Genomic DNA, 57671 nt, shown 5'->3' on the forward strand with positions numbered 1-57671 from the left:
GAACGCCGGAGACTGGAATAAATCGATAGGTATTGACGAGCAGGAAGAGCCAGATCAAAAAGAACTCAAAGCAGTTTAGCTGCGCAAATAGGTGTTATATAAAACAAAAGAGACGCTGCAATCGCGTCTCTTTTGTTTTTATGGTATGCCGTTTCTTGCTCAGAGATTACGCCCTTGAGGGGCCCACGGGGGTGTAATCATGAACAGACTATCTTCCTTCAATCACTGAGCGGTTCGCTCCCACTCCACCTCCGGAAACACCACTTCCAGTTGCCGTTTGATCACCCGATAATTCCCTTTCCAAAAACTGGCCAGGTCCGATACGGTCGTGATGGGCTTGAGCTCCGGGCTGAGCAGGGCCAGTTCTACCGTCATCTCGCCATCATCCACGGTCGGGCTTTCTTCCCAGTCCAGCACATCCTGCAGCCGGATCTCCAGCTTGGGCTGACTGCCGTCTGGTTGGTAAGTGAGGTCTGTACCTGATCCATCCGGCAAGGTGATACTAGACGGAGCCAGCACTTCCAAACGGGCACGCTGCTCATCATTCAGGTATTTCGCTTCGAGTATCGGCAAAAGCTCCAATTCCATCAGTTCATCAGGGTGCTCAATATCGAAAAGGTAGGACTTCAACCAATCCCAGTTTGTCATGAGCAAGGTGCTGGTGCTCACGTCAGGCCAGAACTCGGAGGGGCGCCATTTGCGCAGGCTCAGCACACGGTTTTGCCACTGCCTTACTTCGTAGTTAAAGTCCAGCAGGTGCTCGCCTTCGTGCTTGATAGCTTCGGACATGGCAGGTACGCGGTGCTTTTCGTCGGGAGTTGGCAGTGGTTTGCTTTGTAGCACGATGCTGCCGATACGAGTGTCCATGGAGGCGGTAAGTTCGCCGTCGTTCAGGTCCCAGTGGTAACTTTCCTGCTGCTTCACAAGCGGAGCCAGATCGCGCGGGTTGAGCGGCGAGGCCAGGAAAATGCGGCCCGGATTGTCACCGGTGCCGGCGTGCAGGTGCGCGATGGCCAGCCAGGGCTCGTGCGCCAGATCATCGCGGTGGCCGGCAGACGCGTATTGGCCGCTCGCCAACTGGAACTGTGCGTTATTGCCGGGGCGGGCGTAGGCGATGCGCTCCGGGTAGCAATGCGTGAGCAGCACACCGGTTTCGTAATCGTCGAAAGCACCGTTCTCGGGTTCTATGCTGAACAGCGAGCGGTACGAGCGGGCGACTTTCTCGATCTTGCCAAATTTCTTACCCTGCCCCTGCTCTTTTCTATACCTCCGGAGAGCTTCTATTCTCAGGTTGATATCTATACCTGCATTTCGGTCCAGCGGGTCGCGCTCTTCCAGGATGGCGGCAATGTCACTGGCCAGTGCCACCTGGTCGGTTTCCTCGGCTTTGAGCAGCATGTGCGCGATACGCGGGTGGCAGGGCAGCGCGTGCATTTTCTTGCCGTGCTCCGTAATGCGGCCATGCTCCAGCGCCTGCAGCTGGTGGAGCATCTCGGTGGCGTATTGCAAGGCAGCGCGTGGCGGCGGGTTCAGCCAGGTCAGACCACGAATGTCCGTGATGCCCCACTGCGCCATGTCGAGCACGAGCGAGGACAAATCGGCTTCCATAATCTCGGGGGTGCGGTGCGGGGCCATGCGCTCATGCGTGGTTTTGCTCCACATGCGGTAGGCTTTGCCCGGACCCAGACGACCGGCACGGCCGGCACGCTGATCGGCAGCGTCTTTGGAGATGCGCACCGTTTCGAGTCGGGACAAGCCGGACTTCGGGTCGAAGCGGGAGGTTTTGCCGAAGCCCGTATCTACCACCACCGAAATGCCTTCTATCGTCAAACTGGTCTCGGCGATACTGGTGGCCAGCACCACTTTGCGTTTGCCGTCGCGGTCGGGCATGATGGCGGCGTACTGCTTGCCGAAGGGCAGCATCCCGAACAGCGGGTGTATTCTAAAATCGCGCAACTGGCGGCGCAGGAATTCTTCTACTTTGCGGATATCATTTTCGCCGGGCAGGAACACCAGGATATCGCCTTCCTGCTCCTTAGCCGCCTGCACCACCACCTTGGCTGTCATTTCGGGCAGCATGCGGTCATCGGCGTCGCCGGTATAAAAAGTTTCGATGGGGTACTGTCGCCCCATGCTTTGCGCCACCGGGGCCTTGAGCAGGCTCGTGAGCTGCGGCATATCCAGGGTGGCCGACATCACCATAATGCGCAAATCCGGGCGAAGCGCCTGCTGCGCCTCCCGGCTCAAGGCCATGGCCACATCGGCATGAATGCTGCGCTCATGAAATTCATCAAAGATCACGATGCCTATACCTATGAGCGAGCGGTCGCTGTGGATCATGCGGGTGAGGATGCCTTCGGTCACCACCTCAATGCGGGTCTTGTCGGAAATGCGCGTCTCGAAACGGATGCGATAACCGACGGTCTGGCCTACCTCCTCGCCCAACAGCTGCGCCAGGCGCTCGGCAATGGTTTTGGCCGCCAGGCGCCGGGGCTCCAGCATAATGATCTTCTGATCTTTCAGCCAGGGCTCGTCGAGTATCGCCAGCGGCAGCAAGGTGCTTTTACCGGCTCCCGGAGGTGCGTTTACGATCAGCGTGTTCTGTGCTGACAGGTGTTCTCTGACGGCAGGTATAATTTCCCGAACAGGGAGGTCTATGGAAAATGGATTGAAAGGCAAAAGTTAAGCTTTAAGTAAACTATAATGGAGGTATACGTTGGTACCTGTCCGCAAATTTACGCAATGTTAGCCGAGATTGTATAACGCGTGTATTTACGCTGGCAGGCAGCAGCGTAAACTATGGATTTTCAACTAGAACTTTCTGCCTTCCCTTTTAAATTATAATACCCTATACATTTACAACTCACTTACAGGTATAAGCCTTTTAGACTATTTTAATAAGCGCCTTTTCAAACCATCATTCCGGTAGCTGTTTTTATGATTTTCACCGCTAACCTACTTCCTCCTTCCCTGCCTTAACTAACAAAATAGTGACACTCACTTCTTATCAAATAAATAATTAAATTTTATCTGGTTATAATTATAAATAAATCGTATCATTTTCTATAGCTTCTATTCTGGCAAGCATGCCCCTACATTCCGTCCGACAAGTTTTATTCATACAATTCATATCATATACCATTTAAATCTATCTCCATGAAACAACTTAAACCATTTCTATCAGTCATACTGGTAACTGTCCTGGCTTTTTCCTGTCAGGATCAGCTTCAGGAAGAAGAGATAGCGCCTCAGGCCGCTTCTTTAGAAAATATGGTGCAGACCAATACCCGGCATGGAAAATACATGCTGTACAAAGCCGAGTACATCACTTCCGGCGAGGGTAAAGAAGTGGGTAATGTGGTTTACTTCAACCATCGGGGCAACAAGCAGCTTGATGAGGACTTCGTAGAGGATTACAGTGAAGACGGCACCAGCGACATCAGCTACTATGTCGATAACAACAGGCATTCTGAGGATTTGTCGGCTGACATTACAGAAGCTGCTATCGACAGAGCCATGGATACCTGGGACGACGCAACCTGCTCCGATCTAGGTATGACCAAATTGCCTTATGATGGCCGCTCAACCGGTTTCATCGCTGAGTTGTTTGGCTACGGCGGTAGTTATGCCTATGTAGCTGATATTGTGCACGCCGGCTGGCTTCCGGGAGAATTCTTTGATATGATTATACCTGGAGGAAGTACAGGCGTTCTGGCCGTAACTTTCACGCTCATCTATGTAGATGCAGAAGGAAACCCCACAGACATGGATGGCAATGGAAAAGCGGACGTTGCCTGGAGGGAAATTTACCACAATGATGCCTTCACCTGGAATGATGGCTATACCTATGATGTGGAGACGATCGCTTTGCATGAGGCCGGACATGGCTTAAGCCAGAACCATTTCGGAACAGCATTTACAACCCTGAAGAATGGCAAGCTGCATTTTGCTCCACGTGCGGTGATGAATGCGGCCTATTCGCAGGTGCAAACCGAAATTTCAGGCACCGACCTGGCCGGCCATTGCAGCAATTGGGCCAACTGGGGTAAGTAAAGACGAAAGCACGCTAGCAAAAAAGGAGCCCTTCCAATATCATGGAAGGGCTCCTTTTTTTCATTAGCTATACCTGTAGGCAATACTTTACAATCAGCGTGTTTTGTGCCGAAATGTGTTCCTTATACAGAAATTCCCCATCCTTAGTGACAGCTGTAGGTATAGCGGAAATTCTCGATCATACCAGTATCGAAATCAGACTTGATCATGGTGGCCGGGTAACCCTGGCTGGTGTAGGTATAGGTCGCGTTATACTTTGGCATGTCATCGTAAGGCTCTGAAGTATTATACCCCAGCAGGTTGTGCGCTGATGGCGGCTGCAAAGGCTGGAAGAAGGTATAGGCCTGCTCCTGCGGATGTCGCTTCTTGTCGTCGTACCGCAATGTGATGTTCACCTCCCGTTGCGGGTCGTAAGAAAAGTATTGAATGGTAGTCGGATCACCGTTGCTATAGGTATAGCGCCATGCTCCGTATAGGGTAGCTTTGCCATTCTCAACATATAAGTAATGTGCCTCTTCCAGTTCGTTGCGGCTGTTGTAGATGAAGCTATAATAATCCCGCTCTTTCAGCACACCATTTTGCCCACGGTAGCTCCTGATTTGTCTGACCCGTTGGTTCTGCTCGTTATACTCGTTCAGATAAGTTTCACGGTTGCCGTTTACCTGCACCACCCGCCCTTTGCCGTCGTAGCTCATAGTGAACTTTTGCCAGGGTATACCTGCCGAGTCGGCGCTTACAGAGCTGAGCTGTCCCTGTGTGTTGTAGCTGTAGACAACCCTCTGCGTAAAGACCGGCGGCTCCAGGCCAAACCTGGCCTCGTAGGTTATTTCCTGCAAATGGCAACCCTGCTCCGGCTCCGGGTCTTTGTCTTTATCAGTCGGACATCCCCACAGCAGCAAAGCCAGTGGAAGCAATAAGAGTAAGCGTGTTTTCATGCAGGGAAGATAAAGGAAAATTATGAAGACGCGCTAAGATTAGTACGCTACTGCGCCAAGCCGCTTTTCCCTCAGATTAGCTTAAGCTGGTAAGTAAACCCGAAAGGTGGTCCCAACGTTTTGCTTGCTCTCCACTTCTATCCTTCCGTCTGTGTTTTCCACTATCTTCTTGACCATGTAAAGCCCGATACCAGTGCCTTCCACATGGTCATGGAATCGTTTGAACATGGTAAAAAGGCCTTTTCTCTGACCGGGAGTCATGCCGAGCCCGTTATCGGCAAAAGTCAGCACATGGAGCTGGTCGTCTGTATGGCAACTGATCTGAACCCGGGGAATCCGATCAGCAGCGCGGTACTTGATGGCGTTGGAGAGCAGGTTGTATACCACGCTCCGCATGTTCTTGCCGGAGATGCGGATTGCCGTGTGCGGCGCTACATTCGTTTCCAGCACAGCCTGGGTAGATTTTATCAGGGGCGCCAGGTCCAGGGTCACTTCTTTGATCACCTCCGCCACATCCACTAACTCGGCATTGAGTTCGTTCTGCTGCTGAAGCTTGGCCACCTCCGTCAGGCTGTCAATGGTCTTCTTAAAGCGTTCCACAGAGCCCTTCATCATATCCAGTATCAGCTGTGTATCACTTCTCTGCTCGCCTGTGGCAGTGTACCCTTGGGGCAGGAGCGCCAGCAGGCCTTCTATGTTGAGGATGGGAGCCTTCAGGTCGTGGGAGGCGGTATAAATAAAATTATCCAGGTCATTGTTGATGCTGATCAGGTGCCGGTTGTTTACTTCCAATGCCTCCTGTTGTTCCTTCCCCTCGTGCACATCGGTGGCCGTTCCAAACCATGCTGTCACTTTGCCCTCACTGTCGCGTTGAGGAAGTGCGCGGCTCAGGTGCCAGCGATGGCTGCCGTCCCGCATCCGCAGCCTGTGCTCTATCTCATAGCGCTTACCCGTCTGCACAGCCTTGTCCCAGGCCTCTACCGTTGGCTGCTCATCCTCTTCAATAAGTATGCTCTCCCAGTGCCATGCACCATTTGGTAGCTGTCTGGCCCCCGAAAACTCAGATACCCTGTTGTTGTAGTAGGTCACTGTCCCGTCTGGTTCGGCGATCCAGACGATCTGTGGCATGGCGTCGGCCAGATTCTGCAGGTCCCGGGCGCTTTGCTCAATCTTTTTTCTGGCCTGTACCTGCTCTGTCACATCAAGCGCTACGTGTATAACGCCGGTCACTTCGTCTTCTTCCATCAGCGGTGTGTAAGACACATTTAAATAATGTGCTTCCAGTTCCCCGTTTTTCAACAAATTGACCAACACTTCATTTCCGGTTTTGGCCTTCCCTGTTTGCAGCACTTCCCGGACAATTCCCAGCACAGGCTGGTCCTTCACCTCTGGCAGCGCTTCCTCTAATTTCTTACCGTTCACCTCGTCTGCCGTCTCTTTGCCCATAATATGCAGCATGGGTTCATTCACATTCTCAAACACCATATCGCTGCTCCTCGTTAAGGCAATGGCGATAGGTGCCTGCTTGATCATATTCCGGAAACGTGATTCGCTTTCCGCTAATCGCCTTTGGGCTAGTACCTCTTCTGTAACATCCACGGCTGTGTGGTGGATGCCGTAAACTTCGCCTTCTTTGTTAAAAAGTGGTTTATAGGTAAAGTTGAAGTAAGCAGGCTGTAAGCGGCCATCTACTACCAGTTCCGCTCTTTCTTTAGTGCCAACATAGGTTTGCCCGGTTCTGAAAACTGTCTCCAATAAGTCGGGGAATGGCTGGCCCTCTAACTCCGGCACTGCCTCGCGTAATGTTTTCCCTGCTATCGTGCTGTCTTTTCCCCAGTAACCCAGCATGATTTTGTTGGCATACTGTATTTTTATGTCCTTGTCCAGATAAAGTGCGGTGGCGATCGGGGCTTCTTCGATCAGGGTGCGATAACGGGATTCGCTTTCCTCGACCTTTCTGCGGGCCAGCACCTGCTCCGTGACGTCGTGCGCCACACTAAACACTCCGGCTGCTGCCGTATCGCCTGCATTGGCATAGTATGGCTGGTATACAAAATTGTAGTAGCAGAGCACTTCCTCCCCCTCCTTTATCAGTTTAACAGGAAACTCTGTCGCATAAAAAGGCTGGCCTGTTTCACGTACCTGGTCCAGCAATTCAGGGAAACCCTGTGATGTGGTTTCCGGAAGGGATTCAAACAAAGGTTTGCCAATGATATCGGATGTTCTTCCCAGTATGGTGAGTATTTCCTCGTTTGCAAGCTCTACCCTATTCTCAGGGCCAGTAACAATGTAGACCGCCACAGGAGCCTGTATAAACAAGCTGTACTTTTTTTCAATCTCCCGCATGGCAGCAGCCTTTCTTTCTGCCATCACTTGCTCTGTGATCTCAGATGGAGCATGCAAAATATACAGCACGTTGCCCTCTGCATCCAGCACCGGCTTATTACTTGTTTTCCAATACCGCTCTTCAAATACGCCGTCTGCGTTTACCAAATCATAACTCAGCACCGGCATCTGGTCGGTCACTTTGTCTCTCAGTACTTTCGCAAGCGAAACGCTTAAGTTGGAGGGACCCGTTGAGGAGGCATCTTCCGGGTTCTCAGGGTAAACCTCAAAGACACTCTTCCCAATTAATTCTTCCCTTTTCTGCCCCGTGATTTGCAACTGTTCGTCGCTCACGGCCAGTATGGTAAACAAGGGTGGATTGGGTTGCAGCAACAAAAAATTGCCTGGTAAGGTGTTAAAAACTATCTGAAAGTCTGTTGTGGGAACACGCCCTCCGGCAAAAATAGCTTGCTGCATGCAGTGTGTAATAAGTGATGTTGTAAGATACACAATTACGCAGCAAGATTAATTCCGCATCGTTGCAATGTCAGTGTTAAGCCAGAAAATTTTAGAACAGACAAACTCCCCGGAAATGCCTATACCTCGGCCCCGTCACCTACATTTATTGGCTGACTCACAACGGACTGGTTGGCCAGAAAAACACCTCCGTCACGGTTCAGGATTAAGCGACAAAGGCATTACCGTCTCGCTCGTTACGGTCGAAAACGGGGGCTATACCTGGCCGGGCAGTGCGCCCTTTAACAGTGGTTACCCCTGGGCAACACGACCGCCGACATCGACATTAATGAAATGATGTGGAGCTTTTTTAGCAAAAACAGGAAGCGCTAAGGTATAGGCAGGTATAGAAAAACAGCTACAGCAAGATTGAGAGAGTCGCTATACCTTGAAAACAAAGCAGTCCCGGACGCGTCGTGTCGGGACTGCTTTACCGTTTGTCAGGAATTCGCCGCCAGGTATTCCCTTACGTCATGTATGATTTCCCGAACAGGTAAGTCTATGGTGAAAGGGTTGAAGGGCAAGGGAGTAAGCTTTGGGTAAATCATGAAGATGTATACCTTTGTTGCTACCTATAAATGTCTGGTGAGAATGTATAATGTGCAGGCTTAAGGAAGCAAGTACCTTACTTAACCAATTGTAAGGTTATGAGTTATGGTATTTCAATGCGGAACTCCATAACTTTCCCACCCTTACTCATTGTCTCTCCGTAAGCCTTTATATCGTTATATAATTGAAGTAATCTATTGTCAGCAATTCCATTTTCAATTGCATGTTCAAAAGTCTCTAATGCCCTCTCCGGATTATTCTGAATTAAATAACTTATACCAAGATACCTATAGTTATCTGACCTTCTGGGCATTTTTGAGATGGCCTTTTTATAATTTTTAATAGCTGATTTATAAAGCTTAAATTTAAGAAAATCAAGACCTTTTGAGAACTCTATTATGTCAAGCCTAAATAATGGGTTTTTTAGTCTCTTGATATACCATAATTTACTTCCCACGCCAATTGTCACTTTAGCTAAAAGCATGTATAGGCTAAGCAGTAAAGCTAGAAAAAATCTAAGCACAAACATCAATGAGCCTTTCATACTATAATTGAATAAGGAAAGCCAAAACATGATTATACTATAATACATAGTTCTAAAGTATTGAAGGTTTAGTAAATAAGCATTAACTAAACCTTCATTTATCAGGTAAGGATTTCCACCTAGAATTTTTGCTATTTTGAGATGTCTGATTGCAGCAGGATAATTACCTAAGCCCACATGCGCTTGTGCTGCATGTATGAATATTAGTGGGTTGTTAGCTCCTGATCTTATTAAGAGACGAATCTGTTTCAGGGATTCATCAAATTCATTGCTCATTCCATAAGATACTGAAAGAGGCACCCTCCAGAACTCTGTTTTACTGTATTTGCCGGCTTCAAAATAGTACTTTCTAGCCTCTTGGAATTTTTTTTGATAATCTAGAATCATCGCTAACTGTAAAAGCAACTCCATGCTTTTTTTCTTTTTCTTCACAGCTAACCTAGCGACATTCTCTAAATCGTTTAAATATGCTCTTTCATTTATAATCCACTTTCTATGGATTTTATATTTAATGTAAACTAGAAACTTTACAGTTAGATAATAATTTAAAGAGTCAACATTGTTATTGCCAAATTTATAAGCTTTTTCAGCATCGAGTAGTAAATTATCTACATTTATTGCGTTATTTTTTTTTGAGAACTCAGCTTTGATTTTTTCAAGATAAGGAGTGCTCCTTCCTTCTTTAGCCAAAATTAATGACATATAGTCCAAGTAATCTTCACTTTGCTTTGAGTCCTGTTTAGATTTATAGTTTAAGTAAATAGATGCTACAAATGAAATTGCAGTAAGAACAAATACCACAAGGCTGAATTCACTAGCAAAAAACAAACTCACAACTCCTAGTGAGAGAAGTAGTGTAGTAAAAACAAAGAAGATATTTCTTTTGCGTCCTGTTCTGTAGGCTTCTGAAACTTCTAATGGCATGTGCTAATTAAATTTTTTGTAAACAATTTATTGACTTTTATATAATCCCGCGAGAAACCTACTTTTAGTCTATACTTGACCATGCAACTAACTAATTGGCATACATATTAGATATTCTTAAAATTATTTTTATCAATTTTTTTCTTTAAATAGAACCAGGTTTGGGTTTTTCTAATTTTTATATTTTTCTGATAAGCAGGACTGTATAAGCCAGGAAATAGAGCGCCATCCAGTTATTGACTTTTGCTTCAAAGCGCACCAGCAGAACTCTGAAGCTGTCAAGCCAGGCATAGGCCTACTCCACCCCATTTCTTCTCTTTCTTCTCTTGTAGAGCTCCGGGTCAAAGTACACTTAGCCTTCTGAAGCAGAGCCATTTCAGGGGTTTAAAACTATGTTGGCCTCTATTCTGAGCGAGGAGCAAAGCTTTCTGAAAGCCTCGGCGTCAAAGCCCGCGGCAGCCCTCCACTTCCAGCCCTGCCTCCTGGAGCAGTTGGGTCAGCTACCTGAACATCTTCTCGATCTCAAACAGGTCGTGGTTGCCTGCCACTGGCCCCCTATGCATCTTAGGACCGCGTTTGCCAACACTTAAGTGTGGCACGATCTAGTTGTTTATGCTATCTTCACTTAAGACTTCCATCGAATTAGGACCTGGTGATCGAATGTTCTCGCAAGCATTTTTAGAACCCTAATTTTTTGAGGTTCTCAAACCTTAAATAGGCTCTCTTTAATCTTTACCGTTATTATGATATGATTATAATTTTTCTATTTCAAAAATTAGCTTTGCGTCACTTGACTATTCCTTACTTTAGTTTTTCTTGTAATGCCTCTTTATAATGTTTCTTAACAGCCTCCCTATATATTGTCCAATCAACTCCTTGTTTAAGATCGTAGATTACTGTTTCTAAAACTTCCTTCTCGTTGCTAATCTCTATCATTAGTTTTTTGTCGAAAAAGGTTGGCTTAAAAAACAAGCTTGTCTTCAAGGAAAAATCTACACGGTTCATTAAATCATGTCTTCGAAACATTGAAGTTTCTTCAGTATTACCAAGGCCCACATAAAAGCTCCCAAATGACCAGTCTTCCCCAAGTTCTCTACACAAACCGCTTAAAACATCCATAGTTTGTGTGACAGCCATATCTTTTAATCCATGTACCATTTTTTTAGTTTGGTACTCTACTCTATCGACTACTTTACTTTTTATATCTTTCAATTCTTCGTCGTCTGCATCAATAATGTTAGACTTTAAAACAAAATCCTGAAGTTCTCTCAAATTTGTCAAATTCATGTCGATAGCTGCCTGTAGCTTTGCAAGTAATTCAGTCTTCTTAGGAGCCTGTTCTAATTGCATTTCAAGCCTTTGCTCCAACTCTTTGTTATTGGCGCAGTTATCTAAAATTGTCTTGATTAACGGCAGTCCTTCGTAGATCCTATCACTTTTCCATTGGTTGCAGTATGAATGAGCAGGAATCCAATTCTCATAATCATTTATGTTAAAGCTTTCATCTAAACCATAAGTTATAAACACTTGCTTCATCCTTACTGGATCATTTAAAAGTTCCTCCGGTAGGACATGATCAACATGAAAGCTCTTAAAGTCAACAGGTTCTCTGCACCATTGACATCTCCCTTGGAATGCCTTATAAACGGCATATCTTTGATTGTTTTTGAAAGAATACTTCGACATATTACAAATATAGAAACTATACGATATGTCATGCTTTAAATATAGTAAATTTAGTTGCGACCTTTACCTAAGCTGCCGTGCATTTACAGCTTTTGCATTTTCCTTTCCGCGAAGCTATACCTTCAGCACGAGCTACAAGCTCGCTCCAGCGGGTGTAATAGCCTGCTATATTTTTAAGTAGATTAGCACATGACAAAAGCTGAAACAGAGATCATCGACCACCTGCACTTTCATGAAAAATACCTTGAGCTGGTGCAGCAGCGCCGGAAAACGTCTACGGTCCGGTTAGGGTATGTGCTGCCAAACGCCATACAGTTGCCGCTAGTTTTTGGCGACATGCCTTTACCAGAAAAGGCACAGATAGAAAAGCTGGATTTTACCAAATCGTTTTCCGACTTAACCGAGGCTGACGCCCTGACGGATGGGTTTGAGAGTCTGGAAACCCTCCGGGCAGACCTGAAAGTGTTATATCCGGACATTACAGCCGAAGACCGTTGTACCATCATTTACTTTAAGTTGCTACCCGCGTAAAAATTGAAATGCAGGCGATTCCCCGCACTGCCGCGATCTTGCAGCTCGTGTCTTTTCTTTTCCACACAGCTATACCTTCAGCTAAAGAACAGTACGAGCTACAAGCTCGCACTGCCGAAGGAGTTAAAACATTAGCAGGATAAATAGATGGCAAAGAATATCCATTTTGGTGTACTGGAGAGTCGTCTTCTCGCAGGAGGAATACTTAAAAATCACTACTCCTTGTGCTAACAAACATATTGAACCTCCTTTATCACTATCTTGTAAGGCAATTTCCACCACCTATACCTGAGCAAAACCTTGCGCTACTTCTTTCATATCGGCTATAGCGGCACGCACTACAAAGGGTGGCAGCGACACCCCTATGGTGTAGGGGTGCAGCAGGTGATAGAAGAATGTCTGAAGAAGATTCTGAAGCAGCCCGTAGCGATTGTGGGTTGTGGCAGAACGGATGCCGGGGTACATGCGAGCCAGTTCTTTTTTCACCTGGATGTAGCGCAGCCCTGGGAATTTGACATGCTTTTCCGGCTGAACAAAGTTTTACCGCCCGATATCGCCGTGTTCGATATCATGCCGGTGGAGGGCCTGCCCCACGCCCGCTTTGATGCCAGCAAAAGAAGCTACGACTACTTTATCCATACCTACAAAGATCCGTTTCTGCACGATGTAAGCGCCCTATACCTTGTTCGGAACCTGAACCTGGATGCCATGCAGGCGGCCGCTGCCCTGCTCCCCCTTTACACCGATTACAGGAACCTCTGCCTGACGCCGGCAGAGCATGACAGCACCATCTGCCATGTTACAGAAGCCCGCTGGTTGATGGACCAGCAGGGTGACAGGCTGCGTTTTCAGATTTCGGCTAACAGGTTTCTGAGCCGCATGATCCGCATCATTGTGGGCCAACTGCTGCAGGTCGGAACCGGCGCGCTCAGCCTGCCCGAGTTTGAAAGTTACCTGGCGCTGGAGAAAGCACCCAAGCACCTTTCGCCGGCCTATCCGCAAGGGCTATACCTGTCCAAAGTAAGCTACCCTTTCCTGGACCTCGCGCCCCGTCCTGCCTTCTCCTCTGCCACTGCTGCTGTCTGGCAAACGATCTGAGGCTACTCCACCACCCGCAAAACATCTGCCTGCACATCATTTTCACCAACAGTACGTTCCTCCGTCGGGCTGTCGAATACCACCAGCACGTGCTGCTCATCCAGTATGGCAAGTCCTTCCGCTTTGTCTTTCCCGGAGTTCTCCCCTGTGCCGTGCGGCACCTCGCACAGCCGCTCCAGTTCGTTGTGATGCAGCAGCTGCTCAGTGTGTTTGTTCACGGCATCGCGCCAGCGGTAGATGGCAATCACGCCGTCCAGATCCATGGTGGGCCCGGCCAGCAGGTATAGGTCATTCCCGAAAATGCGTAGCTCCCGTATACCTTTGCCCCGCAGGTTCAGGAAGTGCTTCCGGTAGGGTTTCTCCTTCGTCAGCTGCTTCAGGTGCAGTATACCGGCCTTATCCTCTTCGGGCTCCACTTCCAGCACCATGGCCCAGCCCCTCAGCACCGGTCCGCGAAGCCCTATATAAATGCGATGTCCGTGTATGGCCAGCCCTTCAATATCGAAGCCATTGTCTTTGCCGGGAATGTCCATAAAAGGAGCAATGTGCGGGTCCTGCCGTAGCACTTCCGTTAACAGACTGCTGGTTTTGTCGCCCTTCAACTGACCCGCACGCAGCATTTTGCCGGGCTTGTCCGGATCTTCCACTTCTTTGTACAAGGTATACCCCCCTGTCGCCGGGTCCTGAAGAATAGGGATGCGCGCCAGCAGGTAGCGGTTCGGGTCACTTTTGATTTTTGACAGGCGCTCTATCTGCTTTTTGATGGAGTCAGGCCGCTTCGGTTTCTTGCGCTTCAGACTGTGGGAGCCAATCAGCCAGAGGTAGTGATCGGCCATACCCATCCCCTCGATGTCGATCTCGCTGAAATCCTTTGCCGGGAGGTCCAGGTAATCGTGCACATCAAACGAATGGTGCTTGCCGAAAGAACCGTCAGGCAGGCGGGTAAGGCGCTCAATGGTAGTGCGCTCATCACAACTCAGCCATAAGTTATCGCCGAGCAAAAGGGCTGTAGAGAGGCCATCGCGCACATGCTTGCCTTTGGCATTCAGGCTCAGGTCGGGGGAAAAGGAAAGTTTAATTTTATCGCGCATGTAGTATGTTTGGAGTTATGTTATACCTGTTCAGGTGTACGCAGGTACAGGTGTACAGACTGTGGCTATAAAACGAACTATGTGATAAATAGTATGTCCTCCGTTGGCGTGAGCTTGCAGCCTTATCTTGTCCCATAACTTTTCTGGATATGGGCCTTGGTTTTGGGAAACTGTCCCCTTGAGGACAAGTGAGACGAGAGTCGAAACTTGCAACCATAGTTCCCAGGGGTGTAATGCTACGAAGCGGCCGGCTTGTGTGCGCCAATGCCGGTAAATTCACAGGTGTAGACACCCCTATGATCCCCCAAGGGGATACTCTTCTCCTACTGCTGCTACACTTTAGTTGGAAAAGGGCAAATCTGGGAAAGTTATGGGACAAGATAAGGCTTGCAGATCGTGCCTATACCTATCCACGCAGCTATACCTTCAGCACAAGTAGCAGCACGAGCTACAAACTTGAACCGGCACACCATGCATGAATAGTGTAAACTACAAAAGCGGGGCTCGAAGGTTTTACACCCGCCCCGCTTTTATTTATGTAATAAAGTATGATTTCTTAGATGCAGCTAACCGAGACCTTAAGCCTCCTGTTTCTGAGCAGCCAGTAGTGCATCAAGGCCTTCCATGGCCATGGTCAGGCCTTCTTTAAAGCCCATCTGGATGGTGGTTTCGAGTTGTGCCAGGTCATCGAATGTGATCAGGTTCTCTACTAAAGTAACATCCTCTTTAGGTGTGAAACTTACCTCCCACTTCGATTGCGGCATTTCAGTGTTTACTACACCTTCGGCATCTGCAAAACCATCCAGTGCGGTGAAGCGCTTTTTAGGATCAATGGACTTGTAATTAGCCAATGCCCAGTGCTCTTCCCCTTCCGGACCAACCATGGCATAATGCCAGTGGCCGCCTTCTCTGAAATCCATTGTTTTGGTACGGGATTTCCAGGGTTTCGGCGCCCACCATTGGTCCAGGATCTCGCTTTTTGTGTAGGCATCCCACACAAGCGGGAGTTCTGCAGCAAACTCTCTTTTAACGGTGATCGTTTTGTTTACTTTGTTCACATTAAACTCAAATTCCAGGTTTCTTTTCATGGCTTATTGGTTTTTAGGTTTGATAATACGGTGTCCAATTCGCTGAAACGGTCTTCCCAGATCTTCCGGAACTGTTCCAGCCATTTGTCAATTTCTTTCATCTTAGCTACTTCAAGCTGATAGTAAATTTCGCGTCCCTGCTGTTCCTGTTTTACAAGCTGGCACTCCGTCAGAATCTGCAAGTGCTTTGAAACAGCCTGCCTGCTGGTGTCAAAATGTTCGGCTATCGCATTCGGCGTCATGGCCTGCAGGGCAATTAAACCGATGATGGCTCTGCGGGTGGGGTCTGCTATCGCCTGAAAAACGTCTCTTCTCATTTTTTTAATTAAGATATGCAACCATTTGTTTGCTAATATACGTGCAACTGAACGGTTGCGTTAATTATTTTTCATTTATTTTTAAATAATTTACTGAGAGATAGTTACTAAGGAGTAAACTTCATACAGTCTTTCTGAGATAACTAGTTCTACAGAAGATCTCGGGGCAGTCTTTAATAACTTGAATTTTCAAAAAGCAGCACTGTAAAACCTCCCTGCTCCCGCTAGCGCGAGTTTTCAGTTCGTGCCTATACCTTACCAAGCAGCTATACCTTCAGCACAAGTTGAAGTACAAGCTCGCACTAGCAAATATTCACTCCCCGTTGATATAGGGGTTCACTCCCTCCGCCCTTCAAAAAAACTTCTCCCTTCTTGTAGTTTTCCCTTAACTTCTGCAACTAACACTATATCCGCATGTAAACCTAAAGCACGATGGCGCAGCAAGTAGACGAGACCTTTATGCAGCAGCTAAACCAGCACCTGGGTATAGCGCATAAGGTATGCGGCCTCTATTTCTCGGATGCGGAGGAGAAGCAGGATGTGGTGCAGGAAATGCTCTACCAGCTCTGGCGGTCGTACCCGGGTTTCGACGGACGTTCCCAATTCTCTACCTGGATGTACAGCGTCTGCCTGAACACCGCCCTAACCTATCGGCGCAAGGAAAGCAAACACAAAAGCCAGCCGCTTACGCCGAGCCACCACCAGATAGCCGAGGAGCCGGCTAATCCCCAGGAAGAGAGCCTGCAGCAACTCCATGACGCCATCGCTACCTTGTCGCCGCTGAACAAGGCTCTGGTGCTGCTATACCTGGAGGACCTGCGCTACGAGGAAATTGCGCAGATAACGGGCCTGACCAAAAGCAACGTGAGCGTGCGACTGGTCAGGGTAAAGAAAGAACTGGAGACGAAGCTAAAGAAACAATCTGATACTTACAGCGATGCCAAACTTAGATGACCTGAAGCAAAAATGGAACGTGGAGCAGCCCGCTCTAGAGGCCTCAGTTCCTTACGATGCCGTTACGTTGAACCACATAATTCGAACAAGAATGAAAAAGCAAAACAACACCATCTTTCGTTACTTCTGGGCTACCTTCACCTTTCATATCGTGGTGTACGCCCTGTTGAGCCACGTCCTGATCAGGTATGGCGCCGACACCAATATGCGGCTTCTGGGTCTGCTTGGCTTCGGGGTGATGGTGCCTTTCACGGCCTTCATGCTCTGGCGTTACAAACAAATGGCCGTCGCGAAAATGAACCAGGAAAGTGCCGCCTCCATCCATACCTACATCAGCCGGCAACGTGCATTGCTGGTCGGTTTCTATACCTTCAAGAAGCGCTACGAACTGGTGCTGATTCCGCTGATCACGGCCATCGGCGTGGTGCTGGTGTTCGCGCTCTACATCCCGGGCGGCGTGATGGCCTACCCTGGTTCAGCCCTGGTCACTTTTGCACTGGCTGCCTTGATTTGCCTGCTGGCAATCCGCAATGAAAACAAAAAATACTTTATCCGGCCCCTCCAGGAGCTGCAGGGTATACTGGAGGATTACAAGGGCTGAGTGATGCGTTTTTGTAACTCCTGCCTGTTACCTACCCTCGCAGCTATAGCCTCAGCACAAGCTACAAGCGCCCACTATCACCAAACCCAACAGCATGAAGCCAGTTGCCAATTCAGTATCATTGGATGTACCAGGTAACAGGAAGCTACACTTTATGTATATTTATCGTACATATTCCTTCCTCTCACCTTAAGCTATAAATCATGAAATCACTCCTCAGCATTCGCCAGCTCTCTCCTACCACTTCTGAAAATTCCAGCAGGCACACCCCTTCCGTAGCCGAATACCACAACTTCGCTGGTACGGGAGACGAACTGAGCGGCGGGGCCCGCAGGATCACTATCAACACCCCGAAAGGTGAGTTCTTCGTCTGGACGAAACGGGTGGGTAACAACCCGACGATGAAGCTGCTCCTGCTGCACGGCGGACCGGGTGGCACACACGAAGCTTTCGAGTGCTTCGACAGCTTCCTGCCCAGGGCGGGCATTGAATACTATTACTACGACCAACTGGGCTCCCACTACAGCGACAAACCCGACGACACCAGCCTCTGGGAAATCAACCGCTTTGTCGAGGAAGTGGAGCAGGTGCGCCAGGCGCTACAACTCGACAAGAGCAACTTTTACCTGCTCGGCCACTCCTGGGGCGGCATCCTGGCCATGGAGTACGCCCTCAAATACCAGCAGCACCTCAAAAGCCTGATCATCTCGAACATGATGTCGAGTGTGCCCGCCTACAACCGCTACGCCGACGAGGTGCTGGGTCCGCAAATGCCCGCCGAAGTATTGGCGGAGATCAAGCAGATAGAAGCCGATAACGACTTTGAGAACCCGCGCTACATGGAGTTGCTGCTGCCGCACTTCTATACCCAGCACGCGCTGCGCCTGCCGCTGGAGCAATGGCCTGACCCGGCCCTGCGCATGCTCGACCACATGAACCAGACGGTGTATGTGCAGATGCAGGGCCCGAGCGAGTTCGGCATCCGGGGCAACGCCTCGCTGCTGAACTGGGACCGCTCCAGAGATTTGCCAGGTATAGCAGTATCCACGCTCACCATCGGCGGCCAGCACGACACCATGGACCCGAAACACATGGAGTGGATGGCCACGCAGTTTCCGAACGGCCGCTACCTGCACTGCCCCGAAGGCAGCCACATGGCCTTTTACGACGACCAGCAAACCTATTTCAAGGGCTTGGTAAACTTCATGAAAGAGGTGGATGGGTAAAAGACATCGCAGTGTCTGAGCAAGCAGGAAGTATTCGGGTAGACAGCATCAAAAACAGTTTATTTCAAAATTTATAGCCTTTACACCAGCCATCTGTCTGTTCACGCAGTAATCCGGATAGTTATTCCGCAACTTTTAGAATATAGGTAAATTAGGTACTGCAGCTAACCCGCATGTTCTACCTAAACCTTACCGCTATGAAGATTTTTCTATTCATCTCTTCTCTCCTTCTCTTCGCTTTCCTAATGCTTTCTACACCGATTTTGAAACATCAGCCTGAAACAAGCAAGTTACCGGCTGGTGTTACTACCGCGCTACAGCAGGATCAGGAAAAGATTAAACTCGGGGAGCACCTGGTACTGACTTCTGCCTGCCACGATTGCCACACGCCAAAAAAAATGACCGACAAAGGTCCGGTGATGGACTACGACAGAGCTTTATCCGGCCATCCGGCTAGTTTGCCACCTCCTGATGTGAATCGCAAAGAGATAGAACAGAAAAACCTGGTGGTAACGCAAACACTAACAGCCTGGGTTGGGCCCTGGGGAATTTCGTATGCAGCCAATTTAACCTCCGATGCGACCGGTATCGGCAACTGGACGGAAAAACAATTCTTCACGGCCATACGGGAAGGCAAGTATAAGGGCCTGGAAAACAACCGGACTTTATTACCCCCAATGCCCTGGGATATGTACAGGAACATGACTGACAAAGAGTTAAGCGCCATATTCGCTTACCTTAAATCCACCAGGCCGATCAAGAACGTTGTTCCCGCCCCAGCCCCTCCGGTAACAGCCGCGCCCGGCAAATAAAAATTGTACTTTGTTTTGATTCATCGGGCAGCCAGGCACGCTTGTCAGATCGGGCAAGCATTGGCTGGCGCGGGCTTTCAGCTCGTGCCTATACCTTACCATAATGCTATACCTAACAGCACGCCCGCAGCAGGAGACTTCGTTCTGCTGAATAAGGTTAATCTTACCGGCAAACATCATAACCTGTGCTCTGTTTAAAGAGTAAATAGCTAGAAAAAAAAGCGTTTACTCTGCATGAAACCACAACACTCACCGGAAGAAATCAACTCTTATTTTATTGAGCAAGTTAAAGACTACGCCATTTTTGCGATGGATACCGAGGGTATCATTACCACCTGGAACCAGGGCGTAGAGCAACTAAAAGGATACAAAGAGGCTGAATTTGTCGGCAGATTCTACGGCATGCTGTTTCCGGATGAATATCAGCAGGCTGGCAAACCGGAACTGGAACTGAAATCTGCCCTGGAAGATGGCTTGTATGAAATTCAGGACTGGCGCAAGCGAAAAGACGGATCCCTGTTTTGGGCCAACATCAAGCTCACCCCCATTTATTCCGATGGCAAACACATTGGTTTCACGAAAATAACGGGCGACAGAACCGAGCAGAAAGAGCTGCGGGACAAACTGGCGGCACGCCAGCAAAGTGCGCTCGAACACAAGAACACCGAGCTGCAGCGCATCAACCTCGACCTGGATACCTTCATTTATACAGCTTCTCACGATCTCCGCTCCCCGATCATGAACATAGAAGGGCTGATGGAAATCCTCAGAAAGGAACTCGTAGCCGCTGATGCCTTGAACAGCACTACCGAAGAGATTTTGAAGCACGTAGTGGATTCTGTTGGTCGCTTTAAACGGACCATAGCAGACCTGACCGAGATCAGCAGAATGCAGAAGGGATTCAGCGAAAGTGCTTCGAATGAAGTGATCAATATCAAGGAAGTGTATGATGAGATTATGGCCGACCTGAACAAACCAGCCAATCTGAAGGACTGCTTCATCCATACCGACCTGCAGGTTTATCAACTGAAGTTTTCGCGCAAAAACTTCAGGAGTATCCTCTACAACCTGATCAGCAATGCCATTAAGTTCCAGTCGCCGGACCGTGACTGCCTGATTACGCTCAGCACCCGACTGGAAGAACCCTGGGTAGTGTTAAGCATGGAAGACAATGGCCTAGGTATAAACGCCCGTCAGCAGCCGCAAATGTTCACGATGTTCAAGCGATTTCATGACCATGTGGAAGGCACAGGTATTGGGCTGTACATGGTAAAGCGTATCCTGGAAAATGCCGGCGGCAAAATAGAATTGAAGAGCGAAGAAGATGGCGGCGCCGAATTCAGGCTCTATTTTCCGGCAGCCGTGTAAGGTTTCCATGAGGTATAGGCCATTGTAAAAAACCTCCCTTCCGGTGCTGGAAAAGACGACGTTAGTGTCGATTAGGAAAGTTGTACTAATACGCGAGCAGCCTTCCACATGCAATTACCAACACCCACACCACGATGGAGCAAAGCGCCACTACTTTCGCGACCCGGGGCGCACTGCCCTGTCCCCATTCCGGTGCCGCAGACGCGAGAAACCGGTGAAAGAAGCCGGCGTTTAATCCGCCTACTACCAACATGATCAGTTTGATGTGAAAAACAGGATCACTGGCCAGGGCCAACGCATTGGTACTGAACAGCAGCAAACCGGAAGGTACGATCAGGTATAAGCCTCTCCTGGACCAGGGCAACAGATGGCGGGCCAGGTCCGGGACAGGCAGGTTTCTGGAAAAGCCCAGCAGGCGCAGGTCGAACAGGAAGGCGGCACCTACCAGCAGCACGATGCCCAAGATGTGCAGAATCTCCAGGAAAGGGTATAGCCAGGAGGAGGTCCGGATGGCGCTGGCCAAAGCGGAGTGCTCCAGCGCTTGCAGCGTGCCTGCTATGGTACCGGACACCGCTAGCGCAGTTCTATCTTTTTATCTCCTACATAAATTCGCTCCGCACGCATCTCATCCTTAACCTCTTTATGCGGATACCCCACAACACGCACCGAATCACCGGCCTGCAGCATGTCCTTTGTCAGACCCCGGGAACTCATTCTGCTGGGTGGGGCCAGCACCACGGCCCAGGTCTTGTCCTCGTGCTGCAATTGCAGCATGCCGTGTGGGTTCTCGTAGGTGATTTCCTCTACCAGTCCGGTGTAGTCCAGCGTTTTGGTCTGGTCGTAGTTCGCCCAACCATGGTGCAAAACCGAAAAAGCTACTGACAGCGGCAGGAGAATTAGCAGAAGGATTTTGGCAGGTAAGATCATAAGTATAAACCAGTTAGTGATACACTTATGTAAAACGAAGGAAATTGGAAAAGGTATAAGTCTTGCGCCTAATGTCAATAAACCCACCTCCCGACACCAAATAAAAACCTGCTCCGGCACAGTGGAATCCCCCTTCTTACCTGACAGGTACGCCCACTATCGCAAACTCCTGCACCACCAGGGTATCACCCTCGCGGAGCAGGGAGACGCCCGTTGGGTCAAACTGGTTGTTGACAACCATGCTGAGCCTTCTGTAATGGCCTTGGTAGCCATAGGCCAAGCGGTGTACGAGCAGCTCCTCCGCTTTCAAAGAAACAGGCATTTGCACTCTTGTTTTGTAGGTATAGTCATAGCCGTTGTGCTGGTCGGGAGGCACTGGTTGCTTGTCGTAGATGAGGGGCTTGAGCTTGCTTAAGCCGGTGAGTAAATTCGCGTAGAACTCGTCGTTGTAGCTATACCCGGACCCGCCTATGAGCTCTTGTTTGGAGGTGAGCACCACCGCACCGTCCTGCTTATGCACGTCATACCGTGTTACCCTTCCGTTATCCATTTCTGCTTCTGAACCGGACAGGAAAGTGATTTTGGTGACTGTGGTATCATCGGGCTTAGGGGCTACCTTAAAGGAGAGCGACTGCATCATAAGGGTTAATGCGTGGCCCTTGATCAAAGTCTGGTCTTTCACCTCACCATGGCGCGTAAACATCCGGACAGGTTTTACCTGGTCCATCCGATTGAGTTTGAAGGTAGCGGGATAATCCATGTCCGGACCATCGGAGTCTTTGCTGCAGGCGCACAGCCATACGAGTGCGAAGAGAAGGAGTAAGCGTGTTTTCATGTGAGCAGGTATAGGGCAGACAAATATATTATTTTCTGAATAAACTATACTGACACCCAACTATTTATTCATGCTATTGATAGCTACAGTACCCCTGCCGATAACTTTCAGTTCTACGCCTGTTTTAGGTATAGCCCAGCAATTACACTTCTTATTACCTGGAATACGTATAGGGCATAGCCGTTTCGATTTGCCTTCGGCTGGCTGTTACGTGTAGGGAGAAAACAGGAAGCATGACAAAAGAATATTTGTACGAACACAACAGTATCCTGATTGTGGCGGTGTTGTTTGTGTTGATCCTGCTGGCCCAGGAAGCCGGATATCGCATCGGCCGCCATCACCAGCGCAAAACCGACAAGGACGTAAAAGCGCAGACCAGCACCATACAGGCCGGCACCCTGGGTTTGCTGGCCCTTATACTTGGTTTTGCCTTTAACATCTCCCTGCAAAGCTACAACGCCCGCAGCAAAGCGGTTATCAACGAAGCCAATGCCATTTCCACCGCCCTGATGCGCACGCACCTGCTTCCCAGCCCCTTCGATTCGCTCACCCATCTGCAGCTGCAACAGTACATTGACCTGCGACTGGCCATCAGCAACACGAACTATGCGATGGTGCAGGAGCAGGAGGCCCTCGCCGACGAGACTGAAGCGTTGCAACGCAGCATTTGGGATCAGGCTGTCAAGGCGGCGCGCATCGACCCCAAACCAGTGACCACCGGCTACTTTGCCACAGCGCTCAACAATATGGTAGTCGCCCACAACGAACGAAACGCTTTGCTCTCCATGCATATGCCCGAAGTGATCCTGTACCTGCTGTTTATCGTGTTCATTATGTCGGGGGCCCTGATCGGGTATGGCAGCGGACTGGGCCAAAAGCGCACCAACCTGCCATCGGCCTTTCTGAGTCTCATGATCTGCCTGGTAGTATTCATCATCATCGACCTGGACCGGCCTATGCGGGGCATCGTAAAAGTAGACCAACGTAGTTTAGAGCGCCTTCAAGCTGACAACGAACACGACTAAGTAGCCGTTGCCATATCTCCTTTGAGAGGCAATAAGTCTGCTGATCGGGCCCACAGGCTGCTTTCTTAAAATAGAACGGAATAACCCGTTGATAGTGAATTAAACTACGTATCTTAGGGTATGTTAGAAAATACATTCCCCATCGGATCTGAAGTGTTCGCCAAAGTGAATCCGGATCTAAAGTTAATTATCAGACAATATTTGAAGCGTATCTACTACTGCACCGTTGCTGGTAATCCCTTGCAGAGGGACCTAGTGTACTTCGAGCGGGAGTTGATACCGGTAAGAGTTAAATAAAAAATCAAAGCCCCTGCCAAAAACAGGGGCTTTTTAATGTCTAACAGTTTTTTGGTCAGTCACCAATTGGCAGTAGCCTTTGGTTCTTTCCTGTCTGTAACACGAGCGAAGGGTGACAGATAGCTGCCAGCTATTAACAAGGAAGGCCCGGACTTTCAAGCCCGGGCCTTCCTGTGCTCTGATACCTTTACGTCGGCTATCGGCTCTGCTTCTGCCCCGGCTTATACGTGGCTTTGGCTCTTTTCTCCACATCTTCGCGGTAGTAGACTACGTCCTTAAACTCAACATCGGCATAGCGCTGGGCTTGGTCGTTGAAGTGCGGTGAGCTGGGGTCTCCGCTCTGTCCGCCCGCCAGGATGGTCTTAGCCTTTACTTTATCACCAAACTCCACCACGGCCACAAAGCTGTTGCCGGAAGTACCGTACAGACGCTTGGTGTCGTAGCGGTTGGCGCCATAGGAAGCCAGGGCTCCCCAGTTGCCGGAGGCCATACCTACAGGTATACTTGGTGCCGCATCGTTAAAAGGCTGCTTGATGTCGCCGGTAAGGCGCTGGAAACGGTTGATCTCGCCCCAAGGGGTGTTCCATTTCCCAAAGTCCTGCTCCAGTTCAGCGATTGTCTTGCTGAAAATATCCAGGCGCTCCGCTGCAGGTGCTGTGTTGGCATAATAGTCGAAACGCTCCATGATGTGGCCCTTTGGTGCGCTGCCGTCGCGCAGCAGGTTGGTGGCGTAGAAATGGGCCAGCGACATCGCCACGGATTCTTTCGACACAGCATAGTCCCAGTTACGCATCACCTCAATGGCGGCCTCCAGTTTCGGGTCGTTTGGCTTTTGGGCATCATAAGCTTTTACGAGTCCAGGTATAAGCACCTCGAAACCTGGCAGGTATGGGTCGTAGGCCAGGTCGATCAGTTTGTCGAGGGTCAGGTTTTCTGCTTTTTTCAGCAGGCGAATGGCGTGCACACCCCGGAAGTTTTCAGGCGAAGGCGCCATGTATACCGGGTAATCTTCTTTCTTCGGGCTGTACTCAGCTGCTGCCGTATAAGGCGTGGAGTTACAATTCTGGATCCAGCCGTTCGGCGGGTTCGTGATGCGAATCGTTTCATCGAGCGAGTGCAGACCGTTCCAATCGGTTTTCGGGTTGCTGCCATCTACTGGCTTGGAGTAATCGAAAGAGGTGTCGCGCTTCGGGAAGAAGTTGCCGTGGTAGTAGGCGATATTGCCATCTGCATCGGCATACACGGTGGCGTTAGAGGAGTTGGTGCGCATCTGCATCATCTCGTCGAACTCCTTCAGGTTGCTTTTCTTGGTGCGGGTATAGGACTGGATCAGGGCGTCAACCGGCTTCCACATCAGGGCAGTAGCCACCCACTTGTCGCCGTTCATGTGCGTGATCGGTCCGTGGTGGGTGCGGTAGGTGGTGAAAGTCTTCTGCTTCAGTTCGTCTCCGTCTTTGTAGGCCAGGCTTACCTCCTTCGTTTCTACGGGGCGCAGCTCCTCGCCATACCTGTAGAACAGCTTGCCGTCCTGCTTCACAATCGTCTCCTCAAACTCATCGATAACATCAGCATAAGCCGAGGTATGCATCCAGCCGGTCTTTTCATTAAAGCCCTGGTAGATGAAAAACTGTCCCCAGGTAACGGCGCCGTAGGCATTTAGTCCTTCCTCACTCACCGCATGCACCTCGCCCCGGAAAAAGAAAGAGGTATGCGGATTGATCAGCAGCATGGCATCCCCGGAAGCTGTGTGCTTGCCCGAAATGGCAAAGCCGTTCGAGCCCTTCGGTTCTTCCAGTAAAGCCGGCTGCACCAGGCCATGACCGGCACTGTTCAGGCCAAGTGATCTGTCTTCTTCATAAAAAGCCTTGATGCCCTTGGTGGAAATGCTCTCGATGTCGCCGCCAATGGAGCCTTCGCTGAAATACATCGGCATCCAGGGCTCAAAGCGGGTGAGCAGCTTCGGCTTCACTTCCGGATGGGTGTGCAGGTAGTAGTTAATACCATCAGCAAAGGCTTGGCAAAGTTGCTTCAGCCATTCCGGACTTCTCTCGTATTCAGCCTCGGCTTCTTCTTCTGTCATGTACAACTTTGCACGCAGGTCGCTGTAAAGTTGCTCCACTCCTTCCACCTCCGCCAGTCGGCCGGTGGCCCACAGGTAGTTGCGTTCTACGCGATTAAAGTCATCTTCGCACTGGGCGTATAGCAGTCCAAACACAGCATCGGCATCGGTCTTACCATAAACGTGCGGCACACCAAAATCATCGCGCATGATGGTGACGCGGGCGGCCTGCTCCTCCCACTTCGCCAGCTCGGTTGCAGTGTCGGTTTTGCCGTTGGTGGCGCAGGAAGAAAGGTAGATGAATAAAAACAGCAGGAGCAGCTGAGGCCTGAAAAGGTATTTCATGGTTTTGAGGTAGATAAGCTTATAAACGATCAACCAATTTAAGCATAATTCTGAAAAACGCAGAAATGATAAAGTACAGGCGCACGCTATACCTGAGGCAGTCATCCAAAGCTTAAGGTATAGCGACCCGCTCCAAGAGCTCTTTCAGATTTCAAATCCGGAACAGCAATAAATGGCAAATGTGAAAAAGCAAAGGCAGCTATACCTACTACAATTTCAAAAGCAGGACTACAGCCTATACATTCACAACAGCTACAACATCAAATTCTGGCCTGGTAGGTATAGAGTTGATAGTACCGTCCCTGCTTCTCCAGCAATTCTTCATGGCGGCCCTGCTCTGCGATGCGGCCTTGTTCGATCACCAGAATCTGGTCAGCCTGCCGAATGGTGCTGAGGCGGTGGGCGATCACGAAGGTGGTGCGACCCTGCATCAAGGTCTTAAGGCTGGCCTGTATCAAACTCTCACTTTCAGTGTCGAGGTTGGAAGTGGCTTCGTCCAGGATGAGGATGCGCGGATCGGCCAGGATAGCCCGTGCTATCGCAATGCGCTGTCGCTGTCCACCTGAGAGCTTTACGCCTCGCTCCCCGATCAGCGTATCCAGGCCTTCCGGGAAACGGTCGGTGAATTCCTGCACATGGGCGGCGTGTACCGCCTGCATCAGTTGTTCCTCCGTGGCATTAGGACGCGGGAAAAGGATGTTCTGCCGGATGCTGCCTTCAAACAGAAAATCGTCTTGCAGCACCACGCCCAGCTGACTGCGATAGCTTTGCAAACTGATGCTTTGCAGGTCATGACCGTCTACGGTAATCGTGCCATTATCAGGATTCAGAAACGAAGCAGCCAGCCCCGCAATGGTCGTTTTACCGGAGCCCGAAGTACCTACCAGTGCCGTGACAGAACCCGCAGGTGCCCGAAAACTGATCTCCTTCACCACATCTTTGCCGGTTTCATAAGCAAAAGCCACGTGGTCGAACACGATGTCACCGTGAATCTGCTCAAGCTTCAGCGTACGGGTTCCGTGCGCATCTTCCAGCGGTGTGTTCAGAATTTCCTGGGTGCGGTCGAGGCCGGCGAAGGCTTCCGTGAACTGGCTTCCGATATTGCTCATTTGCAGGATCGGGGCGATCATAAAACCCAGGTATAGCGTGAAGGCCAGAAAGTCACCAAAGGTCATTTCGCCTTTCATGATCAGGTAGCCGCCAATGCCCATGATGCCTGCCGAGGCAAAACCCAACAGCAAAGTAGCGGCAGAGGTTACCATACTGGTTGTGGTCAGACTCTGTTTTACATTCAGGAAAAGTCGTGTCACGCCATCTTCAAACGTCTTGATCTCCTGCGCCTCCGCATTAAAACCCTTTATCACACGCACACCGCCCAGCGTCTCGGTCAGGCGACCGGTCACTTCGGCATTGATCACGCCACGCTCCCGGAAGATGGGCCTGATCTTACCAAATGCCTTGAGGGAGATCACCCCAAAAATGGCCACGGGAATGAGCGCAAAACCTGTCATGAGCGGACTGATGTAAATGAGCAGCACGAGACAGATGAGCGAGGTCAGAACACCGCCTATCATCTGTGCAAAGCCAGTGCCCACAAGGTTTCGCACCCCTTCCACATCGGTCATAATGCGCGAAACGAGTTCGCCGGTTTTGGTATTGTCGAAAAAGCGGATGGGCAACTGCATGATGTGGCGCTGCACTTTGGCGCGTAGTTGCGATATGAGGTGCTGGGCCTCCACACTCAGTATCTGGGTGAGCGCAAAAGAAGTAACCGACTGAATGACAATGGCTACCAGCACGGCCCCGATCAGCCACTTGAGCATGTTGCTGTCACCGGTCGGGATCACATCATCGATAAGAAACTTACTGGCACCCGGCAGCACCAGACCAGCCAGGCGACTGATAACGATCAGCACCAACCCGACAGCGAGATATTTCCGCCGCGGCCAGATGATGGTCCTGAATACTTCTGCAATCGTAACGTTCTGTAGTTTTTTTGATTTTGGCATGGGGGTGAAGATACGACAAAAAAATGCTCACGACAGGTATACCTGCTGTGAGCATTTTAAAAAAATTGACGTGCTATACCTTAAGAAGAGATGCTGCGTCGCCAGTTATTCCACTGCTGGAGCTGGGTCGGGTTCAGCGCCGTCTCAATGTCCTGCATCAGGCGGGTGCGGTGCTGGCGCAGCACCTGCATATGCGGTTGTTTCTTTTCATCTTCTCTGAGTTCTCTCGTCACACGATCGAGAAGGGTGACCAGATTCTCGTCCAGTTGCGCTTTTGTGATCTGCTTTTCGTTGTAGGCATTCATGTAAGTGTCGCGCTCGGCGTTGGCCCGCATCAGAATCTGTTGGTGAATCATGCTGATGCTGCCACGGACGGTCACCGTAGACTGCTGGTGATCGCGTGCGAAATCCCGAATCGTGGCGGCCTGGTTGGTCTGCAGGCCCAGCGTAGGCAGGATGTAAGAAAGCGTTTGTCGGTCAGTTTTGGATGTGGCCACGGTATAGATGTTGAACGCTTTATCATTGCATCCATCGCGTAGCTGCGGTTTTGCCAGCGCATCCAGGTCATCGAGCAAAAACTCGGAAGATGAGAACGAGAGATCAACAGCAGGATCAGCGCCGTCTTTTTCCTCGCAGGCCGACAGGCTCAGGAAGAAAATGAAGGCCATTAGCCCCCAGATGCGTAAATTTATTTTCATAGCTAAGTATTTTAAAATAAGTAACTTATATATACGAAGCCAGCATTAAAAGGAAGACACTTTTGCTTGGGAAGCAAGTGCGTTCACCATGTTTAACAGCCCTTATCAGAAACCTTCCCGAAACTCCCGCAGGTGGGCATAACAAACCGGACTACTATAATCGTCTGTTTGGTTTTCTGAGAAATGATTGCGAATGCCAGCAGGGGAAGACCGGAGGTATAAGCGCACCAACTGCGCGGGCTCCTGCATACACGTGCAACTATTTGTCAGAGGCTTATTTGAGCGCTTCGGTCCGGTATTCATTTTTCTGGGCATAGGCAGATACGGTTTACTTTTGAGCAGAAGATTGGCGTTGGGGCTGTATGAGATTTTCTAAGGTATAGCGCAGCACTTCGTCTTCCTCGTCAAGCAAGTGGTCGCGCACCAGGTGGTCAGGTATAAGCCCGGCCAGTTTCTCATCGCCGTTCGGACGCACAATGTAGCCTTTGGGCACTTTCAATTCTACGCTCGTGCGGGGCAGCTGAAAACTGAACTGTGCGGCATACAGAGTAGGTGTATCGCCTGTCTCCTCTCCCACGATCTCTCCAAAACCATAGTCCTGGATCAGGGCGCCGCTCACGGCAGCCATGGAGTAAGACTGTCGGTTGACGAGCACGTATACCTTGCCCTTAAAACGCCGGTCCTCCGGCATGGGCTGCTGCATGGTTTGCGCGTAGGCGAAGGTGGTGCCATCCGGGTTTTCCAGTATCTGGCGGGTGTATTCGTCAGGTATAGCATCGGGGTACTCCTTTCGGGTTTGCTTCTTGAGCACCTCACTTGTTTTTACGGTGAAGTCAGAAAACCAACGGAAAGGCTTGTCTGCAAAATAGGCGATCAGGTAGTCGCTGAAGGTGTTGTGCCCGCCGGCATTGTTGCGCAGGTCCAATATCAGGTAACGGGCCTGACGGGTGTTAATGTCTGCAAATGCACTGTCTACAAAAGCTTTGAACTGCGCCTCTCCGTCTGGCTCCGGCGAACTAAAGGGACCGGGATGCAGGTAAGCAACATCTTCTTTACACTTGAAAGTACGCTCGCTTTTGAGGATCTCCCCTCCCCGACTTGCTTCATATCCCATCACGGTCATGGCGTCGAGGGTATGGGTGCTGCGCTTGCCACTTGCCTGTTTTACTTTCACTTTGAATTTTTCCTGCTGCCCGAACACGGCCCAATAGTAGCGGGGAAAAGACCAGAACTCAAGTTTAGCATCTTTGAAATAAGGGCGCTCTGCCGACAGGTATGGATGGATAGCGGCCTGTATTTTTTTGATGGGTTTGCCATTGAGTTGCAGCAGCTGGTCACCTGCTTTAATGCTGAAATCCGGCACATAACTTTTGCGCACAAAAGCCTTGCCGTCTTCAAAGGCCAGCTCGAGCGGAAACACGGTGCCGCCCTGTGTCGCGTAGGCAATGTAAGAACCCGCCGGGAAATCCACTTCGCAGTGCCCCACATTACCGATCGCCAGCAGCCGCTGCATGAGCATGGTCGTTTCGAGCATGCTCAGCGAGTCTTTCCGGATCGAGTTCAGCAGGTCGTTGTAGGCCGCATCGTAGTCGCGCTTGCTCACATAGGCGAACAGGTTGAAATGCGCTTTCTGCAGTGTTTCGTAGGCATAAACCATATCAGCTTTCACATCCGTGGCAGCAAATTTGATCGGCTTGTGCTGCGCGGCTACGAGTCCAGGCGTTGCCAGGAACAAGAATAAGAGTAGATGAAACGGTTTTAGAGACAAGTCGCTTTTCATGCTGTCGCTTTTCAGGGTTTGTACGCTGCCATTTGCTCCAGGCTTACGTCAGCACCAAACGGTATAACAAGATAAGCACACTGACGAAAACAATCGTGGTATAGATCTCTTTATTATACCTGGCCAGCCAGTTAGGCAGAAAAATATCGAAATTATCGCGGGTAGAATCTGAGTAGCGCCGGGCCACCACCGTGATCGGGCACATTTTATTGAACACCAGCAGCACCAGTCCTTCCAGCATAATCAGGCCCAAACAGATCCAAACCCAATGATCGATCCGGTTAGTGAGCACGGCATAGAGTAGGTAAAAGATCACCACATTGTAAAACACCCACACCACCGTATGCACCACTTTGATGAGCAGTAATTTCCGCTTCTGAAGTAGTTGCTCATTTTCCTGGCGCTGTTCCATCTTCACTTACCTTTTTTTAATTTTACGAGCACGAGCCCTGTGTGGAACAAAGGACCGTTGCCTATACCTTCCTTCCCTTACTGCGTATAGTTTTTTATATTTCATCCTCAAAGGCATCGACTATGCGCATGAGTACTTCCTTACTGCAACTCTATTTTTGATCGGCCGCTTCGGTAGCGCCAAAGCCGGGCACATGTTGTGCGTCGGCTGTATCACTGTGCCCTATACCTTCGCTCCATTTCCCAACCAGGTATAGGTGCCTTTATTTACAATTTATACCGAGATAGATCAACATCATGAAGGAAGTAAAAGATAATCCCCTCACAGAAACAGAACTGGTAACTCTTGCCCAACAGCATGGATTGCGGCTGCAGCCAGAAACATTCAACTACAACGAAACCGGCCTCGACTTTCAGGTGATTCAGGCGCTGGACGAAAAGAAAGAGCCCTGGATTCTGCGTCTGCCCCGGCGTCCGGATGTGCTGCCACGTGCCAAAAATGAGCACCGTGTGCTCCGCCTGCTACAGGGCAAGCTTCCGGCAGACCTCCCCGACTGGCAGATTTTCGACCCGAAGCTGATTGCCTACCCAAGACTGGCCGGTATACCTGTCGCCAACATCGACATGGAAAAAATGTGCTACGTCTGGAACCTGGAACTGGAAAAGCTGCCGGAGACATTTGTGCAGTCGCTGGGACAAACCATTGCCGCGCTGCATGCGCAGGACACAGCAGCCGCTGCAAAAGCGGGCATCAAAGTGTTGCAGCCGGAGCAGTTGCGCGAGCACCTGAGCGGGCAAATGCAACGCGTAAAGGAAGCCATTGGAGTAGCCGAACCGGTATGGGATCGCTGGCAAGCCTGGCTGCAGGACGATAGCTACTGGCCCGGCTATACCTGCCTCGTGCACGGCGACCTGCAGGCAGCCCACATTCTCACCGACGAAAACGGCAGTGTGAACGGCCTCCTCGACTGGACCGAAGCCGAAGTAAGCGATCCGGCTATTGATTTTGTGGCGCTGCTGGCCGCCTTCGGCGAGGATTTTCTGAAACACGTGCTCACGGCTTATGAGCAGGCCGGCGGACAGGTATGGCCCCGTATGCTGGAGCATGTGCAGCAACGGCACGGCGCCTATGGTGTGAACATCGGTTTGTTCGTGCTGGAGTCAGGCACAGATGATTATCTGCAAATGGCAAAGGAGGCACTGGGATTAAGTACGTCAAATTAAACGTGACTGAAAACACAAAGCGTCGGCTATACCTTGAAAGCAGGTATAGCCGACGCTTTTATATTGCCATTATGAGAAATCATTCTGCGAGCTGCTTCTATACCTTCGCCTACAGATTGCCACCCAGCAAACGACGAAGCACCACGATCTGCCCCAGGTGATAAGCATTATGCTCGGCTATCAGCGTGGCTTCGCGCAGGAGCGTCTGTCCGTTGCCGTGGGGTATAGGCGCAAAGAGATCGTTTTCAGTATCCTGCACCAGCTGCACCATCGCGTCCAGATCCTGGTTAATAGTTTGCAAAGTCTGGTCCAGAGCTGCCTGATCGGCCGGTGCTTCTGCTGACGGCCAATAGTCGTCGGGCCAGGCGGGTTCCTGGTAGTCGGGGTTACGGCAAAAATCCTGGATATCGTGCTGGGCGAAACGCAGGTGCTCGAGCAGTTGCCAGATGGTATAAGGCAAGCCCTCTACCCGTTCGCCAGCCTCCTGCACACTAATCCCCTGCAGCAGTTCCCCGACCGGACGAAAGGCCTGCCCCATCCGCATCAGCTTCTCCAAATGATCACGCAATTCCTGGTCTTCTTTCATGACTTAATTTTTTATTTGTTCATACTCCTGATGCAGTAAAAAGAACAGCCGCTACCCGAAGGCAGCGGCTGTTCTGTCAATTATTATTCAGTCCATTAATTTTAGTAACGGTCGTCGCGGTTGCGGCTGTAGCCACCGCCTTGTGAACCATAACCGCCGTAGTTGCCCGACGATATGCGGTTGCTGCGGCTGCTATCAAGATCGGGGCCGTAGTCATCCTCAAAGCTGCTGGTGATGCCCGCGTTCGGAACGCCTCTGTTGGAGTGGATGTCTGACTGGCCCATGCGGCCGTAGTCTGAAATTCCGTAGCCCTCGCGCATACGGTCCTGGCTCATTTGGCCTCTCTGTCCCATGTGGCGGCTGCGGTCCTGGTTGCTATAGTGTTCGCGGCTACGCATGTCACGGTCACGGTCAAACTCATTGGAACGCTGGCTATACCTGTCTGATGAACCGTAGCGGTCCGCATCAGACCAGTTTTGGTTCCGGTTGCGGCTTTCGCCCCAGTTGCCTCTGTCTCGCTGGCCGTAATTCATGTTATAGTCGGAATCGCGGCGCGTGGTGCCGCTTCCTTCACGCATGCGTTCATAGGCATCGCCCATGTTGCCCTCGTGGTAGCTGTGGCGTATGTTACCGCTGTTGCGATTGTAGCGGTCGTCATCTCTATCCCGATGGTGGCTGCGATACTCCTGCTCAAACTCGTTGGTCAGGTTGCGGGCACTGTGGTAGTGCTCATCGTTGCGGTCGTAACCGGCGCTTCCGCTGTAGTTGCGGTCGTAGTTGTCATGATCGTAGCGATCTCTGTCTCGTCTGTTCATAGTTATAAATCAGGTTTAAAATAATACTTCCTTTTTTAAACGAGGGCAGCGGATTACGGTTATTCTGACACAGTGTCTCAGGTCTCTTTGATGCGGGAAGCCAACACCCGGAACAGGATGTACAGGAAGGCGAAAACAGCCATGGCGATCAGCGTCCAGAATTTTTGTTCGTTCTTGTCCTGCCAGTAGTCGCGCTCGCTTTCGGTTGACTTTAGCCTGCCGCGCATGGCCTGGTTTGCCAGTTGCTCGATCTGTAGCTCACGGTTTAAGGAATCGAGCGCCAGCGTATCGCGCAGGTATACGGTGCGGGTCACCACTCTACTTTGAGCAGATGCGTAAGGTATAGCCGGCCCGGGTGCATAAGGTATAGCCGGTTTTCCTGATGGATGGGTAGAGTCGAAGTTTCTTCCCACGGGATCTTGCAGGTTAAGCACTGATCGGAAAGGGTGGATGTCAGGTTTGGAATACACGGCGGGCGCATAAAGTTTAGGCACCCGTTTGCCGGCGGCAGGTATGGCTTCCTCATCAGCCCCTGTCTGGCGCTGGGTGGCGCAGGCACTGAGCAGCAGCAATAAAACCAGTGTCCATCTCATGCGGCAGGATCGTCAATTTAGATAGGCTATACCTGTCGCCTATACGCATGCGCCTGCTTAGTGGGTACGAAAAAGGCGACGCGCCCCTTGTTATTTTTTCAAACCAACGTCATCTCTTTTAACAAGATGCCGTTTGAATTGTCTTTAAGAATAAAGATATTTAAAAAATCAGGTACACGCTTACAAATGACTACAGCCCACCCCATCTCTCCAGAAGTTTTACGCGCATTTGAGGCCGTACCTGACCTCTACCTCGTCATCTCTACCGACTTCACTATACTGGGAGCCAGCAAGGCCTACCTCGAAGTGACACAGTTAAAGAAGGAAGACATCAGAGGGCGGTACCTGTTTGATGCGTTTCCTGTTAATCCGGAATCAGAGGAGCCTGATAGCGCCTTCAACCTGAAGAACTCGCTGGAGTGGGTGTTGCAAAACAAGAAACCTCACCAAATGACCGTGCAGCGCTACGATGTGCAATTGCCACCTGCATCGGGAGAGTTTCAGGAAACATACTGGCTGCCTTCCAACACACCCGTGCTGGACGAGGAAGGCAACATCAGTTTCATACTCCACAAGGTGCTGAATGTAACAGAGCAAATGCTGGTGCAGGAGCGGCTGGATTTTAGTGAGCTAGAGGTGAAAGAGTTGCACGGCGAACAGAGGTTCACGAAAGCCGCTTTATTGGCCGCACGTGCCGCAGCTGAGCTGGAGCGCAGTAAGCTGTATAATATTTTCATGCAGGCTCCTGCCATGATCTGTATTCTGGATGGCCCGCAGCATGTGTTCAGCTTCGCCAATCCAACCTACCAGCAACTGGTCGGCAACAGACCCATATTAGGTCAGCCTATACTGGAGGCGATGCCTGAGTTGGAGGGACAGGCAGTGATCACGATGCTGGACAGGGTATACCAGACCGGCGAAAGCGAATTTGCACACGAGATGCTGGTGCGCCTGGACCACACAAACTCCGGCACTTTAGGCAATAATTACTACAACTTCACCTACCAGACTATCCGCGACCTCACCGGCAAAATAGACGGCATCATGGTGTTTGCCTTCGAGGTCACTTCGCAGGTAGAGTCGCGCCGCGAGATGGAAGCTGCCAACCAGGAGCTATACCTGGCGCAGGAGGCACTGCTGAACCTAAACCAGGAACTCGAAAGACGCATTGCTGCCCGCACAGTGGAACTGGAACTTTCTAAGGCTGCCATCGAAGCTCAACGCAACCAGCTGCACACCATTTTCATGAATTCCCCTACGCCTTTTCTGGTGGTGGACGGCCCTGAGTTCAGATTCCAGTTGATCAATCCGGCCTTCAAAAAAGTGTTTCCTGGTAAAAGAATGCTTGGTAAAAGCCTGCTCGAGGTTTTCCCGGAGCTGCAGGCCACCCCTATTCCGGAGATCATGGAAAAGGTATACCGAACAGGCGAAAATTTTGAGGCCGTGGAGTATCGGCTGATTCTTTCGCGCTACGATGGGGAAGAACCTGAGGAGATCTACCTTACTTTCAGCTTCCAGGCGCGGCGCGACGAAAAAGGAGCGATCGACGGTGTACTTGTTTTTGCCCACGATGTAACGGAGCAGGTAAAGTCGCGGCAGAAAGTGGAGCAGAGCGCAGAGCGGCTGCGCCTGATCACAGACTCGCTTCCCGTGCTCATCGGCTACCTGGACAAAGAGGAAAAATATCGGTTTACGAACAAGGCTTACGAATCATGGTTTCCGCTAAAGGCAGATGATTTACTTGGCCGTGCCGTGCGGGATGTGGTGGGTGAAAAGGCCTACAGCGGCGTGAAGCAGTACATCGACCGGGCACTGGCCGGCGAGCGGCTCGACTTCGAAAGCCGTATGCCCTACCGCGAGGACTTTGTGAAATACATCCACACCAGCTACGTGCCGGACATTAGAGACGGGGAAGTAGCCGGGTTCTATACCCTGGTGCACGACGTCACAGAGCCCGCCATGGCGCGCCTGAAGCTGGAAGAAAGTGAGTTGGAGGCACGCGCCCTCACCGCGAAACTGGCTGCTGCCAACTTCGAGCTCTCCGAAATAAACGCACAGCTCACCCGCACCAACATTGACCTGGACAACTTCATTTACGCGGCTTCCCACGACCTGAAAGCCCCGATCTACAACATCGAGCGCCTGCTGCTTATCCTGATCGAGTCCATACCCCACGAAGTACAAGCGTCGCAGGAACTGGAGCGAGTGATCGGGATGATCGAGAGTTCGATCGTCCGGTTTAAGCGCACGATCGATCACCTGACCGATGTGACCAAGCTCCAGAAAGAAAATAACCAGGAGGCCTCGGAGGTTGATTTGACTGAACTCATCCACAATATCTCGCTCGACCTCAGTGCCCAGATCGAAACGGTGGGTGCTGACATCGAGGTAGACGTGACAGCCTGCAAAGCGATCCGTTTCTCTGAAAAGAATCTGCGCTCCATCCTCTACAACCTGCTTTCCAACGCCCTGAAGTACAGAGATCCTGAACGCACACCGATCATTAAGATCAGTTGTGAGATAGCCGGCGATTATACCCTGCTGAAAGTGCGCGACAACGGGTTGGGGCTGAAACCAAATGGAGTGGCCAAGATCTTCTCAATGTTTACCCGCATGCACGATCACGTGGAGGGCTCGGGAATTGGGCTGTACATGGTGAAGAAGATCGTGGAAAATGCGGAAGGCTGGATCGAAGTGGAAAGCGAGATCGGGCAGGGCTCCACCTTCAGCGTATACTTCAAACGTTAGCAGCCTGCCAGTTTTTTTTCAGAACTTGCGACTGTGCTCTTGCGCTATACCTTGTTTATGAACACCAACCGTTTTCTGCCCCGCCACAAAGCCGCCGAACTGCTGCAGTATATACTTTCATCCGATACCAAAACAGTGTACGACCCTGAAAAGCACCGCCTGACGCTGCTGGATGAAATGGGTACGGAGCAGGTGCATTTCCGCCTGCCAATCTCCCTGCCCTATACCGGTGCAGGTATAGCCGAAGACCGGAAGGTGCATTACATCCTGCTGCTGATACAGGCCGGCCACTGCGCCATGGGCTATTTTGAAGACGGCCAATGTCTGAACCACAAGGTGTTCCGCTCGTACATGGTGCGCCAGAAACAAGGCAAAAGCCAGATCAAGTACCTCAAGACCAAAGGCAAGTCAAGGGCAGGCTCCCGCGTCAGGCTGGGCGAAACGGCGGAGTTTTTCGAGAACATCAACGGTCGCCTGCAGGATTATTTTCAGGAGCACCGCATCGACCGCATTGCCATGAGTTGCTCTAAAACCCTGCTGCCCTACCTGTATACCTCCACTATACCTACGCCCTTCGACAAGCGTGACCCACGCCTGTTCAGGATACCGAAGCACATCCACACCCCCATCTACGAAGTGCTGCTGGACGCCAACCGTTTCCTGCAGCGGGGCGAACTCATCGCCCTGACAGAAGCAGGATTTGCAGCTATACCTGCACTGGAAGATTTCATGCTACACCACTTAAATGCTGATGATGCGCAGGACGGCCCTGAAACATTTGAGGAGACTGCCGACGAGGTATATGTGACCGACGAATGGGATGATGAGGATGATGTATCTTTTGACGAGGCAGACGAGGAGGACGACATCGTAGAGTGGGACTAGAGTAGCTACTATGCACGTATTGTGGCTTTTGGTTCCGACTCTCATGAGCACCTTTACGTAAGTAGAGCTATCAGAAAATCGAAAACTATGGAAGCCCAGATCAACAGAGACATGGCCGTGTTTGAGCAGGTGTGCGAAATAAATGAGCTAGACCCGCAGGCTATTACGGAAGAGGCATACAAGCGCTTTCCGGATGCATTCAAAGCCGGAAAGAACCCGGAGCGCCTCATCTGGACGGCTTTTGATCATCGTGCCAGCGCACTGATCGGTAGCTTGACACAGGAAGCTGAGCAGAATGAAGGCACACAAACTAATCAGGCCTATACCATTGACTGCGACCCGGCAGCACCCGCCTTTGTGATAAACGAGGATGCGATCAAAAGCCAGTACAGTGCAGCCACAGCAGCTGCGATAATTGATGCGCTCGGGCAGGTACAGCTTCCGGTTACCGGCTAAAAACAGGAAAGGCAGCCACTATAAAATGACTGCCTTTCTTTTAGGCTATTGTCTAATCCTTCAGCTAATCCTTTTTGCGCGTCAGGAGCAGGACGGCAGCGGTCGTAACCAGTGCCAGCACCCCAACTTTCTGGATCAGTCCGCTGCGGTTGTGCTCCCAGTCGGCTTTCCAGCCTTTTTCGGCAAAGATGTTCGGCACAGTGCCTTTGGCAAAATCATCAATTACTCCCTCTACCACATTCACGCGGTCTGCCATCAGCAGGGGCAGCCAGTGCAGGTAACTGTTTTCGCTGTGCTTAAAAGCATAGCGCCGGATCATACCGCTCAGTCCGCTGGGCGGTTCTGATGTTCCGAAAACGGCCGTCACGTTGGGCCGCTCAATAGAGTGCAGCACTTCGATGTTGATGTCCTGCTGTGTCGGGCGCTCCCAACTGTAGCCTTCCTGCTCGGCGTCGGTGCGGTGCTTCATGGGGTAAGTCGGGTCGTTTTTCGGGTCGGCGTCTATACCCCAGCCTTTTATATGCGAATAGTCTTTCGGTGTCTTATTTTCCATGGTCTTTTTCTCCTTTATCTGGCTGATGGCGGAATCAGGACAGGCTTGATGCAGTTGTCCAGTTTCTCTGAAAAAATATGATAGGCATCTGCTACGTCTTCAAGCGGCACACGGTGCGTGATCAGCGCTTTCGGATTGAGGATGCCGTTCTGCACGTGGTCGATCAGCCTCGGCAGCAGACGCTTCACGGAGGCCTGGTTCGCCCGAATGGTGAGACCTTTGTTTACCACATTACCGAGCGGAAAAAGGTTATCCGTCGGACCGTATATACCTACAATCGACACAATGCCACCCTTTTTCACGGAGTTAACAGCCCAGTGCGCAGCCGTGGCAGAGCCTGCCTGCAGCAGGAGTTTGCGCCCCGTAATGGTTTGCATCACGTTACCGGTTGCTTCAGCGCCTACAGCGTCAATCACCACATCAGCGCCCATCCAATCGGTCGTCTTCTTTACAAACACCACCGGGTCGTCCATCTCTTCGTAATTGTAGGCCTCGCAACTGGCGTAGTTGCGCACGAACTCCAGGCGGTATTCCACTTTGTCGATCACAATCACGCGGCCAGCGCCGAAGAGCCAGGAGCAGCGTGCGGCCATGATGCCAATAGGACCGGCACCAAATATCACGACAGTATCACCTTTCTGGATACCCCCCATCTCAGCGGCCTGGTAACCGGTTGGCACCACATCCGTCAATAGCACGGCATCGTCAGGATCCATTCCTGGAGGTATAACGGTTGGCCCGACATCGGCATAAGGTACGCGCACGTATTCGGCCTGTCCGCCATCGTAGCCACCGGCCGTATGCGAGTAGCCAAAAATACCACCTACCGCTGTCGCCTGTGAGTTGGATTCGTGGCAGTTGCCAAACAGACCCTGCTTACAGAAATGGCATTTACCGCAGGCTATGTTAAATGGTACGATCACCATATCGCCCACTTTCAGCTTCTGAATTTCAGATCCAATTTCAATTACTTCTCCAATAAACTCGTGGCCAAAGGTCATGCCCACGCGGGTGTCGGGCACGTTGCCGTTATAGAGGTGGAGGTCCGAGCCACAGATGCAAGAGCGCGTTACACGCACGATGGCATCCTGGGGATGCAGAATCTTGGGCTCTGGTTTTTCGTCAATGCGGACCCGTTGCGGTCCGCGATAGTTCATTGCCAGCATAAGTTTTTTTTCAGTTTGTCTTCAAAAGTGCTATCTCTTCCGCCCTGATCAGGCTTCCGATTCATGTCTGAATAAATACTAAACTATACCTTAATGGTTGCAATAATTGTATTTTTAAAAGAAATACCTATATACGAATGCTTTTATACTTTAGCTTACAAGTGCTGGTGACCTGCCTATACCTGAATACAAAAAAGCCACAGGCAACTACTAACCTCCGTAGCAGCACGACCTCCACAGGGTGCACTTCGTGTGCATGTTTTCCAGACTGAGCCGATACTTCCTTTTCGTTGACCGCCCATAGCACTGCGTTGTTACACCTTACCAAAAAGTGCAATCCTGCGTACACTCAACAATTTTCTTTTGCGGCAGGATGCTATACCTTCGTAGCAGCGCAATTTACAAGACAGTATATGGCTAAGCTAAAACAGGATCAGACGACAACAGGGCAATTCAAGGGATTTGTAGAAGTGCGCGGGGCACGGGAGCATAACCTCAAAGACATTAGCCTGTCTATACCCAGGGATGCCCTGGTAGTGTTTACAGGCGTATCCGGTTCCGGAAAGTCGAGCCTGGCTTTCGGTACACTTTACGCTGAAGCACAGCGCCGCTACCTGGAGTCGGTGTCGCCGTATGCCCGCCGCCTGTTTCACCAGATGGCGGTGCCCGAAGCAGATGCCATTGACGGATTGCCCCCTGCCGTGGCCCTGCAACAGCAGCGCGGCACACCCACTACCCGTTCCTCGGTCGGCAGCGTCACCACGCTCTCCAACCTGCTGCGCATGCTCTATTCCCGGGCCGGCGACTATCCGGAGGGACAGTCGATCATCTATGCTGAGGCTTTCTCGCCCAACACTGCCGAAGGAGCCTGCCCAACCTGTCATGGCCTGGGGCGCATGTACGATGTCACAGAAAAGTCGATGGTGCCGGACGACTCGCTTACCATTCGGGAACGGGCCATCGCGGCCTGGCCCATGGCCTGGGGCGGACAAAACCAGCGCGATATTCTGGTAACGATGGGATTTGATGTGGACATACCCTGGCGCGAGTTGCCGCAGAAAGACCGCGACTGGATTCTCTTTACAGATGAGCAACCCGTGGTGCCGGTATACCCTGGCTATACCCCGGAAGAGACGCAACGCGCCCTGAAGCGCAAAGAGGAGCCTAACTACATGGGGACTTTCAGCAGTGCCCGCCGCCACGTGTTCCATACCTTCGCCAACACCAACAGCCCCCTCATGAAAAAGCGGGTGATGCAGTATATGCTGAGCACCGACTGCCCCACCTGCCAGGGCAAGGGCCTGCGTCCGGAGTCGTTGTCGGTGAAGTTTGCTGGCTACGATATCACAGAGCTTTCACGACTGCCCCTGAAACGGGTGCAGGCCGTGCTGAAGCCTTTTGCGCGGGGCACCGAGCCAGGCCACTCCCGCACGGAAGTCGAGCACCCAGAGCAGGCTATTGTGGCCAAACGGATTGCGGACGACCTGTGTGCCCGCATCGAGGTGCTGCTCGACCTTGGACTGGGTTACTTATCGTTGGAGCGCAGTACGCCCACCCTCTCCCCAGGCGAACTGCAGCGCCTGCGCCTGGCCACGCAGCTTTACTCGCACCTGTTCGGGGTGGTGTATGTGCTCGACGAACCTTCCGCCGGGCTGCACCCCGCCGACAAGGTAGCGCTGCTCCGTGCACTCGACGGGCTCAAGAAAGCGGGCAATTCCCTTTTTGTAGTAGAGCACGATCTGGAGGTGATCCGACACGCCGACTGGATTGTAGATGTGGGACCTGCCGCAGGCGAGAAAGGCGGTGAGATCCTGTACAGTGGCCCCACGGAAGGATTAAGGAAAGTAGCAGCCTCCCGCACGGGCGAGTACCTGTTCGGCCAAGCAAAGGGCTTCAACTCCGATCCACGTGAACCAAAAGGCTGGTTACAACTCAGTGATGTCAGCCGGAATAACCTGCACCACCTTTCGACAGCGTTTCCGCTTGGTGTGTTTACATCCGTGACAGGCGTATCGGGTTCCGGCAAGTCCAGTCTGGTGAGCCAGGTGCTGGTGGAACTGGTAGCAGCTCACCTGGGGCACCAGTTGCCTGTCGAAGAAGAGGAAGGCGACGAACTGGAGTGTGTTATACCTGTCACAACCGGAGGCCACATCACGGCAGGTATGGAAGAGATCAAGCGCCTAGTGCGTGTCGACCAGAAACCCATCGGCCGGACACCGCGCTCCAACATGGCCACCTATACCGGCTTGTTCGACCATGTGCGCAAGCTCTTTGCCAGCACGCCGCTTGCCAAAAAACGCCGCTACGATGCCGGACGTTTTTCCTTCAACGTCGCCAAGGGGCGCTGTGAGAACTGCCAGGGAGAAGGCTTTGTGATGGTAGAGCTCCTCTTTTTGCCAAGCGTATACGCCCCCTGCCCCGTCTGCCACGGCGCACGCTATAATGCCCAGACGCTGGAAGTAACCTACCGGGACAAGAATATCGCCGAGGTGCTCGATATGACAGTGGATGCGGCTTGGGAGTTTTTTGACGAGGAAGCCGCCGTGCATCGCGCACTCACTATGCTACGCGAAGTCGGCCTGGGCTACCTGCGACTCGGACAGCCGGCCACCGAGTTGTCGGGCGGTGAGGCGCAGCGCATCAAACTGGCTACCGAACTGCAGCGGTCTCAACGCGGCAATACCCTTTACATCTTGGACGAGCCCACCACTGGTCTTCATCCCGCTGACATCGACAGACTTATGACCCAACTGCACCTGTTGGTGGATGCCGGCAATACGGTTATCGTGGTAGAGCACGACATGCGCGTGGTAGCGGCCAGCGACTGGGTGATCGATATTGGTCCGGGTGCAGGAGAGGACGGCGGACAGGTCGTAGCGGCAGGCCCACCGGAACAGATCGCCAAATCCAGAGAAAGCAAAACAGCGCCTTTTTTAAGAGCGTTATCTGGTGTATAAACCAAAGTTGCAACTGTATAATACTTGCAGCCCATGCTGATTTATAAGTTTGGCCGGGCTTCTGTCTGATTGGTAAAAGAAGCGCTAAGACCAAGAAAAGAACCTTAATGTTGAGGCTTTTAAACGGCCTCAGCTTTTACAGTATAAATACTGAGGAGCGGACAAACCAGCAGAAGTGCAAATCTGGCAGCCGCTAAACACATTGATACAAATTGGAAAAAACAAATCTTAAGAATCTGTTTTTTTTTCACACTGAAACTTAAGCACTTCACAAATTGCCATTTAGCTTTTTGATTTCGTATTATTAAAATGTTTAGATTTGTAGATTATCATATTTTTACATTGTGCGATGGATTACAGATTCGTGCATCATAGAAATTATACGCTTCGGGAGGATGAGCACCATATACTGGAGTCTGCCATTTCGCTTATCTCGCAGCCACGTGACGAGTCCTTCCTAAAACGGGCGGCTGTATTCATCGCGGCCCACGCGCAGGTACAGTATGTACTGATCGGCAGTCTGAGCGAAGATGGCAAAGATGTCCTTACGAAAGTGTTTCTGAAAAACGGCGAGGTCCTGCCGAATATCTCCTACCCCCTGCAATACAGTCCCTGCGATGCTGTTCTCACACAGCGGTTCTGCTATTACCCCGACAACGTACAGCGCCACTTCCCCCGCGACTTTGAGCTGCAGGAGTTGAACATTGAAAGCTACCTGGGCAGCATTTTCCTGACAGAGGAAGGCGAGCCGGTCGGGCTGATCGCGCTGATGAGTGACCGGCAACTCGAAAATGCCGCTTTTGCCGAGCACCTGGTGCTGGTGCTAAGCCCTGCGATTGAAGAAGAGCTGATCCTGCAGTCTAATCCAACAGTCTGAACATAACAAGGTCATAAAAAAACCTCTGCCGACTTCCAGCATCTATGCTGCAGTGGCAGAGGTTTTTGCTATTTCAGAAACAGGTATAGCGCAACGACCTTAGATAGCAGGATCGTTTGGTGTATTTGGGTTGGTGCGACGCTCCTGATCTGGATACGGGTAGAAATTGCGGTTACGCTCTTCCAAGTTCTCCGGTGGGCCCGGACGGTTGAAGCGGCGGCTGTCCTCCCACTTCTGTCCGCTCAGATATAGCTCTGCAGACCGCTGCTTATATACCTCCAGCAGCAAAGCCTCCCTTGTCATTGGACCGCTGTAGGCAGGCAAGCCGGCGTTCACACCAAAAAGATCGCCGGTAGTCTGAGTACGCACCTGGTTGATCAGTGCCAGGGCCTCTTCCAAAGAACCATTGCTCCGCAATAGCGCTTCGGCTTTAATCAGCTTCATCTCGTCTGGCAGGTATGCCGGTATGCTGGTCGTCTGCGTGTTAAAAAAACCGGCCAGTGTCTTTACCCGGTCTCCTAACACATCAGCGCTCGGGTCTGTCATGTAAAAGCTGTATCGGCCATCTCCCTCTTCAAAGAGGGCATCAGGCAAGCCGAATTTATCGCGTGGTCTGTAATAAGCCAGGATAAAAACGGTGTTATAGATCGGGTTCGGGCTCAGCGTGCTGTACACGAACTCGGAGCGCTTGCTCAGATCCACCTTATCTGCGTTAGCGATAGCCGCTTCATAATTTCCGGCATATAAGTTATAGCGGGCGTTGTAAGCGTACAGCGTGTTGAGCAGGTCGAAGGCCGGGCCTGCTACCTGTGCCGTGAACTCCGGTGAGGGGGGCGTGGCCTCGATCAGGGCGATCCCTGCGTTCAGGTGGGCGATGGCAGCTGCCAGCACCTCTGCTCTGGGCCTGAAAGTTACTTTGTCGGTCCGGCTGGTCTCTGTGTTTGCCTGTTCAAATGCGATGTACAGGTTGCCGAGCGCCATGGCATTGAACAGGTGGGCGTGCGCCATCACCCCGCTCAGCGTTCCGCCCGTCAGGGTCGGTACATTGGGAGCGTTCTCCAGAATCTGCTCACTCATCAGCATGGTGCGCTGCATGCGGGACCAATATCCAAGGATGTTGCCGTTGAAGGTGGGCAGGGCAGTTCCACCGGCCTCCAGTTCAAGCACGTTGGTAAAGGTAGCTACCCCTTTCATCTCGCGACCCGTCACACCTGCGTATAAGAGTGCCGCCTCCAGGCCCGAGGTAGAGTAAAACTGACGCAACCCGACACTCAGGGCTATGATGCCCTCGCGTGAGTTCAGTACCTCGACGTCACTGGCTGCGTTAGGGTTGGGTATATCCAGTTCGCAACCACTCGTCAGCAGCAGACAGCCCGAAAGGAAACTCACTTTTAAGTAAGAAGCTATATTTTTCATGATGTTTTTCATAAGGTTAAGGAAGCATTAGAAGGTAAAGTTGAGGCCCAGCGCATAGGTTCTCGGGATCGGAACCTCCACAAAGTCAAAGCCTCGCACGGCGTTGGTCTGTCCAGCCGCATTCACTTCCGGGTCGTAGCCGCTATAGTCGTCAATCGAGAACAAGTTACGCCCGGCCAGGCTGAGGCGCATGCTGTTACCTCCCAAAAAGGCCGGCTTAAAATCATAAGCCACCGACACTTCTCTTAACTTGATGAAAGAGCCGTCTTCAATGTAATTCTCGAATATGCCAAACAGTGCAGTGGAGGTTCCTTTCGGCACTTCCCCTCGTAGCTCCGGCTCGTAACCGGCCAATCCGCCATACAGATCACGCTCGCCCACGCGGCGGGTGAAGTTGAATACATCGAATCCATAAACCGCATCAAACTGGGTACGGAACGACAGGCGTTCGCCTACCGAAATATCGTTTGTCCAAGAGCCCGTCCAGTCAGGGTTAGGATCGCCGATCACCTTGGGCACGGTGGCACCCATCGGCTGCCCGTTTTCGGGGTTGCGGCCCGCCCGCTCAGGCTGTGGCAGTCCGGCAGGGTTCAGCAGCAGCGAGCCGTCGGGGTTCCGGGCAAAATAGGTAGCGTAGAAGGCACCTAGCGGGTACCCATCCACGGCAGCTACCTGGCCGAAACCTCCCGGGAATGGCAGCACGCCACCTGGTATGTTGTTTACTTCGTTTTTGTTGCGGGAATAAATCAGCGTAGAAGTCCAGCGCACTCGCTCTGTCTGCACAGGCGCGCCTGTGATCATCAGCTCAAAGCCTTTGTTGGTCATGGTGCCGATGTTGGCGTACTGGTTCAGGAAACCCGAAGAAGGCGTCAGACCGATGAACAACAGCAGGTCTTCCACATCTTTCTTGTAAACAGAAAACTCCAGACCCAGCCTGCCGCCCAGGAAACTCATGTCGGCACCGAACTCTGTTTCTACCTGGCGTTCCGGCTTAATGCCCGAGTTACCCAATAAGGTAGATGGAATAACGCCTGGAAGGCCCGGAAGTGAAACAGGGTTGTAATTGGTATAGCGGTCATAAGCTCCGATCGCAGTCAGGTTGCCCGCCTGCCCATAGGAAGCCCGCAGTTTGAAAATAGGGATGATATCGCTAAGTCCCTGCCAGAAGCTCTCGTTGGAAACCAGGTAACTGCCGCTCACTTTCGGGTAAAACTGCCACCTGTTGTCTGCTCCAAACACGGAAGACACGTCATAGCGACCGGCACCCGTTAGAAACAGCCTTTCGCCGATACCGAATGTCTGCTGGGCAAAAAAGCCCATGATGTTAAGTTCCCGTCGGTTATCGTTGGGCATAATAGAGGCTCCACCCGTACTGATGACGGCAATCGGCCCTAATTGTGTGCCATTTATACCTGTCGAGTAGTATTGCTCTGTCTGCACCGTCCCGCCTATACCTGTGGTGGACTCCAGCCAGTCGGTCAGGAAAGTGCGGTAAGAGGCATTGAGGTCGTTGTTGAGCAGGTAAGCTGTAATGTCTCCCCTGCGGGAATAGCCCGACTCGTAAGAAGGTGTGGTATTGCCTGCAGGTATATAGCCCGTTGCGATCTGAGTCGAATTATCAAAGCCCAGCACGTAGCTCACATTCAGGCCATTGATTGGTGTGAGGTTTAGCTGAAAATCGCCGATGAAACGGTTGGTGCGCTGCCCGAAATCAAAGCGGTTGATGGCCTCGAGCGGATTGGTACGACGAAGAATAGCTGTTGGGGCCGTAGAGGGGTATACCCCGTTCACCGGTTCAGGGTTGATGAAGTTATTGCTGAAGATAAAGCCGGTAAGGGCACCGTATGCTTCGAGCAGACCGCCGTTCGGAATTTCCTCGCTGGTGCTGAGCACATAGTTGGCTCCCAATGAAACCGATACCCAGTTATTTATCGTCTGGTCTAAACGCAGACGGGCGCCTCCCCGCTTAAAATTCGTATTGTCGATGATGCCCTGGTTGCTCAGGAAGTTTCCGCTCATGTAGTATTGCGTATTCGCGCTGCCACCCGAAACCGACACATTGTTTTCGGTACCATAGGCAGTCCTGAAGATTTTGTCCTGATAGTCATACCTGGTGACGGGCTCCTGCGTAAGGTCTGAGGCGAGATTGTTCACAAAGCGGAAAGGGTACTGGTTATAATCCAGCGTCTTGCGTACTTCGTTTACCCGGAACTGCGTGGAGACCGAGATTTTAGGAGCACCTTCGACCCCGCGTTTCGTGAAGATCTGCACTACCCCATTGCTGGCCCGTGACCCGTAGATAGCAGCCGCAGCGGCCCCTTTGATGATCTCGATGCGTTCAATGTCATTGGGGTTAATATCCACCAGTCGGTTCTGCGCATAGCCTCCCAGGTCGATCAGTTCAGGTGAACTGTTGTTGATGATTACCCCATCCACAATGTAAAGCGGGTCGCCCGATCCAACAACTGTGCTGGTGCCTCGTAGGCGCACGCTGATACCACCGGCTGGGTTGCCCGAGTTCTGGCTGATCTGGGCGCCGGCTACCTTGCCGGACAGGGCCTGGTCTATGGACGTAGCTACACTGTTCTCGAGTGCATCTGCAGAGACGGTGGAAATGGCATTGCCCAACTCTTTCTTGCTGGTTGCCACCGAGGTACCCGTTACCACCACTTCATCCAGACCCACAATATCCTCCTGAATCTGCGCATCCACCTGCACGGTCTGCTGGTCACCGAGAGTAACAGGGCGGGTCTGCGGTTTAAAGCCTATGAACGAGAACGTGAGTTGGTAAGTGCCCGGAGGCAGGGCGGCCGACAGATTGTAAACTCCGCTCGCATCAGTGGCCGTGGCGATGTTGTGGTTCTGGAACTTTACCACCACACCGGGCAGCGGGGACTTGGTGCGGGCATCTGTGACGGTGCCCGTAATGGCGTAGCGTGCTCCTTGCGCAACGGCTAGCTGACAGGCAGCCGCCAACAGGAGGAAACACAGCAGGATAGCCTTTCCGGAGGCCCTCCCAATCAGGTAATTTTTTCTCATAGTGCCTCTTTTTTGTACAGTTTATAATGTGGTGAATAAGTGTTCAGAAATTACTCAGGCAAGCTGATTTTCCCCATCAGCACAGAGGGCACGCGACGCTTGCCAGGACCGAAATGGATGGGCTCGCCCACCAGGCATTCATTGGCCAGGGTGGCAAACAACACCGCCTCTTTTGCATCCGGCGACACCCCGAGCTCGGCCGTGTTCCGCACCGTAGCGCCAGGTAAAAGCGCTTCAATATTTTGTATGAGAAGCGGATTGTGCATACCGCCTCCACTCAGGAAAATTTTAAAATCAGCATCTCCAAGCGAGCGGGTCAGGGCCCCGCAGATGGCAACAGCTGAAAACCGGTTCAGGCTCGCCATGACGTCTTCCGGGGATAGGTGCTCTGTGTCGGATCTGCGCTGTGCTTCCGCCAGGTATAAGAGGTTGAACAGCTCCGGGCCAGTTGTTTTGGGAAAGTCCTGCTCAAAGAAAGGATGATACAGTAAGGAGGCCACCAGTGCCTGGTTGTAGGTACCTCTCCTGGCGATGGCAGCATCGGCATCATAATAGGTACCAGGAAACTGCTGCTGCACATAGGCATCCATCAACGTATTGCCAGGCCCTACATCGGTCGAGAAGATACGGCTGGTGTCCAGGTCGCCGGGCAGAAAGGTAAAGTTGGCGATACCGCCGATGTTGAGCATGATCCGGTTCTGATCCTGCTTCGAGAATAGCAGGTAGTCACCGTACACGGCCAGTGGGGCGCCCTCTCCGCCTGCAGCTACGTGCTTCTGCCGGAAATCACTCAGGGTGATGACACCTGTACCCATAGCGATATGGTCGCCGTCACCAATCTGCAGCGTCGCATCCGGCATACCTGCTACACCATGCAGTGACGCCGGGGCATGATAAATGGTTTGACCGTGGCTGGCAATCACGTCAACTTCAGAAGAATCCACCCCCCACTCCTTCAAGCTTTTGTTGATGAGTTCTGCATGGAAGCGTCCGATGTAGGCATTGAGCAGGCAGACACGCTCCAGATCAACTTCCCGTTTTGAGAAAATAGCTTTCACTTCCTTTTTGAAAGTTTCATCATAGGGCATAGTCGCAAATTCCCTGAGATTCATGCAGGTTTGGGTACCCTGCCCCTCAAATTCACAGAGGGCAATGTCAAGGCCGTCAAGCGAAGTGCCTGACATGAGGCCGATGATGGTTCTTTTCTTTTTACTGGCAACCCTAAAGAGTTGACTTAATACTTTATTCATAAATTAATTAAATTTGATATGACAAAAAGTCAAAAGAACCATAGGTTCTTCATACGAAACATATAAAGTTTAGGTAATATAGGCACAGGCGAATTTCCGCATAATCAGGCAGAAATTCACAAGTAGGTGATGGCTATGATTGGCTTTATCAGAATCGTATAATCCGCCCGTCCTCCATTTCGATGATGCGGTGACTGTTTTCGGCGAATTCTGTGTCGTGAGTAACGATGAGCAGCGTTTGGTTGTGCTCCTCGGTAAGCTCTTTGAAGATATTGAACACAATGTCGCTGTTGCGCTTGTCGAGGTTGCCGGTGGGCTCGTCACCCATGATGATGTGCGGGTCGTTGATGAGGGCGCGGGCAATGGCGACCCGCTGCTTCTCCCCGCCCGAAACACGGTAAGCCGACTGCATGGCCAGGTGGTCTATGCCCAGCATTTTAAGCCGCTCCATGGCGCGGTGCTCTATTTCCTGTTCGCTAAACCTACCCAACTTCAGGCCGGGCAGCATCACGTTGCGCAACACCGTGAACTCGTTGAGCAGGTAATGAAACTGGAACACAAAGCCGATCTTCTCGTTTCGGATGCGGGCCAGTTCCGGATCCGGCCGGCCAGACATGAGCTCCTTATCAATGTAGAGCTCGCCGGTATAGTCGGTGTCCATGGTGGAGAGGATGTAGAGCAGCGTGGACTTGCCGCAACCCGACTTGCCGATCACCGACACGAACTCCCCTTTATTCACGGTGAACGTGATATCGCGGAGCACCTGCACCGTAACGGGATCATGGAACTCCTTGTTGATGTTCCTCGCTTCGAGTATAACTTCCTGCATCTTTTCCTGGCTGCCTTTCATCCTATACCTATTTGCCCCTGATGATCTCAACCGGGTCCACCCGGCTGGCCTTGCGAGCCGGGAAGAAACCGGCAAAGTACGTCGTGATCAGTGAGAAAATCCCGCCGATCACGTAGTACACCACATCGTAGTTAACCGGATAAGTCGTGATGGTAGGCAGTGCTGCCGTCACGAAGGGGATGTTGTCAATGACGACCGAGAATAGGAAACCAAACACGAGTCCTACCACACCCCCGAAAAAGCCGATGCTCATCGCGATCAGCAGAAACACCAGGTTCACATCCCGGCCCGAAAAGCCGGTGGCCTTGAGGATGGCGATGGAGTCCATCTTCTCGTAGATCATCATGTTGAGAATGTTGAAAATACCGAAACCCGCCACGATCAGCAGCGTGATGCCCACGGCGTAGGAGATGAGCGAACGTACGCTGCTGCCCGTCTCGAACTGGGCGTTGGCCGTCTGTATGTCTTCGGCATCGACATTGAAAAGCTGCGCATACTCCCTGGCGACGGCCGGAGCCTGCTCCAGGTCATGGAGCTTCACCTGGATGTCGGTCATGTAATTGGCCGGCTTGCCGAGCAGCTTCTGGGTGGTGGCAATGGAAGCATAGCTCTGCACCTTGTCGATCTCTTGTATACCTGACTGGAAATACCCTACCACTTTCAGCGAAAAACGCTCGCCCTGGGCCGTCGTTACCTGCACCACATCGCCTATGTCGGCCACCAGTATATCGGCCAGCCCCTTGCCCAGGATGATGCTGTTGGCCACGTTTTTGGCATCGATGGGATTGCCGGCAGTCACGTAATCCTGGAAGTTAAACAGGCGGCTCTCCTCCTCCACATCGATGCCATTGATCACACCGGTAATCTCGATTGTGCCCTCGTTGTAAAAGACCTGCGCAAGGAGTTTGGGGGTGGCACCCAGCACCCGCTCATCGGCTTTCACGGTCTGCAGAATGGGGCCGCTGTTGTAAATCTCCTGCCGGGAGATGCCGGCTTTCACGGAACTGATAAAGTTGTAGGAGTCCTTGTACTGCCCGGCCACATTCACCGGCTGGTCTTCGCTGGGCTTGATCTCGTTATAAAGCCGTACATGCGGCGTGCGGTTCAGGATGAGGCCATCAAGCAGGTCGTTAAGGCCGTTCATAAAACCGAGCAGCGTGATGAACATGGCGATACTGAAGGTTACCCCAACGGCGGCCACTAGTGTCTGCCGCCAGCGGGCCAGCAGCATGGATTTCGCGATGCTATATATCAGTTTAAAATTCATCGCTAAGGCTTCACGATCACATCCTCTTTCGAAAGTCCCTCCACGATCTCCACTTTCTGGTAGTCTTTCAGCCCGGATTTCACAGGCACGCGCTCGCCGTTCTCATTCAGCACATAGGCACCCTCCACCAGGTATTCGCGGGGTATGGTTAGGGCATTCTTTTTGGCCTGAATGATGATGTTGGCCTCGGTGGTCAGGTTAGGGTATAGCGCGTCGGGTTTGGTTACAAAAGCAGCTTCCACGGTAAAAGAGCGGGTGCGCTCGTTCATGGCCGGGTTGATCTTGGTGATGCGCCCTTCAAATACCTGCCCTCTGTAACTGTCGAGGTTGAGCAGCACTTGCTGGCCTGGTTTCACACGCGCTATATCGTATTCGTCCACCTGCAGCTCCAGGATGAATTCATCGGCATCGCCCAGCACCGCAATCGGCACCTGCGGACTCACCAGCTCGCCTTTCTCGCGGAGCACACTGTATACCTTGCCGTTGGTTTCGCTCTTCACAGTATAGTCGTCGCGCAGGGTCTCGCTGATCTGCAGGTTCTTCTGCGACTGACGGGCGGCAAAATCCAGCTGTTTTTTGAGGTCGTTGTAGCGCAGGCGGGCGGAACGGTAGGCCGTCCGGGAATTTTTGTAGGCTAATTCGCGCTGCTCCAACTCCACCCGGGTACCAATCTGGCTGGCCCAGAGGTTGCGTTGCCGCGCCAGCAGCAGCGAGTCGTTGCGCATGCGGCTTCGGGCCAGGTCGATGGACTCCCGCAGCTCGGTCAGCTTTTCGGCATTGGCACCGACACGGGCGTATTCCGCAGCCAGTCGGGCATTCTCTGTGTTCAGTTGGGCGGCCTCGTTGCTGATGCGGACGAGTGTTTCGCCCTTTCGCACGGTGTCTCCCTCCGTCACCAGTATTTCCTCGATGATGCCGCTCACAACCGGGTATACCTGGTATTGGTTGCGACTTTTCACGAGGCCGGAAGCGTAAACGGCTTCCGAGATATCCTCCACAGTTGGCTGTGTTGTTTCCTGGCTCTCTCCACAGGAAGTGAAAAAGACCAGCAGCAAAAGCAGTTGTAAATAGTGTTTTATTGACATGATCCCTCAAACGTAAAAGACACTATGCAGCAGCACTTTCAATCGCCTTATACCTGTCCGATCTTTTGAAGATCAGCTATACCTGCTGTGAGCAGGGCCGGAAGGGTGCTGTGCTTCAAATGTACTACATTCAGTACACGATTGCATGATGATGCGTAAGCTATAAAGTATATTATTTGATAACTGATATATGTTTCACTTAGAAATGACAAGTGTCATAGAAAGGGCCTCACGGTATTACGAAATTTGTCCGATAACGAACTTCTAACCTCAAACCAATAAGATTATGAACGAAATGAAATCTAATCAAGCCAAACTGTTTGATGGAAAAGTGGCGCTGGTAACCGGTGGCTCCTCTGGCATTGGCAAATCAGCTGCTTTGCTCTACGCCCGCGAAGGAGCTAAGGTAGTGGTGTCCGACATCCATGAGGAGTCAGGCATGCAGGTCGTGCAGGAAATTGAGCAACTGGGCAGCCAAGCTATTTTTGTATCGGCCGATGTCTCGAAGCCAGAGGACTGCGAGCGCATGGTGCAGCAGGCTGTCCAAAAATTCGGTCGGCTGGATGTTGCCTTCAACAACGCAGGTATAGGCGGTGAATCCAATATGATCGGCGACATGAGCATCGAGGGTTGGAATAAAGTCATCAGTATTAACCTCAACAGTGTGTTCTACTGCATGCATTTCCAGATACGGCAGATGCTGCAGCAAGGCGGCGGTGCCATTGTCAATAATTCCTCCATCCTCGGACAGGTGGGCTTTGCCAACTCAGCTGCTTATGTAGCGGCAAAGCACGGTGTGGTGGGCCTGACTAAAAATGGAGGCCTTGAGTACGCTTCCAAAGGTATACGCATCAACGCTGTCGGTCCGGCCTTTATCAAAACCCCTTTGCTATCCGGCATGGGCGAGGAAACGCTGCAGTTCCTGACATCCAAGCACCCAATAGGACGCCTGGGAGCCCCGGAAGAAATAGCAGAGCTGGTGATTTGGCTCAGTTCCGACAAGGCTTCTTTCGTATCGGGGGCCTATTACGCTGCCGATGGGGCCTACCTGTCACAGTAAACGCTCGTACTACTTACTGAATACCACCTGCTTCCATAATTCAGATACTCACCTTGTATTGGAGTTATAAGGGTCCGGGCGGGCATTTCGCTGCCGCGCAGGTATAGACGTCAAGTAAATATGCGTGTAACGGAGAAAAGAAGTCCACAAAGAACAACTTTACCCCAGGATTGGCACAGCCTGGACGCGCAGGAGGCACTTGAGTTGCTTCAGGTTGACCAGAAAAAGGGGCTTGCAGACGAAGAAGCACGAAAGCGCCGGGAAACGTACGGACGCAACATCATGACGCAGCAGAAAAAGCAGAGTGCCCTGGTGCTGTTTCTGCTGCAGTTTCACCAGCCGCTCATCTACATCCTGCTGGCCGCCACCGTTGTCACGTTGCTGCTGGGCGAGTACATCGATTCGAGCGTTATTTTCGGGGTTGTTCTGATCAACTCCATCATCGGCTACATACAGGAATCAAAGGCCTTGGCCGCCATCGACGCCCTGTCCAAAAGCATGTCTGCGAAAGCTACTGTGCTGCGCGGGGGCAGTAAACAGCAAATCGATGCTTCGGAACTGGTGCCCGGCGACATTGTGCTGCTGCAGTCCGGCGACAAGTTTCCGGCCGATTTGCGGCTGGTGCAGGCCCGCGACCTGAAGGTGGACGAATCGGCGCTGACCGGGGAGTCGGTGGCGGTGGAAAAGCATGCAGAGCCTGTGTCCGCAGACGATGTACTGGGCGACCGCTTTTCAATGGGATTCGCCTCCACGGCGGTGACCTACGGGCAGGCCACCGGCCTCGTGGTGGCCACCGGCGACAAGACCGAGGTGGGCAAAATACAGGAATCCATCTCTGGCGCGCAGAACCTGGACACACCACTCACCATCAAAATAAAGGAATTCAGCAACCTGCTCCTTAAGGTCATCCTGGCGCTGTGCGTCGTGCTTTTCCTGGTAGAGTACCTGAGGGGAGCGGACGTGTCCGAAACCTTTATGCTGGCGGTAGCTCTGGCAGTAGGCGCTATACCGGAGGGTTTGCCCGTGGCTGTTACCATCATGCTGGCGCTCGGGGTTTCTAAAATGGCCAAACGCCGCGCCATCATCCGCAAGTTGGTGGCCGTGGAAACCCTGGGCAGCACCAACGTAATATGCTCCGATAAAACCGGCACGCTCACCGAAAACCAGATGACTGTGCAGCAGATCGTAGCCGGAACCGAAAAGTATACTGCTACCGGCCTAGGTTACCGACCGGAAGGTGAAATCCAGCAAGAGGAAAGACTGGCAGACCTGAGCCACAACAAAGCCCTGGAGCTGTGCCTGAAAGCCGGTTTGCTCTGCAATGACAGCACCCTGAAAGAGAAAGACGGGCAGTGGCTGATAGAAGGCGACCCCACCGAAGGGGCGCTGGAAGTGGCCGCCCGAAAAGCCGGACTTGAGAGGCGAACGTTGGAGGAGCAGCAGCCCCGCCAGGACACCATACCATTTGAGTCAGAATACCAATACATGGCCACACTGCACGGCGGCGACAGACCCGTTATTTACCTTAAAGGGTCTGTAGAAGCCGTGCTGGAGCGCAGTAGCAAAGCCCTGCTGCCAGACGGCGAACCGGGCGAACTCGACAAGGAACAGATCGATAAGCAAGTAGAGCAAATGGCCGGCGAGGGGCTGCGCGTACTGGCTTTCGCCATGCTGGAGGCGACCGAAGGCCATACGCAGATCGACCACAAACACACCAGCTCCGACCTCATATTCCTGGGACTGCAGGGCATGATCGACCCGCCCCGCGAAGAGGCCATGGAGGCCGTGGCCCTGTGCCAGCGCGCAGGCATAGACGTGAAAATGATTACGGGCGACCATGCCGTGACAGCCGCTGCCATTGCCAGCCATATTGGCTTGAAAGGACGACAGGACAACGGGAAGCTGGTAGCTGTGACAGGCAAGCAGCTGCAGCAAATCGGTGACCAGGAACTGCCCGACATCGTAGAGAAGACAGCTGTATTTGCCCGTGTAGCGCCAGAACAAAAACTGCGATTGGTCAAAGCCCTGCAGTCATGTGGCAATGTGGTGGCCATGACGGGCGACGGTGTGAACGACGGCCCGGCCCTGAAGCAGGCCAATATCGGCATCGCCATGGGTATTACCGGAACCGACGTGGCCAAAGATGCCTCGGACATGGTGCTCACCGATGATAACTTTTCGTCCATAGAAGGCGCCGTGGAAGAAGGGCGTGGCGTGTTCGACAACCTGACGAAGTTCATTGTCTGGACGCTTCCTACCAATTTAGGTGAGGCGTTGGTGGTACTGCTGGCCATTGCGCTCAATTCTCGGCTCCCCATGCAGCCCGTGCAGTTCCTTTGGATCAACATGACCACGTCGGTGTTGTTGGGACTCACGCTGGTTTTCGAGCCCAAAGAGCCCGGCATCATGGACCGTCCACCACGTGCGTCTAACCAACCACTGCTCACCTCCATGCTTATCAAGCGGACGTTGCTGGTAGGCTTTTTAATGCTTGCAGCCGCCTACGGCCTGTTTCAGTACGAGCTGGGCCAGGGTGCAACGCTCGTGGAAGCCCAGACCGTAGTCACAACGGTGTTTGTGGTAGTGGAATCCTTTTACCTACTCAACTGCCGCTCGCTGGTGAGGCCGATTGGCCAGGTTGGCTGGTTTTCAAACAGGTGGGTGTACTACGGCATTGGCGTCATGTTCCTGGCGCAGGCGCTCTTCATCTACACGCCGTTCATGAATATGCTTTTTGGCACCAGTCCGCTGGAGGTCATGCAGCTGCTGCGCATATTTGGGGCGGGAGTTGTTGTGTTTACAATTATCTCTATCGAGAAGGAGATTCGCTTCAAGCTGGGCGCTAAAAAGCTGGAGGCCGCGAAAAAGGAAGAACAGCTAACCTAGCGTATACCTTGGTGAAAAGGGTGATCGGAGCATCGGTTTTAATTTGTATCGTATACCTTGTGGTGATGGGCTTACTTTCATTTCAGCAGGAGAAGCTGATTTTCTTTCCGGAGAAACTTCCGGCAGACTACACCTTCCGTTTCGACCGGGAAGCAGAAGAAATACGTATACCTGCGCCGGACGGTGTACTGCTGCATGGCCTGCTTTTCAAGGCAGAAGCGTCAAAAGGGCTGGTGTTTTACCTGCACGGCAACGCGGGTTCAGTGGCCAACTGGGGTTGGGTGCACCAGGCCTATACCGCCCTGGGCTATGATGTGTTTGTGCTCGACTACCGCGGCTATGGCAAAAGCCAGGGCAAGATAAGCAGCGAGCGCCAGTTTTACGACGATGCTGAGGCAGCCTTTCTGGAAGTGGCGGGCAGGTATAGCGGCCAGCAGATCATTGTCGCCGGCTACTCCATCGGAACGGCTGCAGCAGCGCGGCTATCTTCTCTGCATACACCCACTTTACTGCTGCTGCAGGCGCCTTATTATAGTCTCAGCGATTTAATGCAAAGCCTGTATCCTTTGGTGCCGGGTTTTCTGCTTCGTTACAAATTCGAGACGTATACCTTTGTGGCGCAAACCAAATCGCCCATCGCTATTTTTCATGGTGAGCTGGACGAGATCATTTATCCGGGCTCCTCCGAAAAGCTGAAGGCACATTTAAAACCGTCGGACCAGGTCATATTGCTCAAAGGCCAGGGCCATAACGGCATGAACGAGAACCCGGCTTTCCGGCGCAAACTGGCAAAAGTGCTCAGCAAGCTGTCACCTGCAGCGCCCTGAACTTATACCTGATCATGCATGGTGCTACACCTAAAAAAGGCACTGTGGCAATAAAAATTAAAACACGAAAAAAGAAGAAAACATGGAAGGCGTTTTTAACACAACCGGTCGGACAAACATACCTGAC

Annotated in this window: 47 protein-coding genes (2 of these 47 running past the window's edge); 20 read left to right on the forward strand and 27 right to left on the reverse strand. The window is 51.7% G+C overall.

Features of this window, described 5'->3' with window-relative positions; translation table 11 throughout:
* Nucleotides 1–79: the final stretch of a sodium:alanine symporter family protein gene (locus tag L1278_RS16785; protein WP_253406177.1), read on the forward strand. 1397 nt of this gene lie to the left of the window's left edge; the window shows 79 of its 1476 coding nt (coding positions 1398–1476); the start codon falls outside the window, past its left edge; its stop codon occupies nucleotides 77–79.
* A gap of 143 nt (nucleotides 80–222) precedes the next feature.
* Here the strand turns inward: L1278_RS16785 and hrpB are convergent, their stop codons facing one another.
* Nucleotides 223–2679: an ATP-dependent helicase HrpB gene (hrpB, locus tag L1278_RS16790; RefSeq protein WP_253406178.1), complete on the reverse strand. Its 2457-nt coding sequence runs from the start codon at nucleotides 2677–2679 to the stop codon at nucleotides 223–225.
* A 477-nt stretch (nucleotides 2680–3156) separates the two neighbouring features.
* Between hrpB and L1278_RS16795 the strand changes: the two genes are divergently transcribed.
* Complete coding sequence (locus tag L1278_RS16795) at nucleotides 3157–4053, forward strand: hypothetical protein (RefSeq protein WP_253406179.1); 897 nt, start codon at nucleotides 3157–3159, stop codon at nucleotides 4051–4053.
* Nucleotides 4054–4196: 143 nt separating this feature from the next.
* On the opposite strand, the gene L1278_RS16800 is transcribed toward L1278_RS16795, so the two are convergent.
* The 4 genes from L1278_RS16800 to L1278_RS16815 all read right to left on the reverse strand — a co-directional run bounded on the left by L1278_RS16800 (nucleotide 4197) and on the right by L1278_RS16815 (nucleotide 11532).
* Nucleotides 4197–4988, reverse strand: a complete 792-nt coding sequence (locus L1278_RS16800; protein ID WP_253406180.1) for a hypothetical protein — start codon at nucleotides 4986–4988, stop codon at nucleotides 4197–4199.
* A gap of 81 nt (nucleotides 4989–5069) precedes the next feature.
* A complete protein-coding gene (locus L1278_RS16805) occupies nucleotides 5070–7790 on the reverse strand; it encodes a PAS domain-containing protein (RefSeq protein ID WP_253406181.1) in 2721 nt (906 codons plus the stop codon).
* A gap of 691 nt (nucleotides 7791–8481) precedes the next feature.
* Nucleotides 8482–9846, reverse strand: coding sequence for a hypothetical protein (locus tag L1278_RS16810; protein WP_253406182.1), 1365 nt, complete (start codon nucleotides 9844–9846; stop codon nucleotides 8482–8484).
* An 801-nt stretch (nucleotides 9847–10647) separates the two neighbouring features.
* Complete coding sequence (locus tag L1278_RS16815; RefSeq protein ID WP_253406183.1) at nucleotides 10648–11532, reverse strand: HNH endonuclease; 885 nt, start codon at nucleotides 11530–11532, stop codon at nucleotides 10648–10650.
* Between the two features lie 189 nt (nucleotides 11533–11721).
* Here L1278_RS16815 and L1278_RS16820 point away from each other — a divergent pair, with 189 nt between their 5' ends.
* The gene (locus L1278_RS16820) at nucleotides 11722–12063 is read left to right on the forward strand and encodes an ASCH domain-containing protein (RefSeq protein ID WP_253406184.1); all 342 of its coding nucleotides are present in this window, start codon (nucleotides 11722–11724) and stop codon (nucleotides 12061–12063) included.
* Nucleotides 12064–12363: 300 nt separating this feature from the next.
* Complete coding sequence (truA, locus tag L1278_RS16825) at nucleotides 12364–13161, forward strand: tRNA pseudouridine(38-40) synthase TruA (protein WP_253406185.1); 798 nt, start codon at nucleotides 12364–12366, stop codon at nucleotides 13159–13161.
* 2 nt (nucleotides 13162–13163) lie between these two features.
* Here the strand turns inward: truA and L1278_RS16830 are convergent, their stop codons facing one another.
* The 3 genes from L1278_RS16830 to L1278_RS16840 form a co-directional block, all read right to left on the reverse strand.
* Nucleotides 13164–14252, reverse strand: coding sequence for a DUF3616 domain-containing protein (locus tag L1278_RS16830; RefSeq protein WP_253406186.1), 1089 nt, complete (start codon nucleotides 14250–14252; stop codon nucleotides 13164–13166).
* Nucleotides 14253–14830: 578 nt separating this feature from the next.
* Nucleotides 14831–15340: an SRPBCC domain-containing protein gene (locus L1278_RS16835; RefSeq protein ID WP_253406187.1), complete on the reverse strand. Its 510-nt coding sequence runs from the start codon at nucleotides 15338–15340 to the stop codon at nucleotides 14831–14833.
* The gene (locus L1278_RS16840; protein ID WP_253406188.1) at nucleotides 15337–15657 is read right to left on the reverse strand and encodes a helix-turn-helix transcriptional regulator; all 321 of its coding nucleotides are present in this window, start codon (nucleotides 15655–15657) and stop codon (nucleotides 15337–15339) included. Before L1278_RS16840 ends, L1278_RS16835 begins: the two co-directional genes overlap by 4 nt.
* Nucleotides 15658–16089: 432 nt before the next feature.
* Here L1278_RS16840 and L1278_RS16845 point away from each other — a divergent pair, with 432 nt between their 5' ends.
* From L1278_RS16845 to L1278_RS16865, 5 genes are all read left to right on the forward strand, one after another.
* Nucleotides 16090–16611 carry an RNA polymerase sigma factor gene (locus L1278_RS16845; RefSeq protein WP_253406189.1) on the forward strand — a complete coding sequence of 174 codons (522 nt, stop codon included), beginning with the start codon at nucleotides 16090–16092 and terminating at the stop codon, nucleotides 16609–16611.
* Nucleotides 16595–17212, forward strand: a complete 618-nt coding sequence (locus tag L1278_RS16850; RefSeq protein WP_253406190.1) for a hypothetical protein — start codon at nucleotides 16595–16597, stop codon at nucleotides 17210–17212. The genes L1278_RS16845 and L1278_RS16850 overlap by 17 nt, the downstream gene beginning before the upstream one ends.
* Nucleotides 17213–17415: 203 nt before the next feature.
* Complete coding sequence (locus L1278_RS16855) at nucleotides 17416–18438, forward strand: proline iminopeptidase-family hydrolase (protein WP_253406191.1); 1023 nt, start codon at nucleotides 17416–17418, stop codon at nucleotides 18436–18438.
* A 197-nt stretch (nucleotides 18439–18635) separates the two neighbouring features.
* Complete coding sequence (locus tag L1278_RS16860) at nucleotides 18636–19250, forward strand: c-type cytochrome (RefSeq protein ID WP_253406192.1); 615 nt, start codon at nucleotides 18636–18638, stop codon at nucleotides 19248–19250.
* A gap of 234 nt (nucleotides 19251–19484) precedes the next feature.
* Nucleotides 19485–20618, forward strand: a complete 1134-nt coding sequence (locus tag L1278_RS16865; RefSeq protein WP_253406193.1) for an ATP-binding protein — start codon at nucleotides 19485–19487, stop codon at nucleotides 20616–20618.
* Between the two features lie 85 nt (nucleotides 20619–20703).
* On the opposite strand, the gene L1278_RS16870 is transcribed toward L1278_RS16865, so the two are convergent.
* The 3 genes from L1278_RS16870 to L1278_RS16880 all read right to left on the reverse strand — a co-directional run bounded on the left by L1278_RS16870 (nucleotide 20704) and on the right by L1278_RS16880 (nucleotide 22380).
* The gene (locus L1278_RS16870) at nucleotides 20704–21189 is read right to left on the reverse strand and encodes a DUF6644 family protein (protein ID WP_253406194.1); all 486 of its coding nucleotides are present in this window, start codon (nucleotides 21187–21189) and stop codon (nucleotides 20704–20706) included.
* A 2-nt stretch (nucleotides 21190–21191) separates the two neighbouring features.
* Nucleotides 21192–21545 carry a DUF6152 family protein gene (locus L1278_RS16875; RefSeq protein ID WP_253406195.1) on the reverse strand — a complete coding sequence of 118 codons (354 nt, stop codon included), beginning with the start codon at nucleotides 21543–21545 and terminating at the stop codon, nucleotides 21192–21194.
* Between the two features lie 136 nt (nucleotides 21546–21681).
* Nucleotides 21682–22380: a hypothetical protein gene (locus tag L1278_RS16880; RefSeq protein WP_253406196.1), complete on the reverse strand. Its 699-nt coding sequence runs from the start codon at nucleotides 22378–22380 to the stop codon at nucleotides 21682–21684.
* A gap of 233 nt (nucleotides 22381–22613) precedes the next feature.
* Between L1278_RS16880 and L1278_RS16885 the strand changes: the two genes are divergently transcribed.
* Nucleotides 22614–23405, forward strand: coding sequence for a hypothetical protein (locus tag L1278_RS16885; protein WP_253406197.1), 792 nt, complete (start codon nucleotides 22614–22616; stop codon nucleotides 23403–23405).
* Nucleotides 23406–23898: 493 nt separating this feature from the next.
* Here the strand turns inward: L1278_RS16885 and L1278_RS16890 are convergent, their stop codons facing one another.
* The 5 genes from L1278_RS16890 to L1278_RS16910 all read right to left on the reverse strand — a co-directional run bounded on the left by L1278_RS16890 (nucleotide 23899) and on the right by L1278_RS16910 (nucleotide 31005).
* Nucleotides 23899–26106, reverse strand: a complete 2208-nt coding sequence (locus L1278_RS16890) for an acylase (RefSeq protein ID WP_253406198.1) — start codon at nucleotides 26104–26106, stop codon at nucleotides 23899–23901.
* Nucleotides 26107–26366: 260 nt separating this feature from the next.
* Nucleotides 26367–28115 carry an ABC transporter ATP-binding protein gene (locus tag L1278_RS16895; protein ID WP_253406199.1) on the reverse strand — a complete coding sequence of 583 codons (1749 nt, stop codon included), beginning with the start codon at nucleotides 28113–28115 and terminating at the stop codon, nucleotides 26367–26369.
* Nucleotides 28116–28195: 80 nt separating this feature from the next.
* A complete protein-coding gene (locus L1278_RS16900; protein WP_253406200.1) occupies nucleotides 28196–28813 on the reverse strand; it encodes a hypothetical protein in 618 nt (205 codons plus the stop codon).
* 328 nt (nucleotides 28814–29141) lie between these two features.
* Nucleotides 29142–30593 (reverse strand): S41 family peptidase, encoded by a 1452-nt coding sequence (locus L1278_RS16905; RefSeq protein WP_253406201.1) that lies wholly within the window; start codon nucleotides 30591–30593, stop codon nucleotides 29142–29144.
* A gap of 43 nt (nucleotides 30594–30636) precedes the next feature.
* Nucleotides 30637–31005, reverse strand: coding sequence for a hypothetical protein (locus tag L1278_RS16910; RefSeq protein WP_253406202.1), 369 nt, complete (start codon nucleotides 31003–31005; stop codon nucleotides 30637–30639).
* A gap of 296 nt (nucleotides 31006–31301) precedes the next feature.
* On the opposite strand from L1278_RS16910, the gene L1278_RS16915 reads away from it, so the two are divergent.
* On the forward strand, nucleotides 31302–32228 hold the full coding sequence (locus L1278_RS16915; protein ID WP_253406203.1) for a macrolide 2'-phosphotransferase: 927 nt from the start codon (nucleotides 31302–31304) through the stop codon (nucleotides 32226–32228).
* A 109-nt stretch (nucleotides 32229–32337) separates the two neighbouring features.
* On the opposite strand, the gene L1278_RS16920 is transcribed toward L1278_RS16915, so the two are convergent.
* The 3 genes from L1278_RS16920 to L1278_RS16930 form a co-directional block, all read right to left on the reverse strand.
* A complete protein-coding gene (locus tag L1278_RS16920) occupies nucleotides 32338–32814 on the reverse strand; it encodes a DinB family protein (protein WP_253406204.1) in 477 nt (158 codons plus the stop codon).
* Between the two features lie 101 nt (nucleotides 32815–32915).
* On the reverse strand, nucleotides 32916–33629 hold the full coding sequence (locus tag L1278_RS16925) for a hypothetical protein (protein WP_253406205.1): 714 nt from the start codon (nucleotides 33627–33629) through the stop codon (nucleotides 32916–32918).
* Nucleotides 33630–33706: 77 nt separating this feature from the next.
* The gene (locus L1278_RS16930; RefSeq protein ID WP_253406206.1) at nucleotides 33707–34222 is read right to left on the reverse strand and encodes a hypothetical protein; all 516 of its coding nucleotides are present in this window, start codon (nucleotides 34220–34222) and stop codon (nucleotides 33707–33709) included.
* A gap of 186 nt (nucleotides 34223–34408) precedes the next feature.
* On the opposite strand from L1278_RS16930, the gene L1278_RS16935 reads away from it, so the two are divergent.
* The 3 genes from L1278_RS16935 (at nucleotide 34409) to L1278_RS16945 (ending at nucleotide 38311) form a co-directional block, all read left to right on the forward strand.
* Entirely contained in the window at nucleotides 34409–36970 is a 2562-nt protein-coding gene (locus tag L1278_RS16935; RefSeq protein WP_253406207.1) for a PAS domain-containing protein, read from the forward strand.
* A gap of 57 nt (nucleotides 36971–37027) precedes the next feature.
* Nucleotides 37028–37855 (forward strand): hypothetical protein, encoded by an 828-nt coding sequence (locus L1278_RS16940; protein WP_253406208.1) that lies wholly within the window; start codon nucleotides 37028–37030, stop codon nucleotides 37853–37855.
* Between the two features lie 87 nt (nucleotides 37856–37942).
* Nucleotides 37943–38311 carry a hypothetical protein gene (locus L1278_RS16945; protein ID WP_253406209.1) on the forward strand — a complete coding sequence of 123 codons (369 nt, stop codon included), beginning with the start codon at nucleotides 37943–37945 and terminating at the stop codon, nucleotides 38309–38311.
* A 64-nt stretch (nucleotides 38312–38375) separates the two neighbouring features.
* On the opposite strand, the gene L1278_RS16950 is transcribed toward L1278_RS16945, so the two are convergent.
* Together L1278_RS16950 and L1278_RS16955 are read right to left on the reverse strand one after the other, a co-directional pair.
* Nucleotides 38376–38864: a hypothetical protein gene (locus L1278_RS16950; protein ID WP_253406210.1), complete on the reverse strand. Its 489-nt coding sequence runs from the start codon at nucleotides 38862–38864 to the stop codon at nucleotides 38376–38378.
* Nucleotides 38865–38878: 14 nt separating this feature from the next.
* Entirely contained in the window at nucleotides 38879–40030 is a 1152-nt protein-coding gene (locus L1278_RS16955; RefSeq protein ID WP_116544207.1) for a zinc-dependent alcohol dehydrogenase, read from the reverse strand.
* A 413-nt stretch (nucleotides 40031–40443) separates the two neighbouring features.
* Between L1278_RS16955 and uvrA the strand changes: the two genes are divergently transcribed.
* Nucleotides 40444–42987 carry an excinuclease ABC subunit UvrA gene (gene uvrA / locus L1278_RS16960; RefSeq protein WP_253406211.1) on the forward strand — a complete coding sequence of 848 codons (2544 nt, stop codon included), beginning with the start codon at nucleotides 40444–40446 and terminating at the stop codon, nucleotides 42985–42987.
* A gap of 349 nt (nucleotides 42988–43336) precedes the next feature.
* Complete coding sequence (locus tag L1278_RS16965) at nucleotides 43337–43864, forward strand: hypothetical protein (RefSeq protein WP_253406212.1); 528 nt, start codon at nucleotides 43337–43339, stop codon at nucleotides 43862–43864.
* Between the two features lie 99 nt (nucleotides 43865–43963).
* Here L1278_RS16965 and L1278_RS16970 read toward each other — a convergent pair whose 3' ends face one another.
* The 6 genes from L1278_RS16970 to L1278_RS16995 form a co-directional block, all read right to left on the reverse strand.
* The gene (locus L1278_RS16970) at nucleotides 43964–45280 is read right to left on the reverse strand and encodes a RagB/SusD family nutrient uptake outer membrane protein (RefSeq protein ID WP_253406213.1); all 1317 of its coding nucleotides are present in this window, start codon (nucleotides 45278–45280) and stop codon (nucleotides 43964–43966) included.
* A 27-nt stretch (nucleotides 45281–45307) separates the two neighbouring features.
* Nucleotides 45308–48319: a SusC/RagA family TonB-linked outer membrane protein gene (locus tag L1278_RS16975; RefSeq protein WP_253406214.1), complete on the reverse strand. Its 3012-nt coding sequence runs from the start codon at nucleotides 48317–48319 to the stop codon at nucleotides 45308–45310.
* Between the two features lie 50 nt (nucleotides 48320–48369).
* Nucleotides 48370–49569: an anhydro-N-acetylmuramic acid kinase gene (locus L1278_RS16980; protein ID WP_253406215.1), complete on the reverse strand. Its 1200-nt coding sequence runs from the start codon at nucleotides 49567–49569 to the stop codon at nucleotides 48370–48372.
* A gap of 148 nt (nucleotides 49570–49717) precedes the next feature.
* The gene (locus L1278_RS16985; protein WP_253406230.1) at nucleotides 49718–50398 is read right to left on the reverse strand and encodes an ABC transporter ATP-binding protein; all 681 of its coding nucleotides are present in this window, start codon (nucleotides 50396–50398) and stop codon (nucleotides 49718–49720) included.
* A 28-nt stretch (nucleotides 50399–50426) separates the two neighbouring features.
* The gene (locus L1278_RS16990) at nucleotides 50427–51686 is read right to left on the reverse strand and encodes an FtsX-like permease family protein (RefSeq protein WP_253406216.1); all 1260 of its coding nucleotides are present in this window, start codon (nucleotides 51684–51686) and stop codon (nucleotides 50427–50429) included.
* A 2-nt stretch (nucleotides 51687–51688) separates the two neighbouring features.
* Nucleotides 51689–52771, reverse strand: a complete 1083-nt coding sequence (locus tag L1278_RS16995; protein WP_253406217.1) for an efflux RND transporter periplasmic adaptor subunit — start codon at nucleotides 52769–52771, stop codon at nucleotides 51689–51691.
* Nucleotides 52772–53057: 286 nt separating this feature from the next.
* Between L1278_RS16995 and L1278_RS17000 the strand changes: the two genes are divergently transcribed.
* From L1278_RS17000 to L1278_RS17015, 4 genes are all read left to right on the forward strand, one after another.
* Nucleotides 53058–53831 carry an SDR family NAD(P)-dependent oxidoreductase gene (locus L1278_RS17000; protein ID WP_253406218.1) on the forward strand — a complete coding sequence of 258 codons (774 nt, stop codon included), beginning with the start codon at nucleotides 53058–53060 and terminating at the stop codon, nucleotides 53829–53831.
* 120 nt (nucleotides 53832–53951) lie between these two features.
* Nucleotides 53952–56717: a cation-transporting P-type ATPase gene (locus L1278_RS17005; protein ID WP_253406219.1), complete on the forward strand. Its 2766-nt coding sequence runs from the start codon at nucleotides 53952–53954 to the stop codon at nucleotides 56715–56717.
* A gap of 65 nt (nucleotides 56718–56782) precedes the next feature.
* Entirely contained in the window at nucleotides 56783–57544 is a 762-nt protein-coding gene (locus L1278_RS17010) for an alpha/beta hydrolase (protein ID WP_253406220.1), read from the forward strand.
* 82 nt (nucleotides 57545–57626) lie between these two features.
* A protein-coding gene (locus L1278_RS17015) for a TerB family tellurite resistance protein (RefSeq protein ID WP_253406221.1) crosses the window boundary here: on the forward strand, nucleotides 57627–57671 show its 5' portion. The gene runs 411 nt beyond the window's last position; only the first 45 of its 456 coding nucleotides appear in the window; the start codon lies at nucleotides 57627–57629; its stop codon lies beyond the right edge, outside the window.

It is taken from the genome of Pontibacter sp. HSC-36F09, from assembly GCF_024171605.1.
GTDB lineage: Bacteria > Bacteroidota > Bacteroidia > Cytophagales > Hymenobacteraceae > Pontibacter.

Excerpts from the sequence above, each read along its gene's own strand:
- L1278_RS16970 (WP_253406213.1), bottom strand. The coding sequence starts at position 45,280 with ATGAAAAATATAGCTTCTTACTTAAAAGTGAGTTTCCTTTCGGGCTGT.
- L1278_RS16900 (WP_253406200.1), bottom strand. The coding sequence starts at position 28,813 with ATGAAAATAAATTTACGCATCTGGGGGCTAATGGCCTTCATTTTCTTC.
- L1278_RS16930 (WP_253406206.1), bottom strand. The coding sequence starts at position 34,222 with ATGAGATGGACACTGGTTTTATTGCTGCTGCTCAGTGCCTGCGCCACC.
- L1278_RS17000 (WP_253406218.1), top strand. The coding sequence starts at position 53,058 with ATGAACGAAATGAAATCTAATCAAGCCAAACTGTTTGATGGAAAAGTG.
- L1278_RS16840 (WP_253406188.1), bottom strand. The coding sequence starts at position 15,657 with ATGAGAAGAGACGTTTTTCAGGCGATAGCAGACCCCACCCGCAGAGCC.
- L1278_RS16810 (WP_253406182.1), bottom strand. The coding sequence starts at position 9,846 with ATGCCATTAGAAGTTTCAGAAGCCTACAGAACAGGACGCAAAAGAAAT.
- L1278_RS16995 (WP_253406217.1), bottom strand. The coding sequence starts at position 52,771 with ATGTCAATAAAACACTATTTACAACTGCTTTTGCTGCTGGTCTTTTTC.
- L1278_RS16850 (WP_253406190.1), top strand. The coding sequence starts at position 16,595 with ATGCCAAACTTAGATGACCTGAAGCAAAAATGGAACGTGGAGCAGCCC.
- L1278_RS16925 (WP_253406205.1), bottom strand. The coding sequence starts at position 33,629 with ATGAACAGACGAGACAGAGATCGCTACGATCATGACAACTACGACCGC.
- L1278_RS16895 (WP_253406199.1), bottom strand. The coding sequence starts at position 28,115 with ATGCCAAAATCAAAAAAACTACAGAACGTTACGATTGCAGAAGTATTC.
- L1278_RS16990 (WP_253406216.1), bottom strand. The coding sequence starts at position 51,686 with ATGAATTTTAAACTGATATATAGCATCGCGAAATCCATGCTGCTGGCC.
- L1278_RS16935 (WP_253406207.1), top strand. The coding sequence starts at position 34,409 with ATGACTACAGCCCACCCCATCTCTCCAGAAGTTTTACGCGCATTTGAG.
- L1278_RS17010 (WP_253406220.1), top strand. The coding sequence starts at position 56,783 with ATGGGCTTACTTTCATTTCAGCAGGAGAAGCTGATTTTCTTTCCGGAG.
- L1278_RS16975 (WP_253406214.1), bottom strand. The coding sequence starts at position 48,319 with ATGAGAAAAAATTACCTGATTGGGAGGGCCTCCGGAAAGGCTATCCTG.
- L1278_RS16945 (WP_253406209.1), top strand. The coding sequence starts at position 37,943 with ATGGAAGCCCAGATCAACAGAGACATGGCCGTGTTTGAGCAGGTGTGC.
- L1278_RS16920 (WP_253406204.1), bottom strand. The coding sequence starts at position 32,814 with ATGAAAGAAGACCAGGAATTGCGTGATCATTTGGAGAAGCTGATGCGG.
- L1278_RS16880 (WP_253406196.1), bottom strand. The coding sequence starts at position 22,380 with ATGAAAACACGCTTACTCCTTCTCTTCGCACTCGTATGGCTGTGCGCC.
- L1278_RS16955 (WP_116544207.1), bottom strand. The coding sequence starts at position 40,030 with ATGCTGGCAATGAACTATCGCGGACCGCAACGGGTCCGCATTGACGAA.
- L1278_RS16795 (WP_253406179.1), top strand. The coding sequence starts at position 3,157 with ATGAAACAACTTAAACCATTTCTATCAGTCATACTGGTAACTGTCCTG.
- L1278_RS16835 (WP_253406187.1), bottom strand. The coding sequence starts at position 15,340 with ATGAAAAGAAACCTGGAATTTGAGTTTAATGTGAACAAAGTAAACAAA.
- L1278_RS16965 (WP_253406212.1), top strand. The coding sequence starts at position 43,337 with ATGGATTACAGATTCGTGCATCATAGAAATTATACGCTTCGGGAGGAT.
- L1278_RS16830 (WP_253406186.1), bottom strand. The coding sequence starts at position 14,252 with ATGCGCGATAAAATTAAACTTTCCTTTTCCCCCGACCTGAGCCTGAAT.
- L1278_RS16800 (WP_253406180.1), bottom strand. The coding sequence starts at position 4,988 with ATGAAAACACGCTTACTCTTATTGCTTCCACTGGCTTTGCTGCTGTGG.
- L1278_RS16940 (WP_253406208.1), top strand. The coding sequence starts at position 37,028 with ATGAACACCAACCGTTTTCTGCCCCGCCACAAAGCCGCCGAACTGCTG.
- L1278_RS16885 (WP_253406197.1), top strand. The coding sequence starts at position 22,614 with ATGACAAAAGAATATTTGTACGAACACAACAGTATCCTGATTGTGGCG.
- L1278_RS17005 (WP_253406219.1), top strand. The coding sequence starts at position 53,952 with ATGCGTGTAACGGAGAAAAGAAGTCCACAAAGAACAACTTTACCCCAG.
- L1278_RS16860 (WP_253406192.1), top strand. The coding sequence starts at position 18,636 with ATGAAGATTTTTCTATTCATCTCTTCTCTCCTTCTCTTCGCTTTCCTA.
- L1278_RS16985 (WP_253406230.1), bottom strand. The coding sequence starts at position 50,398 with ATGCAGGAAGTTATACTCGAAGCGAGGAACATCAACAAGGAGTTCCAT.
- L1278_RS16950 (WP_253406210.1), bottom strand. The coding sequence starts at position 38,864 with ATGGAAAATAAGACACCGAAAGACTATTCGCATATAAAAGGCTGGGGT.
- uvrA (WP_253406211.1), top strand. The coding sequence starts at position 40,444 with ATGGCTAAGCTAAAACAGGATCAGACGACAACAGGGCAATTCAAGGGA.
- L1278_RS16845 (WP_253406189.1), top strand. The coding sequence starts at position 16,090 with ATGGCGCAGCAAGTAGACGAGACCTTTATGCAGCAGCTAAACCAGCAC.
- L1278_RS16905 (WP_253406201.1), bottom strand. The coding sequence starts at position 30,593 with ATGAAAAGCGACTTGTCTCTAAAACCGTTTCATCTACTCTTATTCTTG.
- L1278_RS16980 (WP_253406215.1), bottom strand. The coding sequence starts at position 49,569 with ATGAATAAAGTATTAAGTCAACTCTTTAGGGTTGCCAGTAAAAAGAAA.
- L1278_RS16875 (WP_253406195.1), bottom strand. The coding sequence starts at position 21,545 with ATGATCTTACCTGCCAAAATCCTTCTGCTAATTCTCCTGCCGCTGTCA.
- L1278_RS16910 (WP_253406202.1), bottom strand. The coding sequence starts at position 31,005 with ATGGAACAGCGCCAGGAAAATGAGCAACTACTTCAGAAGCGGAAATTA.
- L1278_RS16890 (WP_253406198.1), bottom strand. The coding sequence starts at position 26,106 with ATGAAATACCTTTTCAGGCCTCAGCTGCTCCTGCTGTTTTTATTCATC.
- L1278_RS16815 (WP_253406183.1), bottom strand. The coding sequence starts at position 11,532 with ATGTCGAAGTATTCTTTCAAAAACAATCAAAGATATGCCGTTTATAAG.
- L1278_RS16865 (WP_253406193.1), top strand. The coding sequence starts at position 19,485 with ATGAAACCACAACACTCACCGGAAGAAATCAACTCTTATTTTATTGAG.
- L1278_RS16915 (WP_253406203.1), top strand. The coding sequence starts at position 31,302 with ATGAAGGAAGTAAAAGATAATCCCCTCACAGAAACAGAACTGGTAACT.
- L1278_RS16805 (WP_253406181.1), bottom strand. The coding sequence starts at position 7,790 with ATGCAGCAAGCTATTTTTGCCGGAGGGCGTGTTCCCACAACAGACTTT.
- L1278_RS16855 (WP_253406191.1), top strand. The coding sequence starts at position 17,416 with ATGAAATCACTCCTCAGCATTCGCCAGCTCTCTCCTACCACTTCTGAA.
- L1278_RS16820 (WP_253406184.1), top strand. The coding sequence starts at position 11,722 with ATGACAAAAGCTGAAACAGAGATCATCGACCACCTGCACTTTCATGAA.